The 55,585-nt window shown below is 71.5% G+C and carries 60 protein-coding genes (2 of these 60 only partly in view); 27 read left to right on the forward strand and 33 right to left on the reverse strand.

The features are described from left to right. The 5 genes from OG570_RS47685 to OG570_RS47705 all read right to left on the reverse strand — a co-directional run. On the reverse strand, positions 1-774 hold the start of the coding sequence (locus OG570_RS47685) for a bifunctional SulP family inorganic anion transporter/carbonic anhydrase (RefSeq protein ID WP_326955074.1). 1,404 nt of this gene lie to the left of the window's left edge; 774 of the gene's 2,178 nt are visible here — the first part of the coding sequence; the start codon lies at positions 772-774; its stop codon lies beyond the left edge, outside the window. A 282-nt stretch (positions 775-1,056) separates the two neighbouring features. Further along, entirely contained in the window at positions 1,057-3,294 is a 2,238-nt protein-coding gene (locus OG570_RS47690) for a bifunctional SulP family inorganic anion transporter/carbonic anhydrase (protein ID WP_326955075.1), read from the reverse strand. Between the two features lie 246 nt (positions 3,295-3,540). Next, on the reverse strand, positions 3,541-4,821 hold the full coding sequence (locus tag OG570_RS47695; protein WP_326955076.1) for an adenosylmethionine--8-amino-7-oxononanoate transaminase: 1,281 nt from the start codon (positions 4,819-4,821) through the stop codon (positions 3,541-3,543). 12 nt (positions 4,822-4,833) lie between these two features. After that, the gene (locus OG570_RS47700; RefSeq protein WP_326955077.1) at positions 4,834-6,036 is read right to left on the reverse strand and encodes a cytochrome P450 family protein; all 1,203 of its coding nucleotides are present in this window, start codon (positions 6,034-6,036) and stop codon (positions 4,834-4,836) included. A gap of 18 nt (positions 6,037-6,054) precedes the next feature. Further along, a complete protein-coding gene (locus OG570_RS47705; RefSeq protein ID WP_326947339.1) occupies positions 6,055-6,408 on the reverse strand; it encodes an SRPBCC family protein in 354 nt (117 codons plus the stop codon). A gap of 136 nt (positions 6,409-6,544) precedes the next feature. On the opposite strand from OG570_RS47705, the gene OG570_RS47710 reads away from it, so the two are divergent. Next, a complete protein-coding gene (locus tag OG570_RS47710) occupies positions 6,545-7,168 on the forward strand; it encodes a uridine kinase (RefSeq protein ID WP_247062752.1) in 624 nt (207 codons plus the stop codon). A 92-nt stretch (positions 7,169-7,260) separates the two neighbouring features. Here the strand turns inward: OG570_RS47710 and OG570_RS47715 are convergent, their stop codons facing one another. The 4 genes from OG570_RS47715 to OG570_RS47730 all read right to left on the reverse strand — a co-directional run bounded on the left by OG570_RS47715 (position 7,261) and on the right by OG570_RS47730 (position 11,887). Further along, entirely contained in the window at positions 7,261-8,418 is a 1,158-nt protein-coding gene (locus OG570_RS47715) for a glycosyltransferase family 4 protein (RefSeq protein WP_326947338.1), read from the reverse strand. A 91-nt stretch (positions 8,419-8,509) separates the two neighbouring features. Further along, positions 8,510-9,562, reverse strand: a complete 1,053-nt coding sequence (locus OG570_RS47720) for a C40 family peptidase (protein WP_326955078.1) — start codon at positions 9,560-9,562, stop codon at positions 8,510-8,512. Between the two features lie 419 nt (positions 9,563-9,981). Next, a complete protein-coding gene (locus OG570_RS47725; RefSeq protein WP_247062739.1) occupies positions 9,982-10,239 on the reverse strand; it encodes a hypothetical protein in 258 nt (85 codons plus the stop codon). A gap of 259 nt (positions 10,240-10,498) precedes the next feature. After that, a complete protein-coding gene (locus tag OG570_RS47730; RefSeq protein ID WP_326955079.1) occupies positions 10,499-11,887 on the reverse strand; it encodes an NYN domain-containing protein in 1,389 nt (462 codons plus the stop codon). A gap of 107 nt (positions 11,888-11,994) precedes the next feature. On the opposite strand from OG570_RS47730, the gene OG570_RS47735 reads away from it, so the two are divergent. From OG570_RS47735 to OG570_RS47745, 3 genes are all read left to right on the forward strand, one after another. Further along, positions 11,995-13,698, forward strand: coding sequence for a DEDD exonuclease domain-containing protein (locus OG570_RS47735; protein WP_326955080.1), 1,704 nt, complete (start codon positions 11,995-11,997; stop codon positions 13,696-13,698). Positions 13,699-14,117: 419 nt separating this feature from the next. Next, positions 14,118-14,399: an Lrp/AsnC family transcriptional regulator gene (locus tag OG570_RS47740; RefSeq protein ID WP_247062729.1), complete on the forward strand. Its 282-nt coding sequence runs from the start codon at positions 14,118-14,120 to the stop codon at positions 14,397-14,399. Next, positions 14,396-14,578 (forward strand): YdeI/OmpD-associated family protein, encoded by a 183-nt coding sequence (locus OG570_RS47745; protein WP_247062727.1) that lies wholly within the window; start codon positions 14,396-14,398, stop codon positions 14,576-14,578. The genes OG570_RS47740 and OG570_RS47745 overlap by 4 nt, the downstream gene beginning before the upstream one ends. Before the next feature lie 45 nt (positions 14,579-14,623). On the opposite strand, the gene qcrB is transcribed toward OG570_RS47745, so the two are convergent. The 4 genes from qcrB to ctaE all read right to left on the reverse strand — a co-directional run bounded on the left by qcrB (position 14,624) and on the right by ctaE (position 18,971). Continuing rightward, positions 14,624-16,315 carry a cytochrome bc1 complex cytochrome b subunit gene (gene qcrB / locus OG570_RS47750; protein WP_326955081.1) on the reverse strand — a complete coding sequence of 564 codons (1,692 nt, stop codon included), beginning with the start codon at positions 16,313-16,315 and terminating at the stop codon, positions 14,624-14,626. Further along, on the reverse strand, positions 16,312-17,466 hold the full coding sequence (gene qcrA / locus OG570_RS47755) for a cytochrome bc1 complex Rieske iron-sulfur subunit (protein ID WP_326947331.1): 1,155 nt from the start codon (positions 17,464-17,466) through the stop codon (positions 16,312-16,314). The genes qcrB and qcrA overlap by 4 nt, the downstream gene beginning before the upstream one ends. Then, positions 17,463-18,281 (reverse strand): cytochrome bc1 complex diheme cytochrome c subunit, encoded by an 819-nt coding sequence (gene qcrC, locus OG570_RS47760; RefSeq protein ID WP_326947330.1) that lies wholly within the window; start codon positions 18,279-18,281, stop codon positions 17,463-17,465. Before qcrC ends, qcrA begins: the two co-directional genes overlap by 4 nt. A gap of 66 nt (positions 18,282-18,347) precedes the next feature. Further along, positions 18,348-18,971, reverse strand: a complete 624-nt coding sequence (gene ctaE / locus OG570_RS47765) for an aa3-type cytochrome oxidase subunit III (RefSeq protein WP_247062718.1) — start codon at positions 18,969-18,971, stop codon at positions 18,348-18,350. Positions 18,972-19,076: 105 nt separating this feature from the next. On the opposite strand from ctaE, the gene OG570_RS47770 reads away from it, so the two are divergent. Genes OG570_RS47770 through trpD form a run of 3 tightly spaced genes read left to right on the forward strand, consistent with a single transcriptional unit; the run spans position 19,077 to position 21,001 of the window. Continuing rightward, entirely contained in the window at positions 19,077-19,490 is a 414-nt protein-coding gene (locus OG570_RS47770) for a ribonuclease E inhibitor RraB (RefSeq protein ID WP_247062716.1), read from the forward strand. 60 nt (positions 19,491-19,550) lie between these two features. After that, entirely contained in the window at positions 19,551-19,961 is a 411-nt protein-coding gene (locus OG570_RS47775; protein WP_326947329.1) for a hypothetical protein, read from the forward strand. Between the two features lie 5 nt (positions 19,962-19,966). After that, positions 19,967-21,001, forward strand: coding sequence for an anthranilate phosphoribosyltransferase (gene trpD, locus OG570_RS47780; RefSeq protein ID WP_326955082.1), 1,035 nt, complete (start codon positions 19,967-19,969; stop codon positions 20,999-21,001). Positions 21,002-21,014: 13 nt separating this feature from the next. Here the strand turns inward: trpD and OG570_RS47785 are convergent, their stop codons facing one another. Next, positions 21,015-21,968, reverse strand: a complete 954-nt coding sequence (locus OG570_RS47785) for a GlxA family transcriptional regulator (RefSeq protein ID WP_326947327.1) — start codon at positions 21,966-21,968, stop codon at positions 21,015-21,017. A gap of 82 nt (positions 21,969-22,050) precedes the next feature. Here OG570_RS47785 and OG570_RS47790 point away from each other — a divergent pair, with 82 nt between their 5' ends. Next, positions 22,051-23,013: a DMT family transporter gene (locus tag OG570_RS47790; protein ID WP_326955083.1), complete on the forward strand. Its 963-nt coding sequence runs from the start codon at positions 22,051-22,053 to the stop codon at positions 23,011-23,013. Here the strand turns inward: OG570_RS47790 and OG570_RS47795 are convergent. Together OG570_RS47795 and ctaC are read right to left on the reverse strand one after the other, a co-directional pair. Further along, entirely contained in the window at positions 22,961-23,380 is a 420-nt protein-coding gene (locus OG570_RS47795; protein WP_326947325.1) for a cytochrome c oxidase subunit 4, read from the reverse strand. The genes OG570_RS47790 and OG570_RS47795 overlap by 53 nt on opposite strands. Before the next feature lie 31 nt (positions 23,381-23,411). Continuing rightward, the gene (gene ctaC / locus OG570_RS47800) at positions 23,412-24,356 is read right to left on the reverse strand and encodes an aa3-type cytochrome oxidase subunit II (RefSeq protein ID WP_326955084.1); all 945 of its coding nucleotides are present in this window, start codon (positions 24,354-24,356) and stop codon (positions 23,412-23,414) included. A gap of 184 nt (positions 24,357-24,540) precedes the next feature. On the opposite strand from ctaC, the gene asnB reads away from it, so the two are divergent. After that, a complete protein-coding gene (gene asnB, locus OG570_RS47805; protein ID WP_326947323.1) occupies positions 24,541-26,475 on the forward strand; it encodes an asparagine synthase (glutamine-hydrolyzing) in 1,935 nt (644 codons plus the stop codon). A gap of 352 nt (positions 26,476-26,827) precedes the next feature. Here the strand turns inward: asnB and OG570_RS47810 are convergent, their stop codons facing one another. Further along, positions 26,828-27,817 carry a carbohydrate kinase family protein gene (locus OG570_RS47810; protein WP_326947322.1) on the reverse strand — a complete coding sequence of 330 codons (990 nt, stop codon included), beginning with the start codon at positions 27,815-27,817 and terminating at the stop codon, positions 26,828-26,830. Between the two features lie 147 nt (positions 27,818-27,964). Between OG570_RS47810 and OG570_RS47815 the strand changes: the two genes are divergently transcribed. Continuing rightward, the gene (locus OG570_RS47815; RefSeq protein WP_247062699.1) at positions 27,965-28,135 is read left to right on the forward strand and encodes a hypothetical protein; all 171 of its coding nucleotides are present in this window, start codon (positions 27,965-27,967) and stop codon (positions 28,133-28,135) included. Between the two features lie 89 nt (positions 28,136-28,224). Here OG570_RS47815 and OG570_RS47820 read toward each other — a convergent pair whose 3' ends face one another. Further along, complete coding sequence (locus OG570_RS47820) at positions 28,225-28,602, reverse strand: HesB/IscA family protein (protein WP_247062697.1); 378 nt, start codon at positions 28,600-28,602, stop codon at positions 28,225-28,227. Between the two features lie 146 nt (positions 28,603-28,748). Between OG570_RS47820 and OG570_RS47825 the strand changes: the two genes are divergently transcribed. Beyond that, on the forward strand, positions 28,749-29,396 hold the full coding sequence (locus OG570_RS47825; RefSeq protein WP_326947321.1) for a DUF3043 domain-containing protein: 648 nt from the start codon (positions 28,749-28,751) through the stop codon (positions 29,394-29,396). Positions 29,397-29,456: 60 nt separating this feature from the next. Here OG570_RS47825 and OG570_RS47830 read toward each other — a convergent pair whose 3' ends face one another. After that, on the reverse strand, positions 29,457-29,924 hold the full coding sequence (locus OG570_RS47830) for a hypothetical protein (RefSeq protein WP_326955085.1): 468 nt from the start codon (positions 29,922-29,924) through the stop codon (positions 29,457-29,459). A gap of 129 nt (positions 29,925-30,053) precedes the next feature. Between OG570_RS47830 and OG570_RS47835 the strand changes: the two genes are divergently transcribed. Continuing rightward, a complete protein-coding gene (locus tag OG570_RS47835; RefSeq protein ID WP_326947320.1) occupies positions 30,054-31,043 on the forward strand; it encodes an aldo/keto reductase family protein in 990 nt (329 codons plus the stop codon). Between the two features lie 62 nt (positions 31,044-31,105). Here the strand turns inward: OG570_RS47835 and OG570_RS47840 are convergent, their stop codons facing one another. From OG570_RS47840 to OG570_RS47850, 3 genes are read right to left on the reverse strand one after another with little or no spacing between them, the layout of a single operon-like run. Next, the gene (locus OG570_RS47840; protein WP_247062693.1) at positions 31,106-31,333 is read right to left on the reverse strand and encodes a hypothetical protein; all 228 of its coding nucleotides are present in this window, start codon (positions 31,331-31,333) and stop codon (positions 31,106-31,108) included. Beyond that, positions 31,326-32,165, reverse strand: a complete 840-nt coding sequence (locus tag OG570_RS47845; RefSeq protein ID WP_326955086.1) for a phosphoribosylaminoimidazolesuccinocarboxamide synthase — start codon at positions 32,163-32,165, stop codon at positions 31,326-31,328. Before OG570_RS47845 ends, OG570_RS47840 begins: the two co-directional genes overlap by 8 nt. Then, positions 32,162-32,911: a GntR family transcriptional regulator gene (locus tag OG570_RS47850; protein ID WP_247062689.1), complete on the reverse strand. Its 750-nt coding sequence runs from the start codon at positions 32,909-32,911 to the stop codon at positions 32,162-32,164. Before OG570_RS47850 ends, OG570_RS47845 begins: the two co-directional genes overlap by 4 nt. A gap of 136 nt (positions 32,912-33,047) precedes the next feature. Here OG570_RS47850 and OG570_RS47855 point away from each other — a divergent pair, with 136 nt between their 5' ends. After that, a complete protein-coding gene (locus tag OG570_RS47855; RefSeq protein WP_326955087.1) occupies positions 33,048-33,503 on the forward strand; it encodes a hypothetical protein in 456 nt (151 codons plus the stop codon). Here OG570_RS47855 and OG570_RS47860 read toward each other — a convergent pair. Together OG570_RS47860 and OG570_RS47865 are read right to left on the reverse strand one after the other, a co-directional pair. Next, positions 33,500-34,186, reverse strand: a complete 687-nt coding sequence (locus OG570_RS47860; RefSeq protein ID WP_326960365.1) for an IspD/TarI family cytidylyltransferase — start codon at positions 34,184-34,186, stop codon at positions 33,500-33,502. The two genes, OG570_RS47855 and OG570_RS47860, sit on opposite strands and share 4 nt — an antisense overlap. 20 nt (positions 34,187-34,206) lie before the next feature. Next, positions 34,207-34,755, reverse strand: coding sequence for a dihydrofolate reductase family protein (locus OG570_RS47865; protein WP_326947317.1), 549 nt, complete (start codon positions 34,753-34,755; stop codon positions 34,207-34,209). A gap of 156 nt (positions 34,756-34,911) precedes the next feature. Between OG570_RS47865 and cobT the strand changes: the two genes are divergently transcribed. Beyond that, entirely contained in the window at positions 34,912-35,988 is a 1,077-nt protein-coding gene (cobT, locus tag OG570_RS47870; protein WP_247062686.1) for a nicotinate-nucleotide--dimethylbenzimidazole phosphoribosyltransferase, read from the forward strand. A gap of 72 nt (positions 35,989-36,060) precedes the next feature. On the opposite strand, the gene OG570_RS47875 is transcribed toward cobT, so the two are convergent. Next, positions 36,061-37,164: a branched-chain amino acid aminotransferase gene (locus tag OG570_RS47875; protein WP_326947316.1), complete on the reverse strand. Its 1,104-nt coding sequence runs from the start codon at positions 37,162-37,164 to the stop codon at positions 36,061-36,063. Positions 37,165-37,282: 118 nt separating this feature from the next. Between OG570_RS47875 and OG570_RS47880 the strand changes: the two genes are divergently transcribed. After that, positions 37,283-37,588 (forward strand): hypothetical protein, encoded by a 306-nt coding sequence (locus OG570_RS47880; protein WP_326955088.1) that lies wholly within the window; start codon positions 37,283-37,285, stop codon positions 37,586-37,588. On the opposite strand, the gene OG570_RS47885 is transcribed toward OG570_RS47880, so the two are convergent. Both OG570_RS47885 and OG570_RS47890 read right to left on the reverse strand, forming a co-directional pair. Further along, positions 37,545-38,219 (reverse strand): DUF402 domain-containing protein, encoded by a 675-nt coding sequence (locus tag OG570_RS47885; RefSeq protein WP_326955089.1) that lies wholly within the window; start codon positions 38,217-38,219, stop codon positions 37,545-37,547. The genes OG570_RS47880 and OG570_RS47885 overlap by 44 nt on opposite strands. After that, entirely contained in the window at positions 38,212-39,060 is an 849-nt protein-coding gene (locus OG570_RS47890; RefSeq protein ID WP_326955090.1) for a hypothetical protein, read from the reverse strand. Before OG570_RS47890 ends, OG570_RS47885 begins: the two co-directional genes overlap by 8 nt. A gap of 109 nt (positions 39,061-39,169) precedes the next feature. Between OG570_RS47890 and OG570_RS47895 the strand changes: the two genes are divergently transcribed. The 3 genes from OG570_RS47895 to OG570_RS47905 are packed head-to-tail and all read left to right on the forward strand — an operon-like array spanning position 39,170 to position 42,096. After that, positions 39,170-40,669: a leucyl aminopeptidase gene (locus tag OG570_RS47895; RefSeq protein ID WP_326955091.1), complete on the forward strand. Its 1,500-nt coding sequence runs from the start codon at positions 39,170-39,172 to the stop codon at positions 40,667-40,669. Then, positions 40,670-41,647 (forward strand): SMI1/KNR4 family protein, encoded by a 978-nt coding sequence (locus OG570_RS47900; RefSeq protein ID WP_326955092.1) that lies wholly within the window; start codon positions 40,670-40,672, stop codon positions 41,645-41,647. It abuts the gene before it with no gap. Next, complete coding sequence (locus OG570_RS47905; protein WP_326955093.1) at positions 41,644-42,096, forward strand: GNAT family N-acetyltransferase; 453 nt, start codon at positions 41,644-41,646, stop codon at positions 42,094-42,096. The genes OG570_RS47900 and OG570_RS47905 overlap by 4 nt, the downstream gene beginning before the upstream one ends. Before the next feature lie 67 nt (positions 42,097-42,163). On the opposite strand, the gene OG570_RS47910 is transcribed toward OG570_RS47905, so the two are convergent. Then, positions 42,164-42,508, reverse strand: coding sequence for an oxidoreductase (locus OG570_RS47910; RefSeq protein ID WP_326947309.1), 345 nt, complete (start codon positions 42,506-42,508; stop codon positions 42,164-42,166). Between the two features lie 181 nt (positions 42,509-42,689). On the opposite strand from OG570_RS47910, the gene lpdA reads away from it, so the two are divergent. From lpdA to lipB, 5 genes are all read left to right on the forward strand, one after another. Next, positions 42,690-44,063: a dihydrolipoyl dehydrogenase gene (gene lpdA / locus OG570_RS47915; protein WP_247062673.1), complete on the forward strand. Its 1,374-nt coding sequence runs from the start codon at positions 42,690-42,692 to the stop codon at positions 44,061-44,063. 56 nt (positions 44,064-44,119) lie between these two features. Next, positions 44,120-45,895 carry a 2-oxoglutarate dehydrogenase, E2 component, dihydrolipoamide succinyltransferase gene (gene sucB, locus OG570_RS47920; RefSeq protein ID WP_326955094.1) on the forward strand — a complete coding sequence of 592 codons (1,776 nt, stop codon included), beginning with the start codon at positions 44,120-44,122 and terminating at the stop codon, positions 45,893-45,895. Between the two features lie 101 nt (positions 45,896-45,996). Beyond that, positions 45,997-46,872, forward strand: a complete 876-nt coding sequence (locus OG570_RS47925) for a TIGR01777 family oxidoreductase (RefSeq protein ID WP_326955095.1) — start codon at positions 45,997-45,999, stop codon at positions 46,870-46,872. Further along, complete coding sequence (locus OG570_RS47930) at positions 46,869-47,492, forward strand: phosphatase PAP2 family protein (RefSeq protein ID WP_326955096.1); 624 nt, start codon at positions 46,869-46,871, stop codon at positions 47,490-47,492. The genes OG570_RS47925 and OG570_RS47930 overlap by 4 nt, the downstream gene beginning before the upstream one ends. Further along, on the forward strand, positions 47,489-48,232 hold the full coding sequence (lipB, locus tag OG570_RS47935; RefSeq protein ID WP_326955097.1) for a lipoyl(octanoyl) transferase LipB: 744 nt from the start codon (positions 47,489-47,491) through the stop codon (positions 48,230-48,232). The genes OG570_RS47930 and lipB overlap by 4 nt, the downstream gene beginning before the upstream one ends. A 66-nt stretch (positions 48,233-48,298) precedes the next feature. Here lipB and OG570_RS47940 read toward each other — a convergent pair whose 3' ends face one another. Both OG570_RS47940 and OG570_RS47945 read right to left on the reverse strand, forming a co-directional pair. Continuing rightward, the gene (locus OG570_RS47940) at positions 48,299-49,234 is read right to left on the reverse strand and encodes an LLM class F420-dependent oxidoreductase (protein ID WP_326955098.1); all 936 of its coding nucleotides are present in this window, start codon (positions 49,232-49,234) and stop codon (positions 48,299-48,301) included. Positions 49,235-49,239: 5 nt separating this feature from the next. Further along, positions 49,240-49,860: a TetR/AcrR family transcriptional regulator gene (locus OG570_RS47945; RefSeq protein WP_326947303.1), complete on the reverse strand. Its 621-nt coding sequence runs from the start codon at positions 49,858-49,860 to the stop codon at positions 49,240-49,242. A gap of 131 nt (positions 49,861-49,991) precedes the next feature. Here OG570_RS47945 and OG570_RS47950 point away from each other — a divergent pair, with 131 nt between their 5' ends. The 4 genes from OG570_RS47950 to OG570_RS47965 are packed head-to-tail and all read left to right on the forward strand — an operon-like array spanning position 49,992 to position 53,217. Next, positions 49,992-50,516, forward strand: a complete 525-nt coding sequence (locus tag OG570_RS47950; protein WP_326947302.1) for a hypothetical protein — start codon at positions 49,992-49,994, stop codon at positions 50,514-50,516. 18 nt (positions 50,517-50,534) lie between these two features. Next, entirely contained in the window at positions 50,535-51,485 is a 951-nt protein-coding gene (locus tag OG570_RS47955) for an oxidoreductase (protein ID WP_326955099.1), read from the forward strand. Positions 51,486-51,522: 37 nt separating this feature from the next. Then, positions 51,523-52,524: a lipoyl synthase gene (gene lipA / locus OG570_RS47960; protein ID WP_326955100.1), complete on the forward strand. Its 1,002-nt coding sequence runs from the start codon at positions 51,523-51,525 to the stop codon at positions 52,522-52,524. 45 nt (positions 52,525-52,569) lie between these two features. Then, positions 52,570-53,217 (forward strand): DedA family protein, encoded by a 648-nt coding sequence (locus OG570_RS47965; protein WP_326955101.1) that lies wholly within the window; start codon positions 52,570-52,572, stop codon positions 53,215-53,217. 119 nt (positions 53,218-53,336) lie between these two features. Here the strand turns inward: OG570_RS47965 and OG570_RS47970 are convergent, their stop codons facing one another. The 3 genes from OG570_RS47970 to OG570_RS47980 all read right to left on the reverse strand — a co-directional run. Continuing rightward, positions 53,337-54,107, reverse strand: a complete 771-nt coding sequence (locus OG570_RS47970) for a hypothetical protein (RefSeq protein WP_326955102.1) — start codon at positions 54,105-54,107, stop codon at positions 53,337-53,339. 1 nt (position 54,108) lies between these two features. After that, the gene (locus tag OG570_RS47975; protein ID WP_326947297.1) at positions 54,109-54,675 is read right to left on the reverse strand and encodes a papain-like cysteine protease family protein; all 567 of its coding nucleotides are present in this window, start codon (positions 54,673-54,675) and stop codon (positions 54,109-54,111) included. 99 nt (positions 54,676-54,774) lie between these two features. Further along, on the reverse strand, positions 54,775-55,585 hold the 3' portion of the coding sequence (locus OG570_RS47980) for a LysR family transcriptional regulator (RefSeq protein ID WP_326947296.1). The gene runs 155 nt beyond the window's last position; the window shows 811 of its 966 coding nt (coding positions 156-966); the start codon falls outside the window, past its right edge; it ends in the stop codon at positions 54,775-54,777.

A 55,585-nucleotide genomic window follows, 5' to 3' on the forward strand; every position in this document is an offset into this window, starting at 1 on the left:
GCGGTCGACGGCGACCGCCGAGAGCAGGCTCTCCACGCTGGCGATCAGGGCGATGGTGACGACGGCGAGCGCGAACCCGCCCCAGCCGCCGTCGGGCAGCTGCGGGACCAGGTGGACGTTCAGCAGGTCACCGGGCAGTTCGACGCGCGGCAGCGTCATCCCGGTGGCGACCGACGCCACGGTGGCGAGCGCGATCGCCGCCAGCGGCCCGGGGACCCGCTGGACGGCCTTCGGCAGCCGCGGCCAGATCAGCAGGATCGCGATGGTGAGCAGGCCGATCGTGGTGGCCGAGTCGTGGTGGGCGACGATCTGGCCGGGCAGCTCGGCGACGTTCTCCACGGCCGAGCTCTGGGCCTTGCCGCCGAGGATGACGTGCAGCTGGCCGAGCACGATCGTGACGCCGATGCCGGCCAGCATGCCGTGCACGATGGCCGGCGAGATGGCCAGCGCGGCGCGCGCGATGCGGCTCAGCCCGAGCAGGATCTGGAGGGCACCGGCGGCGACCGTGATCAGGCACGTGACGGCCCAGCCGAAGGTGCTGATGGTTTCGGCCATGATCACGGTCAGGCCGGCGGCGGGCCCGCTCACCTGGAGCGCGGAGCCGCCGAGGGCACCGGCGACGACCCCGCCGACGACGGCGGCGATCAGGCCGGCGGCGACCGGCGCGCCCGAGGCGAGCGCGATGCCGAGCGAAAGCGGTACGGCGACGAGGAAAACGACCAGGGAGGCCGGCAGGTCGTGGCGGAGCACGGCGAGGGGTCTCATGATCGCCATGCAACCGGAAATCGTGTGAAATGTCCGCTATGCGCCACTCGATCGAGTGAACCACTGGCCATAATTTGCCCGAATGACACAAATCGGACGTCCGCTTAACCCGCCGTTCACGCCCCGCGTGCCTGTCACCCGACAGTTGAACCCTTTACGACACAAGGGTTCCCGAGCGCCCCGAGGTGGCCTTCGGTGCGTTGAATCAGCACTGCGGTGCGAAGCGCCTCCGTTGAGGGCGGTGGCGGGGGCATGGATGGAGCACCGAAGGCCACCGCGGGCGCGCTCGGCTCAGGACGTGACGGCGCCCGCCGGGACGAAGCCGCGGGCCGCGTCGTCCAGCAGGGACACCTGCGCGGCGCCGACGTCGAAGTACATCCCGGTCAGCCGGAGGCCGCCGCGGTCCAGCGCCGCGGCCACCACCGGGTAGCCGCGCAGGGTTTCCAGCTGCTGCACGACGTTCTGCAGCGCGAGCTGGTCGGCCTCGGCGGCGGGCCGGCGGCCGCCGAGCAGAAGCGGCGCCTCCCGGCCGCGGCGCAGCAGCGTCGGCTCGCCGTGGCGCAACCAGGCGCCGAGCTGGTGCAGGCCCGCCGGGGCCTGGCCGAGCAGCGCCTTCATCGCGCCGCAGCCGGAATGCCCGCAGACCACGATCTCCGCGACCCCGAGCACACCGACGGCGTACTCGATCGCCGCGCCGACCGAGGAGTCGGCGCCGCCGTCCGCCGGCGGGACGAGATTGCCGATGTTCCGCACCGTGAACAGGTCGCCCGGCCCGCTGGTCGTGATCAGGTTCGGCACGATCCGCGCGTCGCCGCAGGTGATGAACAGGGTGTGCGGCTCCTGGCCGTCCGCGAGCCCGGTCCAGGTGTCGCGCAGCAGCGGCGCGGTGCGGCGCTGGAACTCCGACGCGCCGCGGCACAGCAGCGAACTCGCGCTGCGCTGCACGGGCAGGGCGACGTGCTCGGCCTGCCACTCCGACCAGGGCGCCAGCCAGCGCGGCACCACGCGCGCGGCGAGGCCCCGGCGCACCGTCGGCGTCCCCGCGCGGCCGCGTTCGAACCACGGGTGGCCGATCTCGTCGACCGTCACCGGCCCGGCGTGCGCCTGCTGCCAGCCGCGCAGGCAGTCGAACGCGGCGTGGTCCAGGTAGTCGACGAGCAGTTCCAGCGTGACCTCGGCGTGCGCGGGCACCTCGGCGAGCACCCGGGTCAGCCGGGGCACGGAGAGGAACGTCAGCGCGCCTTCGATGACGACGCGGTGGCTGTCGCCGTGTTTCTCGACATGGATGCCGGAGAAGATCATCCGCCGCAGCATCAGCGCGAGGGCCAGCAGTATCCCGGCGGCGACGCCGGTGAGGAGGTTGACCGCGACGGCGCCGGCCAGCGTGACGACGTACACCGGGAGGTCGCCGTGGCGGCGGACGTCCTTGATCGCGGCCGGGTTGACCAGCTTCGTCCCGACGTACACCAGCAGCGCGGCGAGGGCGGCCAGCGGGATCAGCCGCAGGGTGCCGGTGAGCAGCAGGCAGGCGGCGAGGATCCAGGCACAGTGCAGCATCGCCGACATCCGGGTGCGCGCGCCGGCCTCGTAGTTGGTCATGCTGCGCACGACGACGCCGGTGACCGGGAAGCCGCCGAGCGCGCCGGCGGCGACGTTCGCCATGCCCTGCCCGACCAGCTCGCGGTCGAGGTCGGTGCGCGGGCCGCCGCGGCGCTTGTCGACCGAGACCGCGGACAGCAGGCTCTCGAGGCCGGCGATCAGCGCGATGGTGACGGCGGCGAGGGCGAACCCGCCCCAGCCGCCGTCGGGCAGCCGCGGCACGAGGTGCAGGGACGGCAGGCCGGCGGGCAGGTCGACGCGCGGCAGGGTCATGCCGGTCGCGACGGACAGCCCGGTGGCCAGGGCGATGGCGGCCAGCGGCGCGGGCACCCGGCGGACGACGGCGGGCAGCCGCGGCCAGGCCAGCAGCACGGCGAGGGTGACGACCCCGATCAGCACGGCCTGGTCGTGGTGGGCGGCGATCTGCCGCGGCAGCGCGACGACGTTGGCGAGCGCGGAGCCCTGCGCGGTACCGCCCAGGACGACGTGCAACTGGCCGAGCACGATCGTGACGCCGATGCCGGCGAGCAGGCCGTGCACGATGGCCGGCGACACCGCGAGCGCGGCGCGGGCGGTGCGGGTCAGGCCGAAGAGGATCTGGAGCAGCCCGGCGGCGACGGTGATCGCGCAGGTGACGGGCCAGCCGTGGGTGGCGATCGTGTCGGCCAGCACCACGGTGAGAGCGGCGGAAGGCCCACTGACCTGCAGCGGCGACCCACCGAAGACGCTCGCGACCAGCCCGCCGACGACGGCGGAGACGAGTCCGGCGAGCACAGGAGCCCCGGCGGCGAGCGCGATGCCGAGGGAAAGCGGTACGGCGACGAGGAAAACGACTATCGAGGCGGGAAGGTCGTGCTTGAGGTTCTGCTTGAAGGTCTCCAGCGGAGACGGCGGGCCGGTGTCGTGTTCACCACGAACGATCTCGATCATGGGGGCAGGATCGCCGAAAGCACGCGAAAAGTCTGCTATGCAAGCATTTCTCGCGTTTACCTGGGCACGGGATCGGTGCCGCACCGGCGACCTTTCACACTCGCCGCCTCCGCCGTTCGCGTGGTGTAGATCGAGGGTTTATACGCAGAGCGACGATGAGAGACCTTCGGGTCTCGCTGTGCGCGCGGTCACACCCGATGTGCTGAAATCAAGCGTTTACAAGCCCCGGCGGTCTCCTGCGGGTGATCACGCCTTCTCCGCCACCGCCAGCATCGCCCCGGTGATCACCGCGAGGTCCGCGTCGCTCGTGACGTACGGCGGCATCGCGTACACCAGGTCGCGGAACGGCCGCAGCCACGCGCCCCGCGCCGTCACCACCTCCGTCGCCACCGCCATGTCCACCGGGTGGTCGAGCTGCAGCACGCCGATGCCGCCGAGCACCCGGACGTCCACCACCGACGGGAGGTCGCGGGCCGGGGCGAGGCCGTCCAGCAGGGCCTTCTCCACCCTCGTGACGTCGCGTTTCCACGCGCCGTCCGCCAGCAGCCCCAGCGACGCGTTCGCGACCGCCGAGGCGAGCGGGTTGCCCATGAACGTCGGGCCGTGCGCGAGCACCGGCAGCGCGCCGCGGGAGATGCCGGCGGCGACGTCCGGGGTGCACAGCGTCGCGGCCATGCTCAGGTAGCCGCCGGTCAGCGCCTTGCCGAGGCACAGCACGTCCGGCGTCACGCCCGCGTGCTCGGCGGCGAACAGCGCGCCGGTGCGGCCGAAGCCGGTGGCGATCTCGTCGAAGATCAGCAGCACGTCGTGCGCCTCGGTCAGCTCCCGCAGCGCGCGCAGGTAGGCGGGGTGGTGGAAGCGCATCCCGCCGGCCCCCTGCACCACCGGCTCGACGATCACCGCGGCCAGCTCCCCGGCGTGCCGGGCGATCTCCTCGCCGAGAAGGTCCACATAGGACTGGTCCGGCGGGGTGTCGAACCCCGGCGGCGGCATCGGCACGAAGACCTGCTCGGGCAGCACCCCGCGCCACAGCGAGTGCATGCCGCCGTCGGGGTCGCAGACGCTCATCGGCGTGAACGTGTCGCCGTGGTAACCGCCGCGCCAGGTGAGCAGCCGCCGCTTCTCCGGGAGGCCGCGGGAACGCTGGTACTGCAAGCACATCTTCGCCGCGACCTCGACCGACACCGAGCCCGAGTCGCAGAGGAAGACGTGCTCGAGCCCGTCCGGCGTCAGGTCGACCAGGGTCTTGGCCAGGGTGATCGCCGGCTCGTGCGTCAGGCCGCCGAACATCACGTGGCTCATCCGCCCGGCCTGCGCGGCGAGCGCGGCGTCGAGGGCCGGGTGCCGGTAGCCGTGGATCGCCGACCACCACGACGACATCCCGTCGACCAGCTCCCGGCCGTCGGCGAGCGTGAGCCGCACCCCGCTCGCCTCGGTCACCAGCAGCGAAGGCACCTTCGCGGGCATGGGCGCGTACGGGTGCCACACGTGCTGGGCGTCCAGGGCGAGCAGGTCGGCGGAGTCCATCCGCCGATTAAATCAGCGCAGCCGGACCGGAAGGGACTCCAGGCCGTGGATCAGGGAGCTGGGCCGGTAGACCAGCTCGTCCGGCTTCGCGTCCAGCTCGATGTCCGGGAACCGCGCCAGCAGGCCGCCGAGGGCGATCTCCGCCTCCAGGCGGGCCAGCGGAGCGCCGACGCAGTAGTGGATGCCGTGGCCGAAGGCCAGGTGGCCGCCCGCGGCGCGCGTGACGTCGAGCTTGCCCGGCTCGGCGTACCGCGCCTCGTCCCGGTTGGCGCCCAGCAGCGAGATCAGCACGAACTCGCCCTCCGGGATCGTCACGCCGCCCGCCTCGACCGGCGCCGTCGTGAACCGCAGGGTGGCCAGGTGGATCGGGCCGTCGAAGCGGAGGAACTCCTCGACGGCGTTCGGCAGCAGCGACGGGTCTTCGCGCAGCAGGGCGAGCTGCGCCGGCTCGCGCAGCAGCGCCAGCACGCTGTTGGCGATCAGGTTGACGGTGGTCTCGTGCCCGGCGACCAGCAGCAGGAACGCCATCGACACCAGTTCGGGCTCGGACAGCGAGTCGCCGTCGTCGCTCGCGTGGACCAGGTCCGACAGCAGGTCCTCGGCCGGCTCGGCGCGCTTCTGAGCGATCAGGCCGGTGAGGTAGCCGAACATGTTCTGCGCCGCGGCCTGCCCGGCCGCCGGCTCCGACGCGCTCAGCAGCGTCTTGGACCAGTCGGCGAACTCCGTGCGGTGCTCCGGCGCGACGCCGAGCAGCTCGCAGATCACCGTGATCGGCAGCGGCGCGGCGAAGGAGGGCAGCAGGTCGGCCCGCTCCCGCCCGGCCAGCGCGTCGAGCAGCTCGGCGGTGATCTCCTCGATCCGCGGCCGCAGCCGCGCCACGGTGCGGCCCGTGAACGCCTTGTTGACGAGCTTGCGCAGCCGCGAGTGGTCAGGCGGGTCCGTGTTGAGCATGTGGTGGCCCAGCGACTCGCCGAAGCCACCCTGCGCGGCCACTTCGTCGGGCAGCTTGGCCTCGAACAGCGCGTGCGCGCGCACGTTGTCCTTCTGCAGCCGGGAATCGGCCAGCAGCGCGCGGGCCTGCGTGAAGTCCGTGACGATGTAGCAGGTCAGGCCCCGCGGCATCCGGACCAGGCGCGCAGGCCCGCCCGCGCGCAGCAGTTCCGCGAACAAGTGCGCGTCCTGCGCGAAATCTTCGGCTACCTCGACCGTCGTCATACCGTCCCCCAAGAATCGTCAGCGCTCGGCGAGCGCCGCCACCACGCGATCGATCACGTCCTGCCAGTATGCCCGTTGTTCTTCGCGTTCTTCCGCGCCCGAAAGCCATTCCTGGTGGAACCGCAGCGTGGTCTTGGCCCCGGAACCGCTCAGCCGCACCTGGACGGTGGAGTCGTGGTCCCAGTCCTGCGGCCGCCAGGTGAGCCGGACGCGGTCGCCCGCGACGAAGCCGCGGATCTCCCCGACGGTGCCGTTTTCGGTCTCGTACTCCGCGCCCGGCTCCTGCGGCAGGTCGACGCCGGGGCCGAGCCAGATCGCGACGCCCTCCCGGCTGACCAGGAAGTCCCAGACCTCCGCGCCGGAGTACGGCAAGGTGCGGGAAACCCCTATGTTCCAACCGACATCGGCGGTCTTCCCCACTGAAGAGCTCACTGAAGAGGTCATGCTCGCATCATCCCACCGGGGTACGACGAAAACCGTCCCCGGTCCGGGTGGAGGATCTCTTCCCGTGCGCTACCGCCCGATTTCCCCCGCCGTCCTGGCCGAAGAACTGACCGAGCGCATCAGCGCGCTCACCGAGCGCCCCCGGATCGCGGTCGCCGTCGACGGCGCGGACGGTGCGACGGAAACCACAGAACTCGCGGACGCCCTGGTCGAGCCCCTGCGCCTGCGCGGCCGTGCGGCCCTGCGCGTGTCCGCGCGCGACTTCCTGCGCCCGGCGTCGCTGCGCTTCGAGCACGGCCGCACGAACCCCGACGCCCGCTACACCGACTGGCTCGACCTCGGCGCGCTGCGCCGCGAAGTGCTCGATCCCCTGGCCGGCACCGGTTCCGGCGAGATCCTGCCGTCGTTGTGGGACACCGAGCGCGACCGCGCGACCCGCGCCGCCCGCGTGCCGGTGCCCGAAGGCGGCGTCGTGATCCTCGACGGCGAGCTGCTGCTCGGCGCGGGCCTGGCCTTCGACCTGGCCGTGCACCTGTGGCTCTCCCCCGCCGCCCTGCGCCGCCGTGTGCCGGACGCCTGGGCCGTCCCGGCCTACGAGCGCTACGAGGAGGAAGCGGACCCGAGCGCCCTGGCCGACGTCGTGGTCCGCGTGGACGACCCCCGCCACCCGGCCCTCTACACGCCCTGACGCTCCCGGCCTCCCCGCGCCCACCGGAAAGCCGTGAAGGCCTCCTTCGCGGCTCTTACGGCCGGTAAGGAGGCCTTCACGGCTTTTCGGCGTCAGCGGACGGCGGCCACCGGGTCGCCGTCCAGCAGGCCCGACAGGCGGTCCGCCATCACGTCCCAGCGCCAGTTCTCGCTCACCCACGCGCGGCCCGCCTCGCCCATCCGGCGGGCCCGCACCGGGTCCGCGAGCAGGCTGGCGACGGTCTCGCCCAGCTGGCCGACGTCCCGGCCGTCGACGACGTGCCCGGTCACCTCGTCCAGGACCGCCTCGGGCGCGCCGCCGGAGTTGCCCGCGACCACCGGCAGGCCGGTCGCCGAGGCCTCCAGGTAGACGATGCCGAGGCCCTCGACGTCGAGGCCGCGGCCGCGGGTGCGGGCCGGCATGGCGAAGACGTCACCGGCGGCGTAGTGCGCGGGCAGCTCGGCCCACGGGACCGACCCGGTGATGACGACGTCGCGCTCGACGCCGCACTCGCGGACCAGCTCGGTCAGCCGCTTGCGGTACGGGCCGCCGCCGACGATCAGCAAAGCCGCGCCGGGCACGCGTTCCTTCAGCTTCGGCAGGGCGCGGATCAGCTGGTCCTGGCCCTTGCGCGGGACCAGCCGCGACACGCAGACGACGGTCGGCCGGTCGCCGAGGCCGTGCCGGGCGCGGATCTCCGCGCGCCCCGCCGGGTCCGGCCGGTAGATCCCGGTGTCCACACCGGACGGCAGCAGCTCCAGCCCGGCCATCGCGCCGAACGCGGCGGCGAACCGGCCGCGGGTGTAGCGGCTGACGTAGGTGACGACGTCCACGGTGTCCCCGATGCGCCGCAACGCCTGCCGCGAGCCCGGCAGCATGGACCAGCCGACCTCGTGGCCGTGCGTGGACGCCACGACACGGCGCGCCCCGGCCTGCCGCAGCGAGTGCCCCAGCAACGCCAGCGGCGCGGCGGCGCCGAACCAGACGGCTTCGCAGTCCCGCGCGCGCATGATCTCCTTCGCCCGGCGCAGCACGTCCGGCGTCGGCAGCATCAGCGACGTCGGGTGCCGGACGACCTCGAACGGCGCCGCGGCGTCGAACTCCTCGTGCGACCCCGTGTGCGACTCCCACGACGGCGCGTAGACGACCAGGTCGTCCGCCGGCAACCGGGTGGCGAGGGAGTTCAGGTAGTTCTGGATCCCCCCGGGCCGGGGCGGGAAGTCGTTGGTCACGAGCAGGGTCTTGAGCACGCCCCTGAGGCTAGCGGCCGCCACCTACAGCGAAGGGGCGGCACCGCGTGTGCGGTACCGCCCCTTCGAATGCTGCGCTGTGCTGCGTGGGTCACGACGTCGGGCGTCGCGCTCCCGCGTACTGGCTCTGCAGCGGCGAGATCTTCACGACGTCACCGGTGTCGGGCGCGTGCACCATCTTGCCGTTGCCGACGTACATGCCGACGTGCGAAACGGGCGAGTAGTAGAACACGAGGTCGCCCGGCTGGAGCTGGTCCCGCGGCACCGCGGCGCCGAAGGTGGACTGCTCCCGGCTGGACCGGGGCAGGGTGATGCCGGCCTGCTTGTAGGCCCAGAGCATCAGGCCCGAGCAGTCGAACGTGCTCGGCCCGGTGGCACCCCAGACGTAGGCGCTGCCCAGCTTGCTCAGCGCGGCGTCCAGTGCGGCCTGGGCGTCCGCGGTCGGGGCCTTGAGCCCCGGAGGCGCGGAGCCCGTGTCGCGCTGGGCCGCCTTGTCGAGCGAGCTCAGGCTCTTGTTGGCCGCCTTGAGCTGGTCGATCTGGTCGTTCAGCGTCTTCTGCTTGGCCTGGATGTCCGAGGTCAGCTTCGCCGCGGCGTCACGGGCGTCCGTCGCCCGCTTCGCGGCGTCGGTGGCCTTGTTCGTGGCATCGGTGGCCTGCTGGACGGCGCCGCTGAGGTTGCCCATGGCGGCGTTCTTGTCGGTCGCGATGACCTCGAGGGCCGACGAGCGGTCCAGGAAGTCCTGCGTCGACGTGCCGGCCAGCAGCGCGGACAGCTTGTTCAGCTGGACACCACTGGTGAACGACGCGCCGGCGAACTTGTCGACCTCGGTCTGGTACTTCTTCTCGTTGGCGCTCGCCGCTTCGGCCTGGCCCTTCGCCGCGTTGACGTCGGTGCTGGCCTTGTCGAGCTCACCCTGCTTGGCCTTCAGGTCGTCCTGGGCCTTGAGCAGGTCTTCGTTCAGCTTCTCGGCCTGTGCCGCGAGATCGCGGTACTGGGCGAGCGCGTCCGAACCGGTGGGCGGGGCTTGGAGAACGGGGATGGGGGCGGCGGTGGCCGTCGGCTGGGCCATGGTGACGAGGGTGATCACCGAAGCCGCTGCGAGGGCACCTGACACCACGCGCCTGATGGGATGCGACTGCACGGTCGCGCGGGTCTCCTTTGCGTCTCGGCCGCCGAGGGGGACCGGGGCACGAAGAGGTCGGGGGTTCCTCTTCGCCGTTGTCCCGTCCATCGCGCGCGTTTTCCCTCGAGAGAGAGGCCCGCGATGGTGGTTCCGGTTCCCAGCTTCCCGACAAAGCTGCGTCCGGCGGCGATCTCGCGTCGCCGTCTCATCGACGGCCAGGGGCCACGAGATCTCGGACAGGTTACGAAAAGACCGCCACCGCGTCCACCACCCCCTGCGCCAAAACTCTGCGTAGCGCCGTTAAACACCATCGGACCAGCGGGGGAGAAAACATGTGATGGGCGTTACACGCTGGGGTTTCTTTGCCGGCCATTTCGGCTACCTACCGTTCACCTGATCCGATCGACCACTCGGCGCGCCGACACGAAACGGGTCACTCAGGCGGTGCGCAAAGCCGGTCCTTCGACCATGCGCAGCCGGGGCACCATCCCCGCTTCGGCCAGCGCCGCCACCGCGCGGCGCTCGTCGGCGTCCCACCCGACGGCGGGTGGCGCGCCGAGCAGGACGGTCACCACGCAGTCGTGGCAGGAGATGCCGCGCACGACGCAGCGGTCGCAATCCACCACGACGTTCTCGATGTCGGAAACGGAAATGTGCGAGACGTCCACTTCGGACAACTCGGGGGTGCCGGTCATGTGGTCCTCCTCACGTCGGAACTGCTGCCCCGCACGTTAGGCGGCACCACCGACAGTTTCCGGCGCTCAGATCGCCGAGAACGGCTCCGGTTCACCCGATCGGGTTCCTGGGGCGAGAAATGCTCGGACCCGGCTCAGACGGCTCACGAGCACCGCGGACGGCCGTCGAGGACGCGACCGCGCGATCGGATACCGGCGCGATAGCCGCCTTCGAACGGGTGAACCGCCCTTCCCGAACGGACCGGCGCCCGCGTAATGCTCAGACCCGGCTGAGCCGGCTCACCAGCACCGCGGACGGTGTCGGGTGCGCACCGCCGCCGCGGACCGAGTCGGCGACCGCGCGGTCGGACGTCGCGACCACCATCGGCCGGCCCGCGGGCTCGGCCCGCACGATGTTGCGGATGACGTCGTCGGCCAGCACGCCGCGGTCGGAGAACAGCACCCGGACCCCGCGTGGCACCGAGGCCGGGACCGACAGCACGCCGGCGCCGTCGAAGACCACCGTGACCTCGGCCGACGTCCGCGCGGCCAGCGCGGAGAGCTGGTGGATCAGCCGGTCGCGCTGGTCGGCCAGCGCGAGCTCGGGGTAGCCGGTCTTGGTGACGTTGTAGCCGTCGACGATCAGGTGCACGTTGGGCAGCGCGAGGTAGCGGTCCAACGTGGACACGTCGGCGATCTTGCCGCCCTGGCCGAGGCCGGAGCTTGCGCCGCGGACCATGTCCGCCGGGCGGGCCCCGCGGGCACCGAGGGCCAGTTCGCGGCGCAGGCCGTTGGCCGCGCCGTCGATCGTGTCGACGAGCAGCGCCAGCCGCACTTCGTCGGCTTCGCGCGCTTCGCGGGCCGACTGCCGGGCGATGTCGGCGTCGGCGCTGGCGCGTTCGGCCCGGGCGCGTTCGTTGGCGACGCGCTGGCGTTCCCGCGCGAGCTGGGCGGTGAGGGCGGCGACCTGCTCGGCGTGCGCCGAAATACCGCGCTCGGCGTCCACCGAGGCCGATTCCGCCGCGTCCTTGGCCTGCCGGAGCTGCACGCCCTGCTCACGAAGCCGCTTCAAAAGTTTCTCGACTTCACCTTCGCGCTCGCCGCGGACGCTCTCGGCGGCCAGCCTCGCGTCGGCGAGCTCGGCCCGGACCAGGGTCAGCTCGGCTTCGAGCCGCTGGGCGCGGGCGAGCGCGGCGTCCCGCTCCGCGCGCAGGACGTTCTCCTCGGCGTTCTTCGCGACCAGCCGGACCCGGCCCGCGGCCCCGGACTCGCCGAGCAGGACGGCGGCCGCCGCCCCGGCGACCGAGTCGACGGCGTTGGGGTCGAGGGCGTCGGTCCGGTGCTCGCGCAGCCACTCGATGACGGCGGTGCGGAACTGGGACGACTCGCCCAGCGCGGCCAGCAGGGCGGCGCCGCCGAGCTTCGCGCGCTTGGCCGGCGCGAACTTGGCGACGGGCCGCAGCTGGCGGGGCACATCGGTGTTCGGCAGCTTGGCGACGGCGGCCGCGGCGAGCTCGGCGATCCGGTCGCGGACCGGCTCCGGCAGGGCGGGCCAGGTGGCGGGTTCGGGCCGCTCCCCCGCGTCGTCGGCCGGCTCGGGGCGCGGCGCGACACCCGCGGGACCGGCGTGGTCCCCGGGCGGCTCCGGCACGAGCGGCTGCGGGTGCATCGCTCCAGGGTAGGCCCCGCCCCCGGATCCCGCGTCGCACGCCATGCGAACCCGCGGTGACCGGCCGGTCGCCGAAATTGTCGGGGGTGGCCTCTAGGGTCCCGGCCATGCGTCCGGTCCAGGCACAGCTCGCGTTCGACGAGCTCGGAACCCCGTTGCGGGACACCACGTTCGTGGTGTTCGACCTCGAGACGACCGGGGCGGCTCCCGGCCCGAACGGGATCACCGAGATCGGCGCGGTGAAGGTGCGCGCGGGCGAGGTGCTGGGCGAGTTCGCCACGCTGGTCAACCCGGGCGTGCCGATCCCGCCGCAGATCGTCTCGCTCACGGGCATCACCCACGCCATGGTCTACGACGCGCCGCCGATCGAGGAGGTGCTGCCGGCGTTCCTGGAGTTCATCGGCGGGTCGGTGCTGGTGGCGCACAACTCGGGGTTCGACACCTCGCACATGCGCGCGGCCTGCGAGGGGCACGGTTATGTCTGGCCGAAGGCGACCGTGGTGTGCACCGTCCGGCTGGCCCGGCGGGTCGTCCCGCGCGACGAGGTGGGCCGCTACAACCTGACGGCACTGGCGCTGCTGTTCGGGGCCCGGACGCGGCCGACGCACCGGGCGCTGGACGACGCCCGCGCCACCGTCGACGTGCTGCACGGCCTGCTGGAGCGCGTCGGCAACCTGGGCGTCCACTCGCTCGAGGAGCTGATGGGCTACCTGCCCGAGGTCACGGTGGCCCAGCGCGCGAAGCGGCACCTGGCCGCGGACCTGCCGGCCGCGCCCGGCGTCTACCTGTTCCGGGGGCCGAAGGAGGAGGTCCTGTACGTCGGCACGGCGAAGGACCTGCGGCGGCGCGTGCGGACGTACTTCACCGGCTCGGAGGGGCGCAGCCGGATCCGGGAGATGGTCGCGCTGGCCGAGCGCGTCGACCACGTCGTCTGCGCGCACTCGCTGGAGGCCGAGGTGCGGGAGCTGCGGCTGATCGGCGCGCACCGGCCGGCGTACAACCGGCGGTCGAAGAACCGGCACCAGGGCTGGTGGGTCGGCCTGACGGACGAGGCGTTCCCCCGGCTGTCGGTGGTGCGGCTGCCGCGCCCGGGGGTGCTGGGCCCGTTCCGCAACCAGGCCGACGCCCGCACGACGGCGGACACCCTGGCCGGCGCGTCGGGGCTGCGCACGTGCACCCAGCGGATCTCACCGAAGGCACCGAGCGGGACCCCGTGCGTCCTCGCCGAGCTGGGCCGCTGCGGTGCGCCGTGCGCCGGCCGGCAGAACGTCGAGGAGTACGGCCCGGCGGTCGAGTCGGTGTCGGGGCTCATCGCGGGCCTCGACGGCGCCCCGCTGCGCGCCGCGGCGGCCCAGCTGGAGCGGCTGGCGGAGGCTCAGCACTACGAGCAGGCGGCCCGCCACCGCGACGAGCTGGCCGGCCTGATCCGCGTCCTGGGCCGAGCCCACCGCCAGGCGGCGCTGGCCTCGATCGGCGAGCTGATAGCGGCGAACCCGGACGGCGCGGGCGGCTGGGAGCTGTCGGTCATCCGCTACGGCCGCTTGGCCTCGGCAGGCGTCGCCCGCCGCGGAGTGCCGCCGATGCCGGTGGTGGAGGCGCTGGTGGCCTCGGCGGAGACGGTGCTGCCGGACCCAGGGCCCCTGCACGGCGCGCCTCCGGAGGAGGTGGGGGTGCTGCTGCGGTGGCTGGCCCGCCCGGGCGTCCGCCTGGTCCGCACGACCCGCCCCTGGGCCGAACCGGCGACGGTCGCGGGGTGGCGGGGGTGGCTGGACCTGGTGACGGAGGCCCATTCGCTGGAACACGTCGGCTGAGGCCGGGTCTGGTGGGCCGCGATCGGGTCCGGCGTCACCGGCCAGGTGGCCGCGAAGGACCTCGATCCCGCGCCTCGCTTGGGCACCGGCAGCGCCGTGGCTCAGGCGGGCAGCGACTCCGCGTTCACGGCCGCGCCGTGCACGGCTTGCGACCGCATCGCGCTCAGCGGCGAACCCGCCCTCGCCCACCGGGCACAGCTCCGGCCGAGCGCATCGCGCTCAGCAGCTACCCGGCCTTCGCCCACCGCCGACCAGCGCACCCGGCGACTGGCGGCGTCAGCCGGAGCGGCACCCGCAGCCCCCGAGCCAGCCGCTTCGAGCCCCACCAGGCCCGCCCGGCGACGAGTCAGACCGGCCGCGGCCGGCCGGGCTCACTAGGATCGCGGGCGATACCCGCAGACGAGTCTTGGAGGACCCAGGTGATCACCGCGATCGTGTTGATCCAGGTAGAGGCGGACGCGATCCCGGACGCCGCGCAGGCGATCGCCGACCTCGACGGGGTCGGCGAGGTCTACTCGTGCGCCGGGGACGTCGACCTCATCGCCACCGTGCAGGTTTCCGCGCACGAGGACCTGGCCGAGCTGATCCCCGGGCGGATCGGGAAGGTGGCGGGTGTGCTGAACACCGTCACGCACATCGCGTTCCGCTCGTACTCCCGCGCCGACACCGAGTCGGCCTTCTCGATCGGCGCCGAAGAGTGACCGAGGTCCCGCGGGAGCTGGCCGACGCCCTCGCGGCGGCCCCGGACGCGGCGGCGCTCTTCGCGGCGCTGCCGCCGTCCCACCAGCGGGAATACACGAAGTGGGTCGCCGAGGCCAAGAAGCCCGAGACCCGCGTCGCCCGTGCCGGGAAGACCGTCACGAGACTGCGAACGCACTGAAGGCCACCTTCCGGATCGGAAGGTGGCCTTCAGCGTCAGTACCGTCTAGTGCTCGGAGCGCTTCGACGCCGTCTCGGCGCTTTCGATCTCCGCACGCGTGTGGCCGTTGCCGTTCGCATGACCGTTGCCATTGCCGTTCGAGTGCCCGTTGCCGTGAGCCCGCTGCAGCGCGGTGGTCTCCTCGGCCGGGTCGGGCGACCAGAACGTGCCCGGCACGGCGTGCCCCGCCGAACCCAGCTTGTTCATCTTCTTCGGCACGGACGCGCCCTGGTACTCGAGCGGCACCGCGTGGCCGTGGCTGTCGACGCCGCCGAGCGGCTGGTGGATCTCGATGAACTCACCGTGCGGCAGCCGCTTGATGATGCCCGTCTCGACGCCGTGCTCCAGCACCTCGCGGTCGGCCCGCTGCAGGCCCAGGCAGAGCCGGTAGGTGAGGTAGTAGGCGACCGGCGGCACGAGCAGGACGCCGATGCGGCCGGCCCACGTCGTCGCGTTCAGGGAGATGTCGAACTGGTCGGCGATGATGTCGTTGAAGCCCGACAGCTCGATCACCATGAAGAAGCCCAGCGCCATCGCGCCCAGCGCCGTGCGGACCGGGACGTCCCGGGGCCGCTGGAGCAGGTTGTGGTACGCGTTGTCCTTGGACAGCTTCCGCTCGATGAACGGGTAGCTGATGAACAGCCCGATCAGGATCGGCATGCCGACCGCGCCGGGGAAGAACACCGCCGGGATCGTGTAGTTCCCGAGGTAGACCTCCCACGCGGGCCAGATCCGGAGCATGCCGTCGGCCCAGGCCATGTACCAGTCCGGCTGGGACCCCGCCGAAACCTGCGCCGGGTTGTACGGGCCGAAGTTCCACACCGGGTTGATCTGGAACAGGCCCGACATCAGCGCCAGCACGCCGATGACCAGCGTGAAGAAGGCGCCGCCCTTGAGGGCGAAGTACGGCATGATCCGCACCCCGACGACGTTGGTCTCCTTGCGCCGCACCCCCGGGAACTGGGTGTGCTTCTGGTACCACACCAGCGCCAGGTGCGCCCCGACCAGGGCGAGCATGATGCCCGGCAGCAGCAGGATGTGCAACGTGTACAACCGCGGGATGATCTGGTCGCCGGGGAACTCCCCACCGAACAACGCCCAGTGGATCCAGGTCCCGATCACCGGCACCGACAACACGATCCCCGACAACGTCGCCCGGATACCCGTACCCGACAGCAAGTCATCCGGCAGCGAATACCCGAAGAAGCCCTCGAAACAGCCCAGGACCAGCAGCAGACCACCGATCACCCAGTTGGCCTCACGCGGCTTGCGGAACGCGCCGGTGAAGAACACCCGCAGCATGTGCACCGCCATCGACGCCACGAAGATCAACGCCGCCCAGTGGTGCAGCTGCCGCATGAACAACCCACCACGGACGTCGAACGAAAGGTCCAACGTCGTGCGGAACGCCTGCGACATCTCCAGACCCTGCATGTTCGTGAAACTGCCGTGGTAGACGACCTCCTGCATCGAGGGGTCGAAGAACAACGTCAGGTACACCCCCGTGAGCAGCAGGATGATGAAACTGTAGAGCGCGATCTCGCCCAGCAGGAACGACCAGTGGGTCGGGAACACCTTGTTCATCTGGTGCCGCAGGCCCTTGGCCAGGCGGTAGCGCTGATCGGCGTTGTCCGCGGCGTCGCCCACCGCCCGCTCGATCGCGCTCGACCCCTTGGTCGGCGTGGTGAGTGAACTCATGACTTACGCTCCCAAAAGGCCGGACCGATGGCCTCGATGAAGTCGCCTCGCGCGATCAAGTATCCCTCTTCGTCCACCGTGATCGGTAGTTGGGCCAGCGGACGGGTCGCCGGGCCGAAAATCGGCTTGGCGTAGTGGAGGGCGTCGAACTGCGACTGGTGGCACGGGCACAGGATGCGATTGGTCCGCTGCTCGTACAGGGAGGTCGGGCAGCCGACGTGGCTGCAGATCTTCGTGTACGCGTAGAGGTCGCCGAAGTTGAAGTCCTCCTGGCCGGACCGCTTGACCACCTTGGCGGCGTCGGTCGAGCGCAGGCGGATCAGCATGACCGGGTTGTCGACGCGGGTCAGCGCGGCGGCCAGCAGCTCCGGCTTGTCCTTCTCGGAGTCGCGGTACGGGAACACCGTCTCCATCGCGCCTGCGTCGAGGTCCTCGGCCTTGACGAGGCTGGCCTCCTGGCCCTCTTCCAGCGGCTTGCCGGTGTTGCGGCGCAGGTAGACCTTCTCGCCGGGGAAGTTCGGCTGCCAGCCGGTGTGCCAGAGGGAGTCGCGGCCCTCGGTGTCCTTCCACGGGTTCTTGATGAAGGACGCGAGCGGCAGCGCGGCGGCCGCGAGGCCCAGCGTGCCGGCCCCGGCGATCGCCGAGCGCTTGATCAGCGACCGGCGGGCGATGGTGCTGCGGCTCCCGGCGTCGGCCAGGTGCGCGAGGATCGTGGCGCGGTCGACCTCGGTCGAGCCCTTGCCGTCACCGTCGTGGCGCTCCTGCACCGAGACCTCGGCGGGCACGAACTTCTTCGTGTAGAGGATCACGCCGATGCCCAGGCCGAGGATGGCCAGGCCGAGCGTGAGCCCCAGCATCGGGGTGTAGAGGCTGTACCAGAAGTGGCCGCTCTCGTTGTCCGGCGCCTCGTACTGCCACGGCCACCAGATCAGGGAGACGACGAACCCCAGCCCGGCCACCGCGGACAGCGCGAACCAGAACGCCACCAGGCGCTCGGCGCGCTTCTCCGCGCGGGTGCCCTCCACGGGCCACGGGGTCGGGTACTCGGCGATCTCGACGCCGTCGAGCTGACCGCCCAGCTTCAGCAGCTGGTCGCGGTCCATCTCCGCCAGCTCCGCCTCCGTCGGCGGCTTAGGCCCCTCGGCACTCATGCCTTCGATCCAATCCACAACGTCACGCCGATCAGCGCGGCGATCCCGACGATGAAGGCGATGACACCCTCGGAAGCGGGGCCGACCCCGCCGAGGCCGTTACCGCCCGGGTCATTGTTGCCGTCGGACACCGACTTCACGTAGGCGACGATGTCCTTCTTCTCCTCGGGCGAAAGCTGCCGGTCGGAGAACTTCGGCATGTTCTGGGGGCCGGTGAGCATGGCGGTGTAGATCTGCTCTTCGCTCGCCGGGTCCAGGTTCGGCGCGTACTTGCCCGCCGACAGCGCGCCGCCGCGGCCGGTGAAGTTGTGGCACGAGGCGCAGTTGAGGCGGAACAGCTCGCCACCGCGGGCCGGGTCGCTGCCGCGCAGCGCCTCGCCCTTCTCGGCCGGGCGCTGGGCGCCGCCGCCGTGCGCCTGGATGAAGGCGCCGACCGCGTCGATCTCGGCCTCGCTCAGCTTCGGCGGCTTGCGCTCGATCTGCGCTTCCTGCCGCGCGGCCGGCATCCGGCCCGAGGAGGTCTGGAAGTACACCGCGGCGTCACCGATGCCGATGAGGCTCGGGCCGCGGTCCTGCACGCCTTCGAGGTTCGCGCCGTGGCACGCGATGCAGGTGTTGTTGTAGACCTGCTCGCCGAGGCGCAGCTGCGCCGGCGTGCCCTGGGCCTGCGCGGTCTGCGGCTCGGGGGCGAACACGGCGTACAGGGCGCCGGCGCTCACCAGCGCGATACCGAGCGCGAGCAGGCCGGCGAACCGCCTCCGCAGCTTCGACCGCGCGCGGTAGCCGCGCTCCGAGGACTTGGTGCTGGTGGTCATCTTGCGGCAACCCTTGCTGTCAGTTCAGGCCGATGGAGAAGGTGGTGGCGGCTGGGGGCGCGGACCTCACGGCAGGAGGTAGATCACACCGAACAGGCCGACCCACACGATGTCGACGAAGTGCCAGTAGTAGGACACGACGATCGCCGACGTGGCCTGGGCGGGGGTGAACTTGCTCAGCTTCGTGCGGATGAGCAGGTACACGAAGGCGATCAGCCCGCCGATGACGTGCAGGCCGTGGAACCCGGTGGCGAGGTAGAAGACCGTGCCGAACGGGCCGGACGGGATCGTCATCCCCTCTTCGACCAGGTTGTGGTACTCGTTGGCCTGGCCGCCGACGAAGATCGCGCCCATGATCAACGTGATGATGTACCAGCGGCGCAGCCCGTAGACGTCACCGCGCTCGGCGGCGAACACACCGAACTGGCAGGTCAGCGAGGACAGCACGAGGATCACCGTGAACGGGATCGCGTACGTCACGTTGAGGTGGAACTCCTCGCCGTGCAGCGGTGGTGGCCACGCGCCGGTGGAGTTCTGCGCCTTGACGGTGAAGAACATCGCGAAGAGCCCGGCGAAGAACATCAGTTCGCTGGACAACCACACGATGGTGCCGACACTGACCATGTTCGGCCGGTTCAGCGAGTGAACCCGCTGACTGATGGTGGGAGCTGCCGTTGTCACGGATCGCATTATGTCCTCCCGCACCGCCGTCCCGCCGGGTGGGTCCACGGCAAGTCGCGTGCGGAGCCGATCACACCTCCGGAAACCGGCACTGCGGAAAGGTGAGAGCTACTCATGGGTTTACTCGACCGGCTGCGTGACCTGGTCAAGAAGGACGAAACCGCCGGTCTGACGCCTGATACGCCCGGGTTGAAGATCGTCGCCGAGGCCTTCGACCCGGCCGTCGCGGACTCCGCCGTGCTCGCCGGTTCACCCGCCTGGGTCAGCACGGCACCCGCCGTTCTGCGGCACCACCTGCTGCTTCCGCCCGCTCGTCTCGGCGAAGCGGCGTCGATCCTCGCCCAGGACGGCTACGACCTGCGAGAAGAGTCACCCGATGGTGGCCTGACGCGGGTGCACGCGGTCCGCGTCCAGGTGCTCGACGCGCTCCACTGCGCCCAGGAACGGTCCCGGATGGCGGGCCTCGCGCAGCGGCTGGGCGGCGACGCGCTGGGCTGGGACGCGCTCCAGCCGGAGGCGCCCGCGTGATGTCGGTCTCGGCCGATACGATCGGTGTAGTCGAGCTTTGACGAGACGGAGGCGTGCTCAATGACCGAGCGGGCGATGCGGGTCCTGGTGTTCAGCCACAAGGCGGAGGTGCGCGAGGCGATCGTGAACGCGGTCGGCCGGCGGCCCGCCGCCGACGTGGGCCGCGTGGAGTACGTCGAGGCGGCCGGCATCGCGGACGTGCTGTCCGAGGTGGACGCGGGCCACGTCGACCTGGCGATCCTCGACGGCGAGGCGCAGCCCACCGGCGGCATCGGGCTGTGCCGCCAGCTGAAGGCGGAGATCACCGACTGCCCGCCGATCGTGGTGGCGGTGCGGCGGCGGGACGACCGGTGGCTGGCCACCTGGTCGCAGGCGGACGCCGTGCTGGTGCACCCGCTGGACCCGCTGACCGCCGCGGAGACCGTCGCCGACGTGCTGCGCGCGCGACGGGTCCCCGTCGTGAACGGCTGAGCCCGGTGACCACCCCGGTCCCCCGCACCTGGCCACCCCTGCTCAAGCAGCTCATCGCGCGGGTCGACCTGTCCGAGGACGACACGGCGTGGGCGATGGACCAGATCATGAGCGGCGCGGCGAGCCCGGCCCGGATCGCCGGGTTCGCGGTGGCGTTGCGCGCCAAGGGCGAGACGCCCGCGGAGATCGCCGGCATGGCCGCGACGATGCTGGCGCACGCGCGCCGGGTCGAGCTGGACCGCCCGGCCGTCGACATCGTCGGCACCGGCGGTGACGGCTCGAACTCCGTGAACATCTCGACGATGGCGACGATCGTCACGGCGGCGGCGGGCGCGCCGGTGGCCAAGCACGGCAACCGCAGCGCGTCGTCGAAGTCCGGGGCGGCCGACGTGCTGGAGACCCTCGGCGTGCGGATCAGCCTGCCGCCGGAGGAGGTGCAGCGCAGCCTCACGGAGGTCGGCGTCGGGTTCTTCCTGGCGTCGGCGTTCCACCCCGCGCTGCGCCACGCCGGCCCGGTCCGCAGCGAGCTCGGCGTGCCGACGACGTTCAACCTGCTCGGCCCGCTGACCAACCCGGCCCAGCCGGGCAGCGCGCTGATCGGCTGCGCGTACGCGGACAAGACCCGGGTGCTGGCCGAGGTGTTCGCCCGGCGCGGCACGCGGGCCCTGGTCGTCCGCGGCGACGACGGCCTCGACGAGATCACCACCACGACGACGTCGACGCTCTGGGTGGTCGCCGACGGCGAGGTCACCGAGCGCGGCCTCGACCCGCTGGAGCTGGGCATCCCGCGCGCGACGGCGGAGGACCTGCGCGGCGGCGACGCGGCGGCGAACGCGGAGGTCGTCCGCGAGCTGGTGGGCGGCAAGCCGGGCCCGGTCCGCGACGCCGTCCTGATCAACGCGGCGGCGGCCCTGGCGGCGTTCACGGGCTTCTCGGCGTCCCTGGAGGACGACCTGCGCGCGGGGTTGGCGCGAGCGGCCGAGGTGATCGACTCCGGCGCGGCAGCGGCCCTGCTGGACCGCTGGATCGCGTTCCAGTAGCCGGAGATCGGCGTCAGCCGCGGAAGGCCGTGCGGTACGACGTCGGGCTCGTCCCCCTCAACCGGGTGAACTGGTGGCGCAACGCCGCCGCCGAGGCGTAGCCGCACGCCACCGCGATGTCCTCCACCGACAGGCGGCCCTCCTCCAGCAGGGCCTGGGCGCGGTCCAGCCGGCGTTCCGTCAGCCAGCGGTGCGGCGTTGTGCCCGTCGCCGCCGAGAAGCGGCGCAGGAACGTCCGCTCCCCCAGGCCGCTGCGGCGGGCCAGCTCCGCCACCGTGAACGGCCGGTCCAGCCGCCGCTCCACCCACTCCAGCGCTTCGGCCACCACCGAGTCGTCCGGCAGGGACGGGACCGGAGCCTGGACGAACTGGGCCTGGCCGCCCGCGCGGAAGGGCGCCGCCACCATCCGGCGGGCCAGGGTCGTCGCCGCCGTGACGCCGCGCAGGCGGCGGACCAGGTGCAGGCACAGGTCGACCGCCGCGACCGTGCCCGCACTGGTCAGGACGCCCTCGTCGTCGGCGTACAACGCCTGGGGGTCCACGAGCGCCGTCGGGAACTTCTGCCGGAACTCCGCTTCGTACACCCAGTGGACCGTGCAGCGGCGGCCGTCGAGCAGGCCCGCGTACCCCAGCGTGAACACACCCGCGCAGAAGCCCGCCACCCACGCGCCGCGCGCGGCCGCGTCGCGCAGGACGTCCAGCACCGGCGACGGCGGTGGTGCCGTTCGCGGCGCGCACGTCGGCACGATCAGCAGGTCCGCCGACGCCGCGAAATCCAGGTCCGCCAACCCGGACAGCCCGAAGCCCGACCAGCTGGCGATCGGCGCGCCACCCGGGGAGCAGACGGCGAAGTCCCAGCCGTCGATGCCGTCGGCGCTGCGGTCGGTGCCGAACACCTCGCACGCGACGCCCAGCTCGAACGGCGAAACGTGGTCGGCGAGCACCACCGCGACCCGGTTGACGTCCATCGGCCGAGTGTGTCACAAGTTTTGCGGTCGTTGTCATCTCTGACACTGGTCGGCCGGCGCGCACGGGACGAACCTGGTCCGCATGATGAATTCGGAAAGCCGCCCGCTGCTCCAGTGGACCGCGGCGATGGCGATGTCCGGGACGATCGGCGCGGTCGTCCTGGAAAGCGGCGCCGCGGCCCCGGCCGTCGCGTTCGCCCGCTGCTTCGTCGGCGGGACGCTGCTCGTGCTCTGGTGCCTCGCGCGCGGCTGGCTGCAGGCCTGGCGGCCGTCGCGCCGGGACCTCGGGCTGGCCGTGCTGGGCGGGCTGTTCCTGGTCGGGAACTGGGTGCTGCTGTTCGCCTCGTACGCGCTGTCGTCGATCTCGGTCAGCACGGTCGTCTACCACACCCAGCCGCTGATCCTGGTCGGTCTGGCGGCGGCCTTCCTGGGCGAGAAGTTCGCTAAGAGTCACCTGATCCGGGCCGGGATCGCGTTCGGCGGTGTGGCACTCATCTCCCTGTCGGCCCACGGCGAGGACGGCAAGCCGGTGCAGCTCGCGGGAATCGCCCTCGCCCTCGGCGCGGCCGTGCTCTACGCCGGCGCGTCCTTCGTCGCGAAGCAGCTGAAGCACGTCCGCCCGCACCTGCTCGCGGCCGTGCAGACCACGGTCGGCGCACTGCTGCTGGCGCCCGTGCTGCTGATCACGCCGCTGCCGTCGACGACGTCGGGGCTGCTCTGGCTGGTGCTGCTCGGGACGGTGCACACGGCCCTGATGTACGTGCTGATCTACGCCAGCATCGGCAAGCTGCCCACGACGACGGTGGCGTTGCTGTCCTACATCTACCCGGTGGTCGCCGTGCTGGTCGACATCGCCTTCTACGGCCACCGCCCGACCTGGCCCGAGGCCGTCGGCATGCTCGCGGTGCTGGCCGCCGCGCTGGCCCCGCAACGCACGAAAACCGGCCGCCACACTGTCGAGCAGCGTGACGGCCGGTCAGCGGAGCTTGAGGTCAGTCGTGCGACGGACCCGTGTGGTACTCGAACACCAGGCCGCCGATCGTGATCAGCAGCGCGACGAGCGCGATGACCAGCAGCCAGATGTGGAAGAACGCCAGGGCGAGGGCGGCCAGGGCGGCGGTGGCCGCCATGCTGACCGGCCAGTAGCTGCCCGGGCTGAAGAAGCCCAGCTCGCCGGCGCCGTCGCTGATCTCGGCGTCTTCGCGGTCTTCGGGGCGCGGTTCGATGCGGCGGGCGACGAACTGCATGTAGCTGCCCGCGAGGAACGCGAGGCCACCGGTGAGGAACAGCGAAACGATGCCGACCGGCTCGGGTCCGTGGGTGGCGGCCAGCGCGGTCCACACCCAGTACACGGCCGCCATGAACACGGCGAAGCTCGCCACGATGAAGAAGATTCGCGCTTCGACCTTCATGGGTCTTTCCTACTCCTGTTATCGCCGGGCGTCAGTTCGACGCGGTCCGCGCCGTGCGGTCGGTGTTGAACGGCTGGGTGGTGACCGCGTGCGGGGTGCACAGCTCGCCGCAGTTCATCTTCGTCAGCGCCTCGGACGCGGTGAACGTCTGGTTCGTGGCCGGGTTCACCTGCTTGCGCAGCGAGATGTACTGGTCGTACTTGTCCGCCGACAGCGCCCGGACCTCGAAGTTCATCACCGAGTGGTACGTGCCGCACAGCTCCGCGCACCGGCCGACGAAGGAACCCTCGCGGTCGATCTTGTTCTGGAAGGAGCTGTCCTGGTTGTTCTTGTCCGGGTTCGGCATGACGTCCCGCTTGAAGTGGAACTCAGGCACCCAGAAGGAGTGGATGACGTCGGTCGAGATCAGGTCGTACTGGATCGTCTTGCCGACCGGCAGCACCAGCAGCGGGATCTCGCCGGACGAGCCGACCGTGCTGACCTGGCCGCTGCCGTCGGGCTTGGCGGCGCTGGGGTCCTCGTACCTGAACTCCCAGTTCCACTGGAACGCCACGACCTGGACCTTGACGTCCGGGTTCGGGATCTTGTCCAGGACCTTCGACTCCGTCGTCGCGGTGAAGAAGAACAGGACGCAGACCATGATCGTCGGGACGACGACCGTGAACAGCTCGAGCGGGATGTTGTACTGGAACTGCCGGGGCAGCTCCTCCGGCTCGCCGTCGACCGTCTTCTTCTTGCGGTGGAACGTCGCGGTCCAGAAGATCAGGGCCCAGACGATGACGCCGACGACGAGCGCCGCGATCACGGTCCAGGTCCAGAGGTTCCGCATCTCGTTCGCCTGCTCGGTGACACCCACCGGCCAGCCGAACCGCAGGATCTCGTCGCCGGAGCAGCCCGTCGCGGTCAACGCGACCAGCACGGCCAGCGCGGCTACTCGCGCGGTCCGCTTACCCAGGGTGCGCTCGGGTTTTCCCACTGCGCCTCGCCCTTTCACCCAGAGCCTCCTACGACCGATCTTTGTGACAGGGCGGAGCCTAGCCGAGTTGGCGCAGTCCGCTGACCAAGGGGCCTCCCTCGACGCGCGTGGTACTCGCCACGGCGCGCCCGGCATACTGGGCGCTCCCCAGCCCCACGAAGACCCTGAAGGTGTGTGAGTACCCGTGTGCGGCCTGCTTGGACTGATCTGCGCGACCGAAACCGGCGCTGCGAACGCGCGTGACGCCGTCGGCGCGGCCATGCGCTGCCAGCGCCACCGCGGGCCCGACGAGCAGGACACCTGGGCCGACGCCGAGGTCGTCTACGGCTTCAACCGGCTGGCGTTCATCGACGTCGAGCACGCGCACCAGCCCCTCGTCTGGGGGCCGCCGGAGGCGCCGGGCCGGTACACGATGAACTTCAACGGCGAGATCTACAACTACCTGGAGCTGCGGGCCGAGCTGGCCGGCGAGCACGGGGCGAAGTTCGAGACCGAGGGCGACGGCGAGGCCATCGTCGCCGGCTACCACTACCTGGGCGCCGCGTGGGTCGAGAAGCTGCGCGGGATGTTCGCCTTCATGATCTGGGACTCGCAGGAGAAGCGGGTCTTCGGCGCGCGCGACCCGTTCGGGATCAAGCCGCTGTTCTACTCGGCCGGCCCCGGCGGCGTGGCGTTCTCCAGCGAGAAGAAGAGCCTGCTGGAGCTGTCGGACACACTCGGCGTCGCGCAGGAGCTGGACCGCAAGGCGCTGCAGCACTACCTGGTCCTTCAGTACGTGCCCGAGCCCGAGTCGCTGCACACCGCGATCCGCCGCGTCGAGTCCGGGACGTCGTTCGAGGTCGTCCCCGGCGGTGAGGTGCAGTTCACCCGCTACTTCCACCCGAAGTTCGCCGCGAAGCCGGTCAACGGGCCGGCCGAGGCCGAGGCGCTGTACGAGCGCATCGCCGATGTGATGCGCGACTCGGTCGGCAAGCACATGATCTCCGACCCGGACGTCACGGTCGGCGCGTTCCTGTCCGGCGGCATCGACTCCACGGCCACCGCCACGCTGGCCAAGGAGCACAACCCGAACCTGATCGCGTTCACCACCGGGTTCGAGCGCGAGGGCTACTCCGAGGTCGACGTCGCCGCCGAGTCGGCCGCCGCGATCGGCGTGAAGCACGTCGTCCGCACGGTCACCGCGGACGAGATGATGGAGGTGCTGCCGCTCATCGTCTGGTACCTCGACGACCCGGTGGCCGACCCGGCGCTGGTGCCGCTGTGGTTCATCGCGCGCGAGGCCCGCAAGCACGTCAAGGCGGTGCTCTCCGGCGAAGGCGCGGACGAGCTGTTCGGCGGCTACACGATCTACAACGAGCCGATCTCGCTGGCGCCGTTCGAGAAGATGCCGGGCGGCATGCGGAAGCTGATCGGCAAGGTGTCCACGAAGATCCCCGAGGGCACCCGCGGCAAGGACCTGCTGCGCCGCGGCGCGCTGCCGCTGGAGGACCGCTACTACGGCAACGCCCGCAACTTCCGCGACGACCAGCTGCGCCACGTGCTGAAGACGTACCAGGAAGGCGTGGGCTTCAAGGACGTCACGGCGCCCTGGTACGACGTCTCGCGCGGCTGGGACCCGGTGGCCCGGATGCAACACGTCGACCTCTACACCTGGCTGCGCGGCGACATCCTGGTCAAGGCGGACAAGGTGACCATGGCGAACTCGCTGGAGCTGCGGGTGCCGTTCCTGGACGCCGAGGTGTTCAAGGTCGCCGCGTCGATCCCGCTGGACCAGAAGCTGGCGCACAACACCACGAAGTACGCGCTGCGCCAGGCATTGGCGAAGATCATCCCGGCGCACGTGCTGAACCGCCGCAAGCTCGGCTTCCCGGTGCCGATCCGGCTGTGGCTGCGCAACGAGATGTACGACTGGGCCAAGGGCATCATCAACGATTCGCGGACCGAAGAGCTGCTGGACAAGAAGGCCATCCTGGCCCTGCTGGAGGAGCACAAGGCGGGCCAGCTGGACCGCAGCCGCCAGCTGTGGGCGCTGATCGTGTTCATGTTGTGGCACGGCATCTTCGTGGAGCACCGCATCAAGCCGGAGATCCCGGAGCCGGTCTACCCGGTCAAGCTCTGACCGTCCATTGTAGACAGTGAATGTCCCGCGCGCGGGACAGCGAAAGGGCCTCCTCGCCGCGGCGGGGAGGCCCTTTCGGTGTGTCAGTGCCACCACTGGTCGGTGGCGCCGGGCCGCTGTAGGGCTGCTCGATGCCCGGATCGGCGACGCGGAGGACCGGCAGCGGCCCGCGGGCCGCTGCCGGGGTTCCCCCTGGTGGAGCCGTCCGATCCCCTCTCGGCCGCCTCTTCCGCCATTCTCCGTACCGGACGGGGCGTCGTCGAGGGACTCAAGCCCAGCCGAAAACCCTCAGGTCAAGCCCACGAAAAGGCCCCCTCACCGACCGGCGAGGGGGCCTTCGCACGACAGTGCGTCAGACGGGCAGGACCACCGAGATCTCCTCGGCCGCGTCCGGGCCGAAGGCCTCGCCGATGCGGGCGAGCGCGTCGGCGCGGTCGAACGTCCACTCCTGGGTGCCCACCGTCTCGAGCACCAGCACCGCGATGAGCGAGCCGAGCTGAGCGGACCGCTCCACGTTCAGGCCGCCGTCGAGACCCGCCAGGAAGCCCGCGCGGAAGCCGTCGCCGACGCCGGTCGGGTCGGCCTTCGCGCGCTCGGGCACCGCGCCGATCTGCAGCGCGACGCCGTCCTTGCCGACGATCTCGACGCCCTTCTCACCCAGCGTCGTGATGCGCACGCCGACCTGGTCGAGGACGTCGGCCTCGGTCCAGCCGGTCTTCTGGAGCAGCAGCTCCCACTCGTAGTCGTTGCTGAACAGGTACTTCGCGCCGGCGACGAACGCCCGCGCCTGCTCCCCGGACATCCGGGCCAGCTGCTGCGACGGGTCGACGGCGAAGGTGTACCCGCGCTGGCGGCACTCCTCGGCGTGGCGGACCATGCCCTCCGGGTCGTCCGGGCTGATCAGCACCAGGCTCAGCGGGCCGGCGCGGTCGGCGATCGGCGCGAGCTCGATGTTGCGGGACTCCGCCATCGCGCCCGCGTAGAACGTCGCGATCTGGCAGAGGTCCTCGTCCGTCGTGCAGACGAACCGCGCGGTGTGCGCGGTCTCCGACACGTGCACACCCGAGGTGTCGACGCCGTGGCGCTCCAGCCACGAGCGGTAGTCGGCGAAGTCGGCGCCGACCGCGCCCACCAGCACCGGCTTGACGCCCAGCACGCCGAGACCGAACGCGATGTTCGCGCCGATCCCGCCGCGCCGGACCACGAGGTCGTCGGCGAGGAAGCTCAGCGAAACCCGGTGCAGCTGCTCGGCCACCAGCTGTTCGGCGAACCTTCCGGGGAAGTGCATGAGGTGGTCGGTTGCGATACTGCCGGACACTGCGATCCTGGCCCTGTCTGCCACCGGCTGCTCCTTTGTGGTCGACCTCACGGCAAACGGCGCGAACTTACCCCCGGGTCGTGCCCCATCCGGGTTGTTCGCGCACACCACCCGAGACTACCGGCTGGTACTCCTTCTCCAGTCGAGTCGCGATCAATAGCGTTACGAATCGTGAAAGCCGTCACCGAACCCGAGACCCTGTCCGAGCTGATCGCCGACTGCGCCCACATCCCCACGACGCTGCGGGCGGGCGACGTCCCGCTGCCGCGCGTCCAGGCGCCGCCGTGGCAGGTCGACGAGGCGTGTCACGCCCAGGTCGCGGAGCTCGACGCATACGTCTGAGCCCGCAACCCCGCAGCAACGAAGAAGGCCCCGTCCTCCGTTCGGAGGCGGGGCCTTCTCGCGTGTTGCTCAGAACCGGCGTGCGACGCTCAGTGGAACGAGTCGCCGCAGGCGCAGGAGCCGGTCGCGTTCGGGTTGTCGATCGTGAAGCCCTGCTTCTCGATCGTGTCCACGAAGTCGATGACGGCTTCCGAGACGTACGGGGCGCTCATCCGGTCCACGGCGACCTTGAGGCCGTCGAAGTCGCGGAACAGGTCACCGTCGAGCGTGCGCTCGTCGAAGAACAGCTGGTAGCGCAGACCCGCACAGCCACCGGGCTGGACGGCGATGCGCAGGTGCATGTCATCGCGGCCCTCCTGGTCGAGCAGGGCCTTCGCCTTGGCAGCCGCGGTGTCGGTCAGCGTGACGCCGTGGGTCTCCTCGGCGGTCTCGGCCTGCGTCGCGCCGGCGTGCTCAGCGGTCGTCATGGCACTCCTCATAGGTTCGAACTCACTGCGGATACTCCTGGTGCCCTACGTCCAACACCCGGTGCGTCCGATCTGTTCCCCTGCCATGGTCGCACATCGATCGACCTGGTGAAACGGCGGCGTGACGCCTGCAATACCCTGGTGACGTGAGGTTCCTGCGCCGAAGCACCACAGACACCGCCGCCGACGAGCCGGCCACGACCGAGGCCGTCGACGTCGGCGGCAAGTCGTTCACGCCCGGTAAGGGCAAGGCAACGCCCAAGCGGCGGGAGGCGGAGGCGAAGCGCCGGGGTCCGGTCGCACCCCCGCCGACCACCATGCGGGAGGCGATGAAGCGCAACAAGGAGCTTCGCAAGGCGAACCCGCAGAGCAAGGAAGACCGCCGCTCCGAGGCGAAGATCCGCCGCGAGCGGATGATGTCGGGCGACGACAAGTACCTGCTGCCGCGCGACCGCGGGCCGGTCAAGGCGTACGTCCGCGACCTGGTCGACACCCGGCGCAACCTGCTCGGCCTGTTCATGCCGCTGGCGATCCTGGTGTTCCTCGCGCTGCTGGTGCCGTTGCCCCAGGTCCAGTCGTACATCACCCTGCTGTGCACGGCGCTGCTGCTGGTGATGGCCATCGAGGGCGTCGTCAACGGCCGCAAGATCGGCAAGCTGGTGCGCGAGAAGTTCCCCAAGGAGACGGTGAACGGCCGGTCCGTCGGCTGGTACGCGTTCGTCCGGGCCTCCCAGATCCGGCGCCTGCGGGTCCCGAAGCCACGGCTGAAGCCGGGCGACCCGATCCCGAACTGAGCTTTCCGGAAGAGCCGGGTGAGACACGTCTCACCCGGCTTTTCGCTGTTCTGGGAGCGGTCAGCCGACCTCGACCGCCGCTCGGGCCACGAACTCATCGGCCTTCCCGACCGAGGCGGCAGCGAGTTCGTCGACCTGGCCGGTGTCCGCCGCCTCCCGGATCCGCCGCACCGCCGCCAAGGCCTGCTCGGCCATCTCGACGATTCCCGGCTCACCCGCGACCATCTTGACCCGCCACAAGGCGTGTCTCACCACGGTGATCCGACGGTAGTAGTCAGCGACCGCGGCAGCCATCCGCTCGCTACCGGTGGCGTCCCGTTCGCGATGCCACCTCTCCAAGCAGGCCCAGCGGCAATCGCTCAGCGATTCGAGGAACGCGACGTAGGCCGAGAGCCGGTCGGCCCGGACCTGCCCTCGATGAGCGAATTCCTCCGCCCGCGTGGCCGCGCGCCTGCCGAAGAACTGGGTGGTGAGTACGCCACTGAGCGTGCCCAGCACTGCGATAAGTGCGGTCCAAAAGCTCGACATCGCTGTCTCCTGATTCCCGTCGGCCACATTGGGAGGCCTATCGTCCCGGCGACCGGGCACGTCGGTCGCCGGGGCTGGAGTTGCTCCAGGTCGTTAGCAAAGCAAACGATTACCGCCTAGGCTGCAGTCATGGAGTTTCGTCGTCTCGGCCGCAGCGGCCTCAACGTCAGTGAGATCTCGTACGGGAACTGGCTCACCCACGGTTCCCAGGTCGAGGAAGACCAGGCTCACGCCTGCATCAAAGCCGCGCTCGACGCCGGCATCACCACCTTCGACACCGCCGACGTCTACGCGAACACCGCCGCGGAGTCGGTGCTCGGGCGCGGCCTGAAGGGGCAGCGGCGGGAGAGCCTGGAGATCTTCACCAAGGTCTTCTGGCCGACCGGTCCCAAGGGGCCCAACGACAAGGGCCTGTCCCGCAAGCACATCCTCGAGTCGGCGAACGCCTCGCTCGACAGGCTCGGCACCGACTACCTCGACCTCTACCAGGCGCACCGGTTCGACCGGAGCGTGCCGCTCGAAGAGACCATGCTCGCCTTCGCCGATCTCGTCCGCCAGGGCAAGGTGCTCTACGTCGGCGTCTCGGAGTGGACCGGCGAGCAGATCAGCCGGGGCGCGGCGCTGGCCCGTGAGCTGAAGATCCCGTTCGTGTCGAACCAGCCGCAGTACAACATGCTCTGGCGCGTCATCGAGGACCAGGTCATCCCCGCCTCCGAGCGCGAGGGGCTCAGCCAGATCGTCTGGTCGCCGATCGCGCAGGGCGTGCTGACCGGCAAGTACAAGCCGGGCGCGGCGTTCCCCGAGGGCTCGCGCGCCACCGACGAGAAGGGCGGCGCCAACATGGTCCGCCGCTTCCTCGACGACGAGGTCCTCAAGCGCGTCGCCGAGCTGGAGCCCCTCGCCAAGCAGGCGGGCCTGTCGATGGCGCAGCTGGCCGTCGCGTGGGTGCTGCAGAACCCGAACGTCGCGTCGGCGATCATCGGCGCCTCGCGGCCGGAGCAGGTCGTGGACAACGTCCAGGCCGCGGGCAAGAAGCTCGACGCCGACCTGCTCACCGCCATCGACGACGTCCTCGGCGACGTCGTGGAGCGCGACGCGAGCCTCACGAAGAGCCCCTGACGTCGAAAGCCGTGAAGGCCTCCTACCGGCCGTAAGAGCCGGTAAGGAGGCCTTCACGGCTTTCAGTCCTGGTTGATCCGCGCCTGGTAGGGCACGTGGCCGTCCAGGTCGAGGCCGTCCTCCGGGGAGACGCGGGGCTCGACGCCGAACCCGCGCAGCAGGCGGCTCGCCCCGGCCAGCCGGTCGCCGCCGCGGCCCGGGAGCCGCTCCGGCGTGAAACCGCGCTCGGCCAGCAGGCTCTCGACGTCGTCCATCAGCCGGTACGGGTCGTAGCCCCGCGGCTCAACCACGGGGCCAGGTCTTCCCGGTGATCCGCTCGTAGACCTCGGTGTAGCGCTGCCGCGTCTGCTCGACGATGTCCGCCGGGATCTCCGGCCCGGGCGGGGTCTGGTCCCAGCCGGTGCCGCGCGACCAGTCGCGCACGAACTGCTTGTCGAACGCGTGCTGCGGCCGGCCCGGCTCCCACTCGTCGGCGGGCCAGAAACGCGACGAGTCCGACGTCAGGACCTCGTCGCCCAGGGTCAGCGTGCCCTCGGCGTCGAACCCGAACTCCAGCTTGGTGTCGGCGATGATGACGCCCTGCGCGGCGGCGTGTTCGGCGCCCTTCGCGTAGATCTCCAGCGTCAGCTCGCGAAGCCGCTTCGCGGTGTCTTCGCCGATCTCGTTCAGCACCTCGTCGAAGGTCATGAACTCGTCGTGGCCGGTGTCGGAGATCTTCGTCGTCGGCGTGAAGATCGGCTCCGGCAGCTTGTCGCCCTCGACCAGGCCCGGCGGCAGCGAGACGCCGGAGATCTTGCCGTCGCGCTGGTACTCCCGCAGGCCGAGGCCGGCGAGGTAGCCGCGGGCGATGCACTCGACCTGGACCATTTTGAGCGGCTTGCAGCGCATCGCGCGGCCGGCGAACTCGTCCGGGACGTCGGTCGCGGAGACGACGTGGTTCGGGACGACGTCGGACATCCGGTCGAACCACCACGCGGACAGCTGGTTGAGCAGCTTGCCCTTGTCCGGGACCGGCGTCGGGAGCGAGACGTCGTAGACCGAGACGCGGTCGGTGGCGACCAGCAGGAGGTCGCCGTCGAGCTCGTAGAGGTCACGGACCTTGCCCGCGTGGATGTGCTTCATTCGCCGTCCTCAGTCGTGTACTCGTGGAAAACCCAGTGTTCGGGCAGCGCGGCGGACTCACCGTATTCCACGACCGTGCCGTCGGCCGCGAGGAAGGTGCTCCGGCCGAGCAGCACCGGCGACCCGGCCGGCACCGCCAGCTCGGCCGCCTCGTTCTCGTCCGCCCGGCCCGCCGCGTGCCGTTCCTGCGTGACGGTGATCTTCGTGCCGAGCCGCGCGGCCGCGTGGGCCGACGTGCCCTCGACGATCCGCTCCGGCACCAGCAGCGCCGGCGCCCTGGCCGAGAGCGCGCCGTCGAACCACGAGGTCGACGTCGAGAGCGGGCGCGAGTCCGGCCCGTAGGTGGTGCGCCGCCGCCGGATGGCCGGGGCGCCCGCCTCCAGGCCGAGAGCGGCCGCGGCCCGCTCGATCGCCGGTTCGAGGCCGGCCGACCGGATCACGGCGTAGTGGCCCGGCGGGTAGATCTTGCCGGTGCGCGCCGAGGCGACACTGCGGTCGAGTGCGCTGCGGTGCAGGCCGCCGCGGTCGACGACCGTGCCGACGCCGCGCACCGGACGCACGAGACCCTGCGAGCGGAGCGTGGCCAGCACCTTGGTGGCCGTCGCCATCGCGACGGCCCACGTGCGCGCGATCTCGCGGGCGGACGGCACCGCGTCGCCCTCCTGCAACCGGCCGGACAGGATGTCGTCACGGATCCGGCCCGCGATCTGCAGGTACGGCGGCTCAGGACGGTCGAGGGTGGGCAAGGCGGCTCCTCACGAGGACTACGCACAAGTGTTCTAGCACGCCAGGGGGTCTCCCTCAAAGCCCTGCTCAGAACCACCCAGGTGTACTAGTACACGCGCTGGACTGCGCTCTAGTACGCAAGTTACCCTCGAAAGTGTGTCCCCGCCCACATCCCACACCGGATCAGGCGGCCCGGATCTCGAGGAACTGCTCGAGGAACTCCGGCGCCGCAAATGGGTGCTGCACCTGTTCGGCGGCCGCGAGGCGCCGGAGATCTACGCGGCGGTCTTCCAGTGGCAGACCTGCGCGGACGTGGTCGTACTCCGGGACGAGCACCGGGCGAGCGCCTACCGGGTGCCGACGTTCCCGGGCACCGACGTGTTCAGCCCGCGGGTGGTCACGTGGCAATACCACGCCACCCCGGTCTGGACGCTGCGGGCGGCGCTGACCTTGGCGGAGCCGGGCACCCCCGGCGCCCCATTGCAAGCGCTGCGCCCGCAGCCGGGCTGTCACATCCCGATGGAGCTCCGCGCGGACGTGACGATCCGCCCGACCTGGACCGGCTTCGAGGAGGAGAGAGGGGACGACGGCGGACCACCCGCCTGCGCTTAGCGGGCGAGCAGCCGCTCCGCGACCACCAGGTCGTGGGGGTAGGTGATCTTCAGGTTCTCGGGCGCACCGGGGACCCACCGGATCGGCAGGGAGGAGTACCGCTCCATGCAGGACGAAGTGTCCGTTCCCGAGAAGCCCTCACGCTCCGCCTGTTCGTAGGCCTCGAGCAGCGGTCCGGCCCGGAAGCCCTGAGGCGTCTGGACGCGGATCGCGCCGGGCACCTGGGCGACCAGGTGCCCGGCATCCACTTCGACGACGTCGTCCGCGGCCAGGCCCGGCACAGCCCCCCCGTCCTCGCGTGTCCGGGCCAGCACCGCGCCGACCAGGTCGGAGTGGACCAGCGGCCGGGCCGCGTCGTGCAGCAGCACGGCGTCGACCCGGCCGCCTGTTATGCGCGGGGCGAGGTGGCGCAGCGCGTTCAGCTCGGACGCCTGCCGCGTGGGCCCGCCGTGCACGATCTCGACGTCGCCGCCGAAGCCGGCGAGCACCTCGTTCGCGAGCTCCGCGTCCTGCGGGCGGATCACCAGCACCAGCACGCCGACGCCGGGCACCCCGGCGAAGGCGTCGAGGGACCAGGCGACCACCCGCCGCCCGGCCAGCGGCAGGTAGACCTTGTTCAGCTGCGCGCCGACGCGGGTGCCCGCGCCGCTGGCCAGCACCACCGCGGCCGCCGTCTTCTCCACCGTCTCCACGAGCGGCGAGACTACTGGGCGGGCGTGTAGCTCAGGATGATCATGCCGGTGTCGTGCACCTCGGTGCCGTTCAGCGTGAACGTCTTCTGGCCGGTCTCGCGGTAGAGCAGCTGGTCCGGGGTGGCGTTGCCGGAGAGCACCGGGTGCAGCCAGACGCGCAGCTCGTCGAGCAGGCCGTTGTCGAGCAGCAGCCGGGTGACGTCGCCGAAGCCGTACTGCAGGATGTCGCCCGCGGTGCGCTCCTTGAGGGCCCGGATCTCGTCGACGACGTTCTCCGAGATCACCTTCGAGCCGGTCCACTCCGGGTCCTTCAGCGTGGTGGACACAACGTACTTGTCGATGCTGTTCATCCGGTCGGAGACCTCGTCCTTGGGCAGCTGCGGCCACGCCTGCGAGAAGCCGTCGTACGTCTTGCGCCCCATGATCAGCGCGTCGCTGGCGGCCAGCTGCGCCTTCACGGCCGCGTGGGCCTGCTCGCCGAGGTACGTGAAGTGCCAGTTCTGCATGTTCGTGATGTCGCCGTCGAGGGTCATGTACGTGGCGTTGACGATCCGGCCCATGGTGGTGTCTCCCTGTGTTCGTGCTCCCGCTTACGACCACGCGTCGAACGGGGCAGGCCCGGATCGACACGTCTCACGAACTATTTTCGCGGGCCCGGTAGGTTGGGCCGCGGCGGTGCCGGAAAAGACTGCCGCCACAAGAGGAAAGGGCCTGGTGTGGAGCCGGAAGACATCGAGTTCCCCGAGATCACCCCGCCCGACGAGCACGCCCGGTCCGCGGCGATCGCCCTGCACGACAAGCTGGTCAAGCCCGCCGGGTCGCTCGGCAGGCTCGAGGAGCTGGGCGTCTGGATCGCCGCCTGCCAGGGCCAGTCGCCGCCGCGGCCGTTCACCCGGCCCCGGGTCGTCGTCTTCGCCGGGGACCACGGGATCGCCGCCAAGGGCGTCTCGGCCTATCCCGCCGAGGTCACCTCGCAGCTGCTGGGCACGATGCTGACCGGCGGCGCCGTGATCAACGTGCTGGCCGCCGCCGCGGGCGCGAGCGTCCGCGTCGTCGACATGGCCGTGGACGCCGAGGCCCCCGCGACCCGCTCGATCGGCGAGTTCAAGGTCCGCCGCGGCTCCGGCTCGATCGACGTCGAGGACGCGCTGAGCGCCGCCGAGGTCAAGGCCGCGGTGCGCGCCGGGATCACGATCGCCGACGCCGAGGTCGACGGCGGCGCGGACCTGCTCATCCCCGGCGACCTCGGGATCGGCAACAGCACGCCGGCGTCCGTGCTCGTCGCGGCGCTGACCGGCACCGAGCCGGTGGCCGTGGTCGGGCGCGGCTCCGGCATCGACGACGACGCCTGGATGCGCAAGGCCACCGCGGTGCGCGACGCGCTGCGCCGGGCCCGCGTCGTGCTGGCCGACCCGATCGCCCTGCTGCGCACCACCGCGGGCGCCGACATCGCCGCGATGGCCGGGTTCCTGGCCCAGGCCGCCGTCCGGCGGACGCCGGTGGTGCTCGACGGCCTCGTCGCCTGCGCCGCGGCCCTGGTCGCCGAGGACCTCGCCCCGGGCGCCCGCCGCTGGTGGGTCGCCGGGCAGCGGACGGCCGAGCCGGCGCACGGCCTCGCGCTGGAGCACCTGGACCTGGGCCCGCTGCTGGAGCTGGACGTCCGGCTCGGCGAAGGCACCGGCGCGGTGACGGCGTTGCCGCTGCTGTCGATGGCCGCGCGCGTCCTGGCCGAGACGGCCACGCACGAGCAGGCCGGCGTCTCCGGCCCGCTCATCCCCGCCGTCGCCACCTGATCCCTGAAAAAGCCGTGAAGGCCTCCTTACCGGCGCTTATGGCCGGTAAGGAGGCCTTCACGGCTTTAAAGTTCAGCCGAGCGGGACCATCCAGTTGTCCGGGTCGGGGCGGGTGCCCTCCTGGATGCCGGTCAGCTCTTCGCGCAGCTTCATCGTCAGGGTGCCCGGCTGCCCGTCGCCGATCGTGAACTCGCCGTTCGCGTGCTTGACGTGCCCGACCGGGGTGATCACCGCCGCCGTGCCGCAGGCGAACGTCTCCGTCAGCTCCCCCGAGGCCGCCGCCTTCTCCCACTCGTCGGTGGAGATCCGGCGCTCCTCGACCTTGTGGCCGAGCCGCTCCGCGAGCTGCAGCAGCGACTTGCGGGTGACGCCGGGCAGCAGCGAGCCGGTCAGCTCGGGGGTGACGAGCCGGGCGTTCTCGCCGGAGCCGAAGACGAAGAACAGGTTCATCCCGCCCATCTCCTCGACCCAGCGCCGCTCCACCGCGTCGAGCCAGACGACCTGGTCACAGCCCTTTTCGACGGCCTGCGCCTGCGCCACGAACGACGCCGCGTAGTTGCCGGCGCACTTGGCCGCGCCGGTGCCGCCGGGCGCCGCGCGCACGTATTCGGTCGAGAGCCAGACGCTCACCGGCTTGATGCCGCCGGAGAAGTACGACCCGGCCGGGGACGCGATGACGGTGTAGACGTAGTCGGCGGCCGGGCTGTTGACGCCGAGGCCGGTGGACGTCGAGATCATGAACGGCCGCAGGTAGAGCGCGTCACCCTGCCGGGTGGGAACCCAGCGGTTGTCGACGGCGATCAGCTCGCGCAGCGACTCGAGGAACAGCTCCTCGGGCAGCTGCGGCATGGCGAGCCGCTCGGCCGACTGCCGGAAGCGCGCGGCGTTGGCGTCCGGGCGGAACGACGCGATCGCGCCGCTCGGCTGGCGGTAGGCCTTGAGACCCTCGAAGATGGCCTGGCCGTAGTGCAGCACCGACGTCGCCGGATCGAGGGTGAACGGGGCGTAGGGGCCGACTTTGGCGTCGTGCCAGCCTTCGCTCTTGGACCACTTGACCGTCACCATGTGATCGGTGAAGTACAGCCCGAAACCGGGGGCGGTGAGTACCTCCGCGACGCGTTCCTGGCTCGCAGGGCTCGAGTGCGGGACAGAGGTGAACTGCGTCGTGATGGTCATGGCCAGAGAATACCTGTTGGTCGGAAGCGCGTTAGTCGGATGTCCACGTGTTTTCCGACGGCGTTCCCGACCGGCTGGGCGTCCCGCGTCCGCGCCGCGACCACACTAGGATGACGCCGTGACCTTTCACTCCACTGAGCCGGTCCCCCGGTCTGCCCCGGGCACCGGCGCCGGCGTCAAGACGTTCGTCACCGCGGTGCTGCTGACCTTCGGCGTCGGCCTGCTCGGCATGGTCGGCTGGGCCGTGCTCAGCAGCGGCTTCGGCGGCTTCCTCGGCCTGGTCGCCGGGGTCTTCGGCGTCGTCTGGTGGCGCAGCATCCACGACAAGACGGTGTTCCCGCAGGTGATCCCGACGAAGTCCGTCGTGATCCTCGCGGTCGTCAACGCCGTGCTGGCGCTGGTCCTGATCCTGACGGCGGGCTGAGCTCCGCCAGCAGCCCCGCGGGCAGCTCCGGCGCCGGCCAGTCCGGGTCCGGGCGGAAGTCGGTGTCCGTCCCGTCGAACGGGTAGGCGCCGCGCGCGGCCAGCGCGCCGATCCGCTCGCCTTCGGCACGCAGCCGGTCGAGCTGCTCCTGGGTCAGCCGGCCGGCGTCGATCGCCACCTCGGCCTCGTCCTCGTCGTCCCAGCGCCAGGTGCCGTCCCGGTCGACGACGACGTCCAGCACGCCGTCGACCCGGTCCACCGCGCCCGGGCCGCGGCCGAGCGGCACCTCGAGGTTGACGTACCAGTTCGTGAACCGGCCCGCGGCGTCGAAGAACCACCACACCGACGACCATTCGTCGTCGGCGATCCGGCGCAGCGTGGACGTGCGGTGCCAGAAGTCCGGGACGGCGACGCGCGGGATGCGGAACCGCTGCTCCAGGGGCGCGTCCGCCATGTGCCGGCCGTCGACGAGCCGGCTGCCGACGATCGGCGTGCCGGCCGGGATCCAGCCGAGCAGGACGCGGCCGTCGTCTTCGAGGACGCGCAGCGGATGGACCTGGCCGATCGAGCCGTCCGGCCGGTGGAACCGTTCGAGCACGGTCTGCCCGGGCCGCCAGCGTCGATCACTCACGCGACCCACTGTACCGGCGGGCGCGCACACCGAGTAGCAGTGCGATCACGGTCGCCAGCCCGGCGGCGACGAGCACCGGGAGCACGGGCAGGAAGTACGCGGCCACCGCGGCGACGGCCAGGCCCGCGAGGCCGGGCACGCCGGCCCGGGTCCGGACCTCCGCGCCCGCGGCGAGCGCCGGCACCACGGTCGCGACCACGGCGAACGCGGTGAGCAGCGGCTGCAGCGAGTCCGCGTCGGCGGCGGACAGCAGATCGCGCAACGACGTCAGCGACAGCCCGAGCCGGACCGCGCCGAGCTGGTACAGCGCGGCGAAGGCGGCCAGCACCGCGACCGCGCCGAGCAGCAGGACCCGGAGCCCGGCGTTGTCCCGGCCCGCCGGCCGCAGGAACGGCAGCGTGAGCACGGCCGCGACGAGCACCCCGGCGAAGTTCGGCGGCTGCATGCCGCCACCGACGGTCGACACCGGCGGCACGGCCACGCAGAGCGCCACCAGGACCAGACCGGCCACCAGGAGCACCCCGCCCGCGGCCCGTGCGACGAACGTAGGGATCTTGAGCCCGGCGAACCCCGCTCCGGCGACCACCACGACGAACACCGCCGCGGCGAGTTCCCGGTGCGCGGGGAAGACGTACGCGCCGAACGCGATCGCGTAGACCGCGATCTCGGCCAGCCGCGCGACGGCCACGACGACCCGGTCCACCAGGGCATCACCCGGTTCCGGCACCCGCGCCGTCCCGGCCGCGGCCACCGCCGCGAGCACCAGCCCGGCCAGCAGCCACCAGCCCGCGCCCGCCGCCCCGGCCGCCAGCGCGACCAGCAGCCCACCGCCCAGCCGCACGCCGCCCTCCCTCTCCCTCTGTTCACCCGTGCACCGCTTGTCATTAGCATGGCTCACGATCCCGACCGGGCCGGTGCCCGGTGCCACGTGAACGCGCGAGGAGCCAGAAGTGACCGTGCCCAAGCTCGCCCTGTCCGACAACACCGGGGAGGCACTGGCCAAGACGCGCGCCGACGTGGTCGTCATCGGCACCGTGGCCGGCGAGGACGGGCCCGTGCTCGCCGCGGGTGCTGAGGCCGTGGACGCCGCCTTCGACGGCCGGCTCGCCGGCCTGCTCGCCACGCTCGGCGCGAGCGGCAAGGCCGAAGAGGTCGTCAAGGTGCCGACGCTGGGCAAGCTGTCCGCCGGTGTCGTCCTGGCCGTCGGCCTCGGCAAGGCGGGCGCCGGCGTCACCCCCGAGCAGGTCCGCCGCGCCGCCGGTGCCGCCGGCCGCGCGCTGGCCGGCACCGACCGCGCGTTCGTCACGCTGTCGGCGCTCGACCTGCAGGCCGCCGTCGAGGGCACGATCCTCGGCTCGTACGTCTTCACCGCCTACCGCTCCGAGAAGGGCGACGCGCCGGTCGCGAAGCTCGACTTCGCGAGCCCCGCGGAGGGGACGGCCCGCGACCACAAGGCGACGCTGAAGGCGTCCGCCAGCATCGCCGAGGCCGTGCTGACCGCCCGCGACCTGATCAACACCCCGCCGAACGACCTGTACCCGGCGTCCTTCGCCGAGCGCGCCAAGAAGCTCGCCGAGGACAACGGCCTCGAGTTCGAGGTGCTCGACGAGAAGGCCCTCAAGCGCAAGGGTTTCGGCGGCATCCTCGGCGTCGGCGGCGGCTCCTCGCGCCAGCCGCGGCTCGTCCGCCTCGCCTACAAGCCGGCCAAGGCCGTCAAGAAGGTCGCGCTGGTCGGCAAGGGCATCACGTTCGACTCGGGCGGCATCTCGCTCAAGCCCGCCGCCAACATGGACCACATGACCTCCGACATGTCCGGCGCCGCCGGCGTGCTCGCGTCGGTCGTCCTGGCCGCGAAGCTCAAGTACCCGCTCGAGGTCGTCGCGCACATCCCGCTGGCGGAGAACCTGCCGTCCGGGACGTCGTATCGCCCGGGTGACGTCCTCACCATGTACGGCGGCAAGACCGTCGAGGTGCTCAACACCGACGCCGAGGGCCGGCTCGTGCTGGTCGACGCCATGGTGCGCGCCGCCGAGGAGAACCCGGACTACCTGATCGAGACCTCGACGCTGACCGGCGCCCAGGTCGTCGCGCTCGGCAACCGCACCGCCGGCGTGATGGGCTCGGAGGACTTCCGCGACCGCGTCGCCGCGATCATGCAGGCCACCGGCGAGAACGGCTGGGCGATGCCGCTGCCCGAGGAGCTGCGCGCCGACCTCGACTCGCGGCTGGCCGACCTGGCCAACGTCACCGGGCACCGCTGGGGCGGCATGCTCGCGGCCGGGATCTTCCTGCGCGAGTTCGTCGCCGACGGCCTCGACTGGGTGCACATCGACATCGCCGGCCCGTCGTTCAACACCGCCGGCCCGTGGGGCTACACCGGCAAGGGCGGCACCGGGGTGCCGGTCCGCTCGATCGCCGCGGTGCTGGCGGACATCGCCGCCAACGGCTGAGTGGATCCGGGCGAGTACCTCGAAGCGGCGGTCAGGGACGTCCTGACCGCCGCTTCGTCCACTGTGGACAACCAGGTCGGGTACGCCGCGCTGCTGCTGGCCACCGCCGGCGCCCTCGGCGAGGCCGACCGGCTGGTCACCCAGTGGCAGGCCAGTACCGAACGGCCGGTGAGCGCGCTCGCGAGCGACCCGATCCGGGCCCGCGCCTGGGAAATGCTCTTCGAGGCCCGCGGCGGTCGTCCGTCGTGGGCCGAAGGCCTGCCGCCGCTCGATCCCGACGCCGAAGAGCGCGCGCACACGGCCACCCTGCGCCGCCCGGTCTCCGACCTCGACGGCGTCCTCCCGCCCGGGGCGATCGCCGAAGTGATCAAGCACGTCGCGCCGTCCCGGCCGGACAAGGCCCGGACCGCGCTCGCCGACGGTGACCTCGCCCGCTGGGCCGAGCTGACCGGGCCGCGTCCCGACGTCGCGACGCTGGCCGCGACGCGCGCGCTGGCCCCGGCCCTGGTGGCCGGCGCGGACCCGCTCGGCCTGGGCGACTGGGCCGAGGCGTGCGCGGGCGCGCTGGTCGCAGCGCTGAACGAGCGGTACCCGCCCGACCTGGGCACTTGGCCGGAGCTGATCGCGGCGATCCTGCGCCTGCGCGGCAGTACCGTCGCTGCTGCCTCCGCGCCGCCGCCGGCGTCGGCCGCGGCGATCCGCTCGGCGGAACAGCGCCTCGGCGTGGAGCTGCCCGAAGACCACCGCGCGTTCCTGCGCACCTGCGACGGGCTGCCCGCCGACGTCGTCTTCCCGCGCCTGCTCGGCACGGCGGACCTGCGCGCCGAGAACGGCGTGGTGCTGCTGGCCGACCCGGCCGTCCTGCTGCTGTCGGCGTCGCACGTGGTGGAGGTCGACCCGGTGCTCGGGACGACCGTGCACCCGTCGTTCCGCTCGGTGCTCGAACGGCACGCCACCCTGTTAGCGTCGGCGCGGTGACCACCCTCACCGTGGAGAAGATCACTCCCGACAACGTCGCGGCCACGTGCCAGCTGGCGGTCGAAGAGCACCAGAAGGACTTCGTCGCGCCGGTCGCCGTCTCGCTGGCCGAGGCCTACACCCGGCCGGAGGTCGCCTGGCCGCGGCTGATCCGCGCCGACGGCGAGCCGGCCGCCTTCGTGATGGGCGCGTTCGACCCGGACGCGGAGCTGGACTTCTTCCGCTGCGGCATCTGGCGGCTCAACGTCGGGGCCGGGGTCCAGGGGCGCGGCTACGGCCGGTTCGCCGTGGAAGCCGTCCTCGACGAAGCCCGGCGGCGCGGTGAGAAAGCCGCGACGGTGCTGTGGCTCCCGGCCGAAGGCGGCCCGGAGGACTTCTACCTGCGGCTGGGCTTCCGCCGCACCGGCCAGACCTTCAACGGCGAGATCGTCGGCCGCATCGAGCTGTAGGTCTGCCGCGGCTCGTCGTGAGTGGCAATGAGGGTTCTAACCCGCATTACCACTCACGACGGGTGCGCTAGGCCTGGCCGCGCTTCTTGCGTTCGGTGTACTCGCGCATCCGCTTCGGGTAGCCGATCCGCGCGACCTCGTAGACCGGGATCGAGCGGCGCTGGCCGAAGTTCTGCGCGGCGTCGAGGCTGCTGATCCGGCGCCGGGTCCACTCGCCGTCGTGAGCGACCAACACCACTGTGGTCTCGGTGACGTTCGTCTTCGGCTCGACGAACGCCTCCACCCCGCGCCGCGAGGCCGCCCACTCTTCGAGGTGCCGGGTGTCCTCGGTGTTGGCTTTCCGCAGCGTGCCGGCCTTCTGACCACCCTTGCCGCGCCTGCGCAGCGAGTCGAAGAGCCCCACCGCGACCACCTCTCCTCCGGGTACTTTGCCTGTTCATTATCCCGGACCGCGCGTGTGGTCGGCGTCGCACACCCGGCTAGGTCGCAGCCCCGTCCGGCGTAGTGACAAGATGGCGGTGTCGCGCGCGCGGTTATACCGGGCAGGGGCGACAACAGAGCACCACCCCACTGCTTGCCGAGGAGCTATTGAAGTGACCGACACCTCCGCCGACCTCGTGATCCTGGGAGGCGGATCGGGCGGCTACGCCGCGGCGTTCCGCGCGGCCGAGCTGGGCCTTTCCGTCACGTTGATCGAGAAGGACAAGCTCGGCGGGACCTGCCTCCACCGGGGCTGCATCCCGACCAAGGCACTGCTGCACGCCGCCGAGGTCGCCGACGAAACCCGCGAAGCCGGGTCCGTCGGCGTCAAGGCCGTCTTCGAGGGCATCGACATCGCCGGGGTCAACAAGTACAAGGACGGGATCGTCTCCCGCCTGTACAAGGGCCTGCAGGGCCTGGCCAAGGCGCACAAGGTTAACCTCGTCGAGGGCAGCGGCACGTTCGTCGGCGGCACGACCGTCGAGGTGGACGGCACCCGCTACACCGGCAAGAACGTCATCCTCGCCACCGGTTCCTACTCGCGCACGCTGCCCGGGCTCGAGCTGGGCGGCCGCGTCATCGCCAGCGAGCAGGCCCTCGCCCTGGACTACGTCCCCAAGAAGGTCGTCGTCCTGGGCGGCGGCGTGATCGGTGTCGAGTTCGCCAGCGTCTGGGCCTCCTTCGGCGTCGACGTCACCATCGTCGAGGCGCTGCCCCGGCTGGTCCCGAACGAGGACGAGTTCGCCTCCAAGCAGCTCGAGCGGGCCTTCCGCCGCCGCAAGATCGCCTTCAAGACCGGCGTGCGGTTCACCGGCGCGAAGCAGGACGACAACGGCGTGAGCGTCTCGCTGGAGTCCGGCGAGACCCTCGAGGCCGACCTGCTCCTGGTCGCCGTCGGCCGCGGCCCGAACTCGGCCGGCCACGGTTACGAGGAGGCCGGCGTCAAGATCGAGCGCGGCTTCGTCCTCACCGACGACCGGCTGCGCACCAACCTGCCGAACGTCTACGCCGTCGGCGACATCGTCCCGGGTCTGCAGCTCGCGCACCGCGGCTTCCAGCAGGGCATCTTCGTCGCCGAGGAGATCGCCGGGCTCGCCCCGCGCGAGATCGACGAGAGCGGCATCCCGCGGGTCACCTACTCGCACCCGGAGGTCGCTTCGGTCGGGCTGACCGAGTCGCAGGCCAAGGAGAAGTACGGTTCGGACGTCACCACGTTCACCTACGACCTCGGCGGCAACGGCAAGAGCCAGATCCTCAAGACCTCCGGCGGGGTCAAGCTGGTCAAGGCGCCGGACGGCCCGGTCGTGGGTGTACACATGGTGGGTGACCGCGTCGGCGAGCTCATCGGCGAAGCGCAGCTGATCTACAGCTGGGAGGCTTTCCCCGAGGACGTCGCCCCGCTCATCCACGCCCACCCCACCCAGACCGAGGCCCTCGGTGAAGCGTTCCTTGCCTTGGCCGGCAAGCCGCTGCACGTGCACAGCTGACGTCTCACCAGCAGAATCCAGACCACGCAGAATCTTGAAAGAGGAGTCAGCGAACGATGGCCTACTCCGTCACATTGCCGGAGCTCGGGGAGAGCGTCACCGAAGGCACCGTCACCCGGTGGCTCAAGCAGGAAGGTGACACCGTCGAGGTCGACGAGCCGTTGCTCGAGATCTCGACCGACAAGGTCGACACCGAGGTGCCCTCCCCGGTGGCGGGCACGGTCGTGAAGATCAGTGCCCAGGAGGACGAGACCGTCGAGGTCGGCGGCGAGCTCGCCGTCATCGACGACGGTTCCGGCGGCGCGCCCGAGTCTTCCGCCCCCGCGCAGGAAGAGCAGAAGTCCGAGCCGGAACCCGAGCCCGAGTCCGCCCCTGAGCCGCAGGCCCGGGAAAGCGCACAGGACAGCGCCCCGAGCAAGCCGGACACCGCGCCGGCCGCCGACGGCGAAGGCACCGAGGTGAAGCTGCCCGAGCTGGGCGAGAGCGTCACCGAGGGCACCGTCACGCGCTGGCTGAAGCAGGTCGGCGACTCGGTCGACGTCGACGAGCCGCTGCTCGAGATCTCCACCGACAAGGTGGACACCGAGGTGCCGTCGCCGGTCGCCGGCACGGTGCTGGAGATCCGCGCTGGCGAGGACGAGACCGTCGAGGTCGGCGGCGTCCTGGCCGTGATCGGCGCCGCGGGTGCCGCGCCGAAGGCGGAGTCCAAGCCGGAGCCGGTCCAGGAGTCCAAGCCGGAACCGAAGCCCGAGCCGAAGCCGGAGCCCAAGCCCGAGCCGGTCCAGGAGAGCAAGCCGGAACCGAAGCCCGAGCCGAAGGCCGAGCCCGCTCCCGCCGCGGCGAAGGAAAGCTCGGCGGACGGCCCGTACGTCACGCCGCTGGTGCGCAAGCTGGCGTCGGAGCACGGCATCGACCTGTCGAGCCTGACCGGCAGCGGTGTCGGCGGCCGGATCCGCAAGCAGGACGTCCTGGCCGCGGCCGAGGAGAAGCAGAAGGCCGCGGCCGCTCCGGCCCCGGCCGCCGCCGCTCCGGCCGCGTCGGCTCCCGCGGCGCCGGCCCCGGCCGCTCCGCGTGCGACGTCCACCGCGGTCTCCCCGGAGGTCCAGGCGCTGCGCGGCACCGTGCAGAAGGCCAGCCGGATCCGGCAGATCACGGCCACCAAGACCCGCGAGTCGCTGCAGATCGCCGCGCAGCTCACGCAGGTCCAGGAAGTGGACGTGACCAAGATCGCCAAGCTGCGTCAGCGGGCGAAGGGTGCCTTCAAGGAGCGTGAGGGCGTCAACCTGACGTTCCTGCCGTTCTTCGCGAAGGCGACCGTCGAGGCGCTCAAGCAGCACGCGAACGTCAACGCGTCCTACAACGAGGACACGAAGGAGATCACCTACCACGGCGCCGTGCACCTGGGCATCGCGGTGGACACCGAGCGCGGCCTGCTCTCGGTCGTGATCCACGACGCCGGTGAGCTGAGCCTGGCCGGTATCGCGCACCGCATCGCCGACCTGGCGGGCCGGGCGCGGGCCAACCAGATCAAGCCCGACGAGCTGTCCGGTGGCACGTTCTCCATCACCAACATCGGCAGCGTCGGCGCCCTGTTCGACACGCCGATCATCGTGCAGCCGCAGTCGGGCATCCTCGGCACCGGCGCGGTCGTCAAGCGCCCGATCGTCGCCACGGACGCCGACGGCAACGACACCATCGCCATCCGCTCGATGGCGTACCTCCCGCTGACCTACGACCACCGCCTGGTGGACGGAGCCGACGCGGGCCGCTTCCTGATGACGATCAAGCAGCGTCTGGAAGAGGGCAACTTCGAGGACGAGCTCGGTCTCTGACTCAAGCAGGACGAAGGCCGCCACGGAACTCCCGTGGCGGCCTTCGCCATTTCCGCGGGACCCGGAGTGCGGGGCGGACCCCGATGGGCCACGATCGACCCATGCGAGTACTCATCGCCGGAGCGAGCGGCTTGATCGGGTCGGCGCTGGGCGACCGCCTGCGGCGCGACGGCCACGACGTCCGCACGCTGGTGCGGCGCGAAACCCGGGCGGCGGGCGAACACCGCTGGGACCCGCCCGCCGGCACCATCACCGACGGTGCCTTCGAGGGTGTCGACGCCGTCGTGAACCTGGGTGGCAAGCCGCTGTTTCCCGGCCGCTGGAGCGCGATGCGCAAGCAGCAGCTGACCGACAGCCGCGTCGAACCGACCGAGGTGCTCGCCGAAGCCGTCGCCGAACACGGCGTCGGCGTGCTGGTCAACGCCTCCGCCGTGGGGTACTACGGCAACCCCGGACCATCCACTGTGGACGAGAACTCGCCGCGGGGGCAAGGGTTCCTGGCCGAGCTGTGCGCGGAGTGGGAAGCCGCGACGGCGGCGGCGCGTGACGCGCGGGTCGTCCACATCCGGACCGGGCTGGTGCTGTCGGCCAGGGGCGGGCTCTACGGCACGCTGCGGCCGCTCTTCCGGTTCGGCCTGGGCGCGCGTCTCGGCGACGGCCGCCAGTACATGCCGTGGATCGCCCTCGACGACGAGGTCGGCGCGATCGTCCACGCCCTCACGCACGATTCGCTGTCCGGCCCGGTGAACCTGACCGGGCCCGCGCCGGTGACCAACGCCGAGTTCACCCGCGCGGTCGGCCGCACGCTGCACCGGCCCGCGCCGTGGTTCGTGCCCGGGTTCGCGCTCAAAGCCGTCCTCGGCCAGGCCGGCGAGGAGATGGCCCTGTTCGGGCAACGCGCGCTCCCGGCCGCGTTGGAACGCTCCGGTTACGCGTTCCGGCACCCGACGCTGGACAGCGCGCTCGCCGCCGCATGACCGTTCAGGTCCGGCGCTGGCTCGTCGTCGGCGTGGTGCTGTCGGCCGCGTTCGTCCTGCTCGGGCTGAGCGTCGCGCGGCAGCCGCTCGCCCTCGACGTCGCCGTGGCCGACGCCCTCCACGACGTCTACGCCCAGCCGCTCGGCCGGGTCGCCCAGGCCGGCAGCGACGTCCTCGGCCCGGTGCTCCCGTTCGTCCTCGGCACGGCCCTGGTGGCGCTGGCGCTGCGGCGGCGCGAACACGTCGGCCTGTGCGTCCGGCTGGCGGTCGTGCTGGTGCTCTGCCGGCTGACCAGCCTGGTGTTCAAGCCGATCTTCCTGCGCGAACGGCCGCGCGACTACCCGGACCTGAGCTACCCGAGCGGGCACGTGACGTCGGTGGCGAGCACCGGGTTCGTCCTGCTCCTGCTGTGCGCGTGGCTGTGGCCGCGGCTGGTGAAGCCGGTCGCGGTGGCCGTCGTCGTGGCCACCGTGCTGATCGCCGCCTGCCGGGTCGTGCTGGGTGTGCACTGGGTCACCGACACGATCGGCGCGGTGCTCGCCGTGACCGGTGTCGGGCTGCTCTCAGCGTGCGCCTTGCGCCTGCTTCCGCCGGGTGACGGGCGTAGCCTCGACGGGTGAGTTCTTCCCGGATTTCCTGCCGCGCCAGCACCGAACCCGTCGACGTCCGCGAGCTCGGCACGATCGACTACGCCGAGGCCTGGGAGCTCCAGCGGAGCGCGCTCACCGCGCGGGCCGACGGCACCGCCGGCGACACGATGCTCCTGCTGCAGCACCCGTCGGTGTACACCGCCGGGAAGCGCACCGAGCCCGCCGACCGGCCCACCGACGGCACCCCGGTGATCGACGTCGACCGCGGCGGCAAGATCACCTGGCACGGCCCCGGCCAGCTGGTCGGCTACCCGATCGTGAAGCTCGCCGACCCGATCGACGTCGTGCACTACGTGCGGCGGCTCGAGGAGGCGCTGATCCACGTGTGCGACCAGCTGGGCGTACACACCGGCCGCGTCGAAGGCCGCAGCGGCGTCTGGATCCCGGCCGACGAGCGCGGCATCGAGCGCAAGATCGCCGCGATCGGCATCCGCGTCCAGCGCGGCGTGACGATGCACGGCTTCGAGCTGAACTGCGACGCCGACCTGGCCGCGTTCGACAGCATCGTGCCGTGCGGCATCCGCGACGCGGGCGTGACTTCCCTGTCCTACGAACTACAAAAGGACGTCAGCGTCGAGGCGGTCCTGCCGCTCGCGCGCGACGCCGTCCTCGCGGCCCTCGAAGGCGAGCTGCCGGTGAGCGACGACCGCTGGCTCCCCCGCCCCGAAGCGCCGCAGGCCGCGGGCGTCACCTTCGCCCTGCAGAACTGACCAAGTCCGTGAATGCCACATCGAGGGACATAGCGTCCCTCAATGTGGCATTCACGGACTTCGGGCTCAGTCCAGCTGCGGGGCGACCTCGGCGGCGATGAGGTCGATCTGGTCCAGGTCGGACAGGTCCAGCAGCTGCAGGTAGACGCGGGTGATCCCGGTCTTCTCGCGCCACTGCCCGATCCGGTCGACGACCTCGGCGGGCGAGCCGGCCAGGCCGCTCTCCCGCAGCCCGGCGACGTCGCGCCCGATGGCCGACGCCCGGCGCTCGACCTCGGCGTCGTCGCGGCCGACGCCGATGACCAGCGCCACCGAGCGCAGGATCTCCTTCGGGTCGCGGCCGATCTCCTGCGCCGCCGCCTCGACGCGGGCGAACTGCGCGGCCGCGGACTCCTGGTCGGCGAACGGCAGGTTGAACTCGTCGGCGAAGCGCGCGGCCAGCGCCGGGGTGCGCTTCTTGCCCGAGCCGCCGATGATCACCGGCGGGGCCGGCGACTGGGCCGGCTTCGGCAGCGCCGGCGAGTCGGTCAGCGTGTAGTGGCCGCCCGTGAAGGAGTACGTCTCCCCCGCCGGCGTCTTCCACAGCCCGGTGATGATCTCGAGCTGCTCGGCGTAGCGGTCGAAGCGCTCCTTCAGCGGCGGCAGCGTCAGGCCGTACGCCTCGTGCTCGGCGTCGTACCAGCCGGCACCGAAGCCGAACTCCACCCGCCCACCGGACATCTGGTCGACCTGCGCCACCGAGATGGCCAGCGGCCCGGGGTGGCGGAAGGTCGCCGCGGTGACGAGCGTGCCGAGCCGGATCCGGCTGGTCTCCCGGGCCAGGCCGGCGAGCGTGATCCACGCGTCGGTCGGGCCGGGCAGGCCGTCGGCGTCCCCCATCCTCAGGTAGTGGTCGCTGCGGAAGAAAGCGTCGTAGCCGGCGGCTTCGGTCGCCTTGGCGACGCGCAGCAGGTCGTCGTAGCTGGCCCCTTGCTGGGGCTCGGTGAAGATCCTCAAGTCCACGAAGATCAGCCTATAGACGGAGCGGCCTCTTCGCCGTCGGTGCGCCGCAGGCGGACCAGCATGCGGACGATCACGTCCTCGATCTCGGCGCCGACCTTCTTCGGGTCCGGCGAGCTGGCGATCTCGGTGGCCGCGCTCGACAGCGCGCCGAACAGCAGCCGCGCGGTGACCTCGACGGGCACCGGCTCGACCTCGCCCGCGTCGATCAGCGACTGCAGGCCCGTGCGCACCAGCCCGAAGCTGCACCGTTCCTCGGCCTCGCGCCAGCGCTCCCAGCCCATCACGACCGGCGCCTCGTGGATGGCGATCCGCTGGTAGGCGGGGTCGAGGCAGGCGCGGATGAACGCGTTGAGGCCGCCGAGGGCCCGCTCCCAGGGGGTGCCCTCGCCGTTCATGATCTTGTCCAGGCGGTCGTAGACGAGGCTTTCGACCGAGTCGAACGCGGCTTCGAAGAGGGCCTGCTTGCCGCTGAAGTGGTGGTAGAGCGCGCCCTTCGTCACGCGGGCGCGCTTGGCGATCTCGTCGAGCGAGGTCCCCGCGTACCCGCGCTTGGTGATCAGTTCCACCGCGCTGTCGACCAGCGCCGACCGCGTCGACTCGGAGTAGTCGAGTCGCCTGGACCTCATTGTCGCCACCTTCACAACTTTACGCCCGGAGGACCTCTCCATACCCATGGTATGTTCACCGGGTCAGGTCCGTACCGGGAGTATGCCGCAGACCCGCGGTATGACCCCCGCCACGGAAGGGGAGCCACACCATGAGCTGGACCGACTTCTACCGACGTCAGGAAATCCTCGAAGCCACCGTCCGCCAAGCGGGCCGGAACCCGGGCGCGCCGCTGCCGCTCGACGAGGTCCCCGGAGCCGAGGACCACTTCGGCTGCGAGGAGAACGTCCTCGCCGCCCTGCAGTACAAGTGGACGCAGGTGCTGGCCGGCCGGCTGCGCACCGAGGTCACCGACCCGGACGACGCCGACGGCTTCGGCGACCACGTCGACGCCGTCACCCGCGCCTGGCGCGCCACCGTCGACGAGCACGAGACGCTGCGCGCGGTGCTCGACGGCGGGCTCGAGCGCCACGCGTCGCTGCGCCGCATGCACGACGGCGAGCTGCGGATGCTCGCCGTCACCTCGGGGCTGGCCGACCCGCGTGAGCCGGCCGACGAGATCACCAAGGTGGGCCACACGCTCGAGGCGCTGCTGCGCACGAGCCGTGAGCAGTCCCACTGCCCGCGCCGCCCGATGATGAGCGGCTTGCGGCGCCTGCTCGCGCCAAGCGCGTAACCACGGTTAAGTAAGCGCATGACTGAGCGTTGGGCCGAAGCCGACATCGCCGACCAGACCGGCCGCACCGCGGTGGTCACCGGCGCGAACTCGGGCCTCGGCCTCCGCACGGCCGAGGTGCTCGCGGGCAAGGGGGCCCGCGTGCTCCTCGCGTGCCGCTCCGCCGAACGCGGCGCGAAGGCCCTGGAGCAGGTGCGCGCGGCCGCCTCGGGCGCCGCACCCGAGCTCGTCAAGCTGGACCTGGCCGACCTCGCTTCGGTGCGCGAAGCCGCCGCGTCGGTGCGGGAACGCACCGACGACCGGCTGGACCTGCTGATCAACAACGCCGGGCTGATGATGACGCCACGCGGCAAGACCGCCGACGGCTTCGAGACCCAGTTCGGCACCAACCACCTCGGGCACGCGGCGCTGACCTGGCTGCTGCTGCCCGCGTTGCGCGGCGGCAGCGGCGCCCGCGTCGTCACACTTTCGAGTGTCGCCGCGACCGGCGCGCGCATCGACGTCGCCGACCCGAACTTCGAGCACCGCCGCTACAACCCGGGCGCCGCCTACGGCCAGTCGAAGCTGGCCAATCAGGTGTTCGCGCTCGACCTGAACCGCCGGCTGCGTGCCGCCGGCGACGACGTCCTCAGCGTCGCCGCCCACCCGGGTTACACGTGGACCGGCCTCGGCCAGGGCATGGCCCGCTCCTACCGGAACCCGGTGCTGCGCGCCGTGATCGGCGGCGGCAACCGGCTCGGCGAGATCCTGCTGGCCCAGGGCCCCCGGATGGGCGCGCTCCCCCAGCTGTACGCGGCCACCGCGGACGGCATCGAAGGCGGCGAATACATCGGCCCGCGCGGCGTCGGCGGCCTGCGGGGTCACCCCGTGAAGGTGAACCCGCTGACGCCCGCGCGCAGCGAGGCGCTGGGGGCCGCGTTGTGGGACCTCACCGCGAAGTTGACCGGCGTCACGCCCGACCCCGCGTAGGCGGAACGGCCTGTGCGGCGGGCGTAGGCTTGATCCCGTGAGTGCTGCGCCTGAAGGCCGGAAGCTGCTGCGTCTCGAAGTCCGCAACAGCGAAACGCCGATCGAGAAGAAGCCGCCGTGGATCAAGACGCGAGTGCGGATGGGGCCGGAGTTCACCGAACTCAAGGGCCTCGTGCGCCGCGAAGGTCTGCACACCGTCTGCGAAGAAGCGGGCTGTCCCAACATCTACGAGTGCTGGGAAGACCGCGAGGCCACGTTCCTCATCGGTGGTGACCAGTGCACGCGCCGGTGTGATTTCTGCCAGATCGACACGGGTAAGCCCGCGGAGCTGGACCGCACCGAGCCGCGGAAGGTCGCGGAGTCCGTCCAGGCCATGGGGCTGCGGTACTCGACGATCACCGGCGTGGCTCGTGACGACCTCGCCGATGGTGGGGCGTGGCTGTACGCCGAGACCGTCCGTCAGATCCATTCGCTCAATCCGGGTACCGGTGTCGAGTTGCTGATCCCGGACTTCAACGCGGACCCGGAGCAGCTGGCCGAGGTGTTCGGGTCGCGGCCGGAGGTGTTGGCGCACAACGTGGAGACGGTCCCGCGGATCTTCAAGCGCATCCGTCCCGGCTTCCGTTACGCGCGCTCCCTCGACGTCATCACGGCCGCACGCGAAGCGGGTCTGGTGACGAAGTCGAACCTGATCCTCGGCATGGGCGAGACGCCCGACGAGGTCGCCCCGGCGATGCAGGACCTGGTCGACGCGGGCTGCGAGATCCTCACCATCACGCAGTACCTGCGGCCCTCCCCGCGCCACCACCCGGTCGACCGGTGGGTCAAGCCGGAGGAGTTCGTCGAGCACTCGAACGCCGCCGAGGCCATGGGCTTCGCCGGGGTCATGGCGGGGCCGCTCGTGCGCTCGTCGTACCGCGCGGGACGGCTCTACGCCCAGACGAAGGCCCACCGCGGCGAGGTCCTGCCGGAGAACCTGCAGCACCTCGCGGTCGAAGGCCCCGCCGCCCAGGAAGCCGCGTCGCTGCTGGCGCGGTGACCGACGCCACACCACCGACCTTAAAGGATCGGTAAAGTGGCGCGCATGGCCCTGGTTTCGGATCTCCTCAGCTGGTTGCAAGGACTCCCGGAACCGGGGCTCGTCGCGGCGACCGGCGGGCTGGTCTTCGCCGAGTGCACGATCGGCCTGGGTTTCCTGGCCCCGGGCGAATCCGGCTTGCTCATCGCCGCGACGACGGCGAACACCGTCGCCCGCTTCCTGGCACTGTGGACGGTCGTCACGCTGTGCGCGACGGCGGGCGACGCCCTCGGCTACGCCATCGGCCGCCGCTTCGGACCCCGGCTGCGCGAGACCAAACTGATCCGCAAGTGCGGCCTCGAAGCCTGGGACAAGGCGACGTCGGTCCTGGAACGCCGAGGCGCGTGGGCGGTGTTCTTCGCGAGGTTCCTGCCGGTGATCCGCACGCTGACACCGGCTGCGGCGGGGACGTCGGGCCTGCCGTTCCGCCGGTTCCTGCCGGCGGCCGCGGCGGGCGCGTTCTGCTGGTCGCTGGTCCACATCAGCATCGGCGCCGCCCTGGGCGAAGCGGCGAAGCGCATCGAAGGCGCGTTGAACACGGGCGGCTTGATCGTGATCGGTGTGCTGGCGGCGGTCGCGGTGTTCTTCTTGCTGCGCTTGAAGAAGCGCAAGACGCTCGCGGCCGCCGAACCGGAGTCCGAGCGCGTTCCCTGAAGCGGAAAGCCCTGAAGGGCACCCTCACGGCCTTTAACGCCCTGAAGGTGCCCCTCACGGCGTGAGAGCCGGGTGCCACGAGGGTGCGGCCCGAGACGCCAGGCCGCACCCTCCCGGCGTCAGCGACGGGCGCGCGTCGCCTTGCCGGTGGCCCAGCCGATCAAGCCGAGCGCCAGCAGCGCCCCACCGGCGACGAACGGCCAGGAACCGGTGCCCGGCACGGACGGCGCCGGAACGGGGGTGGCGGCGAGGTCGTAGCCGCCGAGCTTGCCCTGCGCCCGGTACGCCGAACCGGGCAGCTTGTCGCCGTACAACCGGTGCACCAGCTGCTGGTACGCCGGCACCGCGACGCCGTCGCCGACCCGCGTGCGGGCCGGGTCGTTGAGCGGCAGCACGCGGCCGTCGCGGATCCGGTACCAGGCGTTGACCTGCGGCTCGGTGAACACGACGTCCGCGCCCGCCTGCGCCGGGTAGGTCACCTCCTCGGTGCCGGTGGTGAAGTTGGTCGCCGCCCAGCCCGACGCCTCGGGGGTGAGCCAGACCGTCGCCTGCCGGCCCGTCGACGCCTGCGTCCGGACGGCGAAGTACGCGAACGCCGCCGGCTGCGCGTCCGGCGTCCCGGCGACGAACGCGGGGTCGAGCGAGTAGACGCGCAACGGCTCACCGGTGACGCGCGGCGCCTGCTCGGCGTCGGCCCGCGCGACGCCGGAACGCTGGTCGAGCTGGCCGAAGAACGACGACAGCTTCGCCGTCGTGTCCGGCGAGGCGAGCACCTGCTCGGCCGCCGTGACGTCGGTGCCGGACGGTTCCGAAGCCGAAGCCGTGCCGCCGAAGCCGAGCACCAGGGCGGAGCCGGCGAGGAGGGTGACGAGTCCGCGGTAGAGGTTCATGTCACGCCCCGATCCGGTAGAGGGACTGGGCCCACTGGAACTGCCCGTTGCGGACGTAGCTCGAGTGCGCCATCGCGCTGTAGCGCTGGCTGCTCGGCCACGGGTCGCCGTAGTAGACGAGCCCGCTCGCGTCGTAGCCGTAGATCACCTGGGCGTGGCCGCCGCCGGCCGTCCAGTAGATGCCCGTCTCGACCGGGCGCCGCGCGGTGATCTCGCTCTGCACGGACGCGAAGCTCAGCGCGCTGGTCACGGTGCCGGGCCGCAGCCCGAGCGCCTGGTAGCCGCGCTGCACGTACGTCAGCTCACCGGCCTGGTTGGGACACTGCGAACCGGCCGGGTAGCCGCGGGAGTAGTCGCAGAACGTGTTCTGGCTGACGCTCGAGCCGTAGCCCAGGAACCGCGCGATGGTCAGGCCGCTCGCGGCCCAGCACCACTGGTTCTGTTCCTGGACGAGCTGGCTGATGGCCAGGGTGGTGGCGGCCCGTGGGGCGGCCGTCGCGGGCGGGGAGAACAAGCCGGCCAGCGCGACGCACAGCACGCCGATCGCCATTGATCGTCTGAGGTGCATTCGTTGCTCCTTGTCGGCAACAGGTGGGGACTTCGTGAGCGTCTCCCGTTGCCGCGCCGGGCAGTAATCCCAGCGGGGATAACACCGGCGTTATGCCGCCTATCGGGCGGAGACCAACCGTTCGCCCGGTTCCTCCGGATGCTGGCGGCACCACCGCGCGAAGTGCGGGTTCCGCTGCCGCGACGCGACGTAGGCGACCTCGGCGCAGCGGAACACCTCGTCGGTCGCCGGCGTGCGGGCGTCGTCCTCCCGCGTCGCGAACAGCAGCGTGGTCCACAGCGGGTCCCCGGCGAGCGGCAGCGCGAGCAGCCCGGGCGGCGGAGCGGACGCGGCCTGCGCGAGGCACACCGCCCCCTGCGCGATCAGCGTGCCCGCGGTACCCGCCTCGGACGTGAAGTGCCGCACCCGCGGCGTGAACCCGGCGGCCGCGCAGGCCTGCAGGAACCGCACGCGCACGCAGTTCTCGTGCGGTGGCGGCAGGATCCAGTCGACGCCGGCCAGATCCGCGAGGTCGACCACGCCACCGCGAATGGCCGGGTGGCCCTGCGCGATCCCGACGAAGATCGGCTCGGTGGCCAGCGTCCGCACGGTCAGCCCGGCGTAGTGGTGCGGCTCGGTGCCGTCGAACCGTTCGAGCAGCGCGACGTCCACCCGGCCGGTCGAAAGCAGCTTCAGCAGGGTCAGCGACGCCGGCTCGGCGTACGTCTGGACGTCGAGCGTCTTCCCCAGCTCTTCGATGAACCGGCCGATGATGAGCAGCGGCACATACCCGATCTTCAGGGTTTCCGCGACGCTCTCGCCGTGCCGCCGGGCGGTCGCGACGAGGGCCTGCATGTCGGACAGCAGGGCGTCGGCGCGGGCGAGCACGAACCGGCCGAGCTCGGTCGGGCGCACGCCGCTGGGCTCGCGG

The organism is Amycolatopsis sp. NBC_01286, assembly GCF_035982555.1.
In the GTDB taxonomy this organism is placed as follows: Bacteria; Actinomycetota; Actinomycetes; order Mycobacteriales; family Pseudonocardiaceae; genus Amycolatopsis.

Bases quoted from the DNA above. Each gene is read 5' to 3' on its own strand.
- OG570_RS47770 (WP_247062716.1), top strand. From the start codon at position 19,077: ATGGGTTTACTCGACCGGCTGCGTGACCTGGTCAAGAAGGACGAAACC.
- OG570_RS47730 (WP_326955079.1), bottom strand. From the start codon at position 11,887: ATGCACCCGCAGCCGCTCGTGCCGGAGCCGCCCGGGGACCACGCCGGT.
- OG570_RS47695 (WP_326955076.1), bottom strand. From the start codon at position 4,821: ATGGACTCCGCCGACCTGCTCGCCCTGGACGCCCAGCACGTGTGGCAC.
- OG570_RS47930 (WP_326955096.1), top strand. From the start codon at position 46,869: ATGACCGTTCAGGTCCGGCGCTGGCTCGTCGTCGGCGTGGTGCTGTCG.
- OG570_RS47925 (WP_326955095.1), top strand. From the start codon at position 45,997: ATGCGAGTACTCATCGCCGGAGCGAGCGGCTTGATCGGGTCGGCGCTG.
- OG570_RS47690 (WP_326955075.1), bottom strand. From the start codon at position 3,294: ATGATCGAGATCGTTCGTGGTGAACACGACACCGGCCCGCCGTCTCCG.
- OG570_RS47725 (WP_247062739.1), bottom strand. From the start codon at position 10,239: ATGACCGGCACCCCCGAGTTGTCCGAAGTGGACGTCTCGCACATTTCC.
- OG570_RS47795 (WP_326947325.1), bottom strand. From the start codon at position 23,380: ATGAAGGTCGAAGCGCGAATCTTCTTCATCGTGGCGAGCTTCGCCGTG.
- OG570_RS47970 (WP_326955102.1), bottom strand. From the start codon at position 54,107: ATGAACCTCTACCGCGGACTCGTCACCCTCCTCGCCGGCTCCGCCCTG.
- OG570_RS47785 (WP_326947327.1), bottom strand. From the start codon at position 21,968: ATGGACGTCAACCGGGTCGCGGTGGTGCTCGCCGACCACGTTTCGCCG.
- qcrA (WP_326947331.1), bottom strand. From the start codon at position 17,466: ATGAGTGCCGAGGGGCCTAAGCCGCCGACGGAGGCGGAGCTGGCGGAG.
- OG570_RS47835 (WP_326947320.1), top strand. From the start codon at position 30,054: ATGGAGTTTCGTCGTCTCGGCCGCAGCGGCCTCAACGTCAGTGAGATC.
- OG570_RS47790 (WP_326955083.1), top strand. From the start codon at position 22,051: ATGATGAATTCGGAAAGCCGCCCGCTGCTCCAGTGGACCGCGGCGATG.
- OG570_RS47700 (WP_326955077.1), bottom strand. From the start codon at position 6,036: ATGACGACGGTCGAGGTAGCCGAAGATTTCGCGCAGGACGCGCACTTG.
- OG570_RS47965 (WP_326955101.1), top strand. From the start codon at position 52,570: ATGGCCCTGGTTTCGGATCTCCTCAGCTGGTTGCAAGGACTCCCGGAA.
- OG570_RS47875 (WP_326947316.1), bottom strand. From the start codon at position 37,164: ATGACCATCACGACGCAGTTCACCTCTGTCCCGCACTCGAGCCCTGCG.
- OG570_RS47820 (WP_247062697.1), bottom strand. From the start codon at position 28,602: ATGACGACCGCTGAGCACGCCGGCGCGACGCAGGCCGAGACCGCCGAG.
- OG570_RS47775 (WP_326947329.1), top strand. From the start codon at position 19,551: ATGACCGAGCGGGCGATGCGGGTCCTGGTGTTCAGCCACAAGGCGGAG.
- OG570_RS47735 (WP_326955080.1), top strand. From the start codon at position 11,995: ATGCGTCCGGTCCAGGCACAGCTCGCGTTCGACGAGCTCGGAACCCCG.
- OG570_RS47830 (WP_326955085.1), bottom strand. From the start codon at position 29,924: ATGTCGAGCTTTTGGACCGCACTTATCGCAGTGCTGGGCACGCTCAGT.
- OG570_RS47865 (WP_326947317.1), bottom strand. From the start codon at position 34,755: ATGGGCCGGATCGTCAACGCCACGTACATGACCCTCGACGGCGACATC.
- OG570_RS47950 (WP_326947302.1), top strand. From the start codon at position 49,992: ATGAGCTGGACCGACTTCTACCGACGTCAGGAAATCCTCGAAGCCACC.
- qcrC (WP_326947330.1), bottom strand. From the start codon at position 18,281: ATGACCACCAGCACCAAGTCCTCGGAGCGCGGCTACCGCGCGCGGTCG.
- OG570_RS47975 (WP_326947297.1), bottom strand. From the start codon at position 54,675: ATGCACCTCAGACGATCAATGGCGATCGGCGTGCTGTGCGTCGCGCTG.
- OG570_RS47945 (WP_326947303.1), bottom strand. From the start codon at position 49,860: ATGAGGTCCAGGCGACTCGACTACTCCGAGTCGACGCGGTCGGCGCTG.
- qcrB (WP_326955081.1), bottom strand. From the start codon at position 16,315: ATGAGTTCACTCACCACGCCGACCAAGGGGTCGAGCGCGATCGAGCGG.
- sucB (WP_326955094.1), top strand. From the start codon at position 44,120: ATGGCCTACTCCGTCACATTGCCGGAGCTCGGGGAGAGCGTCACCGAA.
- OG570_RS47955 (WP_326955099.1), top strand. From the start codon at position 50,535: ATGACTGAGCGTTGGGCCGAAGCCGACATCGCCGACCAGACCGGCCGC.
- OG570_RS47845 (WP_326955086.1), bottom strand. From the start codon at position 32,165: ATGAAGCACATCCACGCGGGCAAGGTCCGTGACCTCTACGAGCTCGAC.
- ctaE (WP_247062718.1), bottom strand. From the start codon at position 18,971: ATGCGATCCGTGACAACGGCAGCTCCCACCATCAGTCAGCGGGTTCAC.